The sequence below is a fragment of the Streptomyces sp. NPDC045678 genome, assembly GCF_056432085.1.
Map to the genome: position 1 here is coordinate 635,589 of NZ_JBWKJS010000001.1, position 55,606 is coordinate 691,194.

General features: G+C 71.3%; 53 protein-coding genes and 1 pseudogene (1 of these 54 running past the window's edge). 26 read left to right on the forward strand and 28 right to left on the reverse strand.

Annotated features, from left to right (window positions below; genetic code table 11):
• Positions 1 to 157 precede the first annotated feature (157 nt).
• The gene (gene recO / locus AC07DO_RS02740; RefSeq protein WP_356262239.1) at positions 158 to 910 is read left to right on the forward strand and encodes a DNA repair protein RecO; all 753 of its coding nucleotides are present in this window, start codon (positions 158 to 160) and stop codon (positions 908 to 910) included.
• A 24-nt stretch (positions 911 to 934) separates the two neighbouring features.
• Positions 935 to 1,756, forward strand: a complete 822-nt coding sequence (locus tag AC07DO_RS02745) for an isoprenyl transferase (RefSeq protein ID WP_479056523.1) — start codon at positions 935 to 937, stop codon at positions 1,754 to 1,756.
• An 88-nt stretch (positions 1,757 to 1,844) separates the two neighbouring features.
• Here the strand turns inward: AC07DO_RS02745 and AC07DO_RS02750 are convergent, their stop codons facing one another.
• The 4 genes from AC07DO_RS02750 to AC07DO_RS02765 form a co-directional block, all read right to left on the reverse strand.
• On the reverse strand, positions 1,845 to 2,246 hold the full coding sequence (locus AC07DO_RS02750; protein WP_479056524.1) for a Fur family transcriptional regulator: 402 nt from the start codon (positions 2,244 to 2,246) through the stop codon (positions 1,845 to 1,847).
• Positions 2,247 to 2,317: 71 nt separating this feature from the next.
• Entirely contained in the window at positions 2,318 to 3,208 is an 891-nt protein-coding gene (locus tag AC07DO_RS02755) for a metal ABC transporter permease (RefSeq protein ID WP_150167540.1), read from the reverse strand.
• 13 nt (positions 3,209 to 3,221) lie between these two features.
• Positions 3,222 to 4,004 (reverse strand): metal ABC transporter ATP-binding protein, encoded by a 783-nt coding sequence (locus AC07DO_RS02760; protein WP_479056525.1) that lies wholly within the window; start codon positions 4,002 to 4,004, stop codon positions 3,222 to 3,224.
• Positions 4,005 to 4,035: 31 nt separating this feature from the next.
• On the reverse strand, positions 4,036 to 5,019 hold the full coding sequence (locus AC07DO_RS02765; protein ID WP_479056526.1) for a metal ABC transporter substrate-binding protein: 984 nt from the start codon (positions 5,017 to 5,019) through the stop codon (positions 4,036 to 4,038).
• A gap of 174 nt (positions 5,020 to 5,193) precedes the next feature.
• Between AC07DO_RS02765 and AC07DO_RS02770 the strand changes: the two genes are divergently transcribed.
• The 3 genes from AC07DO_RS02770 to AC07DO_RS02780 all read left to right on the forward strand — a co-directional run bounded on the left by AC07DO_RS02770 (position 5,194) and on the right by AC07DO_RS02780 (position 7,731).
• A complete protein-coding gene (locus AC07DO_RS02770; protein ID WP_479056527.1) occupies positions 5,194 to 6,576 on the forward strand; it encodes a glycine--tRNA ligase in 1,383 nt (460 codons plus the stop codon).
• A 77-nt stretch (positions 6,577 to 6,653) separates the two neighbouring features.
• Positions 6,654 to 6,869, forward strand: a complete 216-nt coding sequence (locus AC07DO_RS02775; protein ID WP_479056529.1) for a hypothetical protein — start codon at positions 6,654 to 6,656, stop codon at positions 6,867 to 6,869.
• Between the two features lie 199 nt (positions 6,870 to 7,068).
• Positions 7,069 to 7,731, forward strand: coding sequence for a class I SAM-dependent DNA methyltransferase (locus AC07DO_RS02780; RefSeq protein WP_479056530.1), 663 nt, complete (start codon positions 7,069 to 7,071; stop codon positions 7,729 to 7,731).
• On the opposite strand, the gene AC07DO_RS02785 is transcribed toward AC07DO_RS02780, so the two are convergent.
• Complete coding sequence (locus AC07DO_RS02785) at positions 7,643 to 8,125, reverse strand: arsenate reductase ArsC (RefSeq protein ID WP_479056531.1); 483 nt, start codon at positions 8,123 to 8,125, stop codon at positions 7,643 to 7,645. The two genes, AC07DO_RS02780 and AC07DO_RS02785, sit on opposite strands and share 89 nt — an antisense overlap.
• A 107-nt stretch (positions 8,126 to 8,232) precedes the next feature.
• On the opposite strand from AC07DO_RS02785, the gene AC07DO_RS02790 reads away from it, so the two are divergent.
• Positions 8,233 to 8,544 (forward strand): ArsR/SmtB family transcription factor, encoded by a 312-nt coding sequence (locus AC07DO_RS02790; RefSeq protein ID WP_479056532.1) that lies wholly within the window; start codon positions 8,233 to 8,235, stop codon positions 8,542 to 8,544.
• Positions 8,544 to 9,635, forward strand: coding sequence for an ACR3 family arsenite efflux transporter (gene arsB / locus AC07DO_RS02795; protein WP_479056534.1), 1,092 nt, complete (start codon positions 8,544 to 8,546; stop codon positions 9,633 to 9,635). Before AC07DO_RS02790 ends, arsB begins: the two co-directional genes overlap by 1 nt.
• Here arsB and AC07DO_RS02800 read toward each other — a convergent pair.
• Positions 9,622 to 10,161, reverse strand: a complete 540-nt coding sequence (locus AC07DO_RS02800; protein WP_479056535.1) for an N-acetyltransferase family protein — start codon at positions 10,159 to 10,161, stop codon at positions 9,622 to 9,624. The genes arsB and AC07DO_RS02800 overlap by 14 nt on opposite strands.
• Complete coding sequence (locus AC07DO_RS02805) at positions 10,158 to 10,532, reverse strand: ArsR/SmtB family transcription factor (protein WP_479056536.1); 375 nt, start codon at positions 10,530 to 10,532, stop codon at positions 10,158 to 10,160. Before AC07DO_RS02805 ends, AC07DO_RS02800 begins: the two co-directional genes overlap by 4 nt.
• Positions 10,533 to 10,677: 145 nt before the next feature.
• Between AC07DO_RS02805 and AC07DO_RS02810 the strand changes: the two genes are divergently transcribed.
• Positions 10,678 to 11,988 carry an NAD(P)-binding domain-containing protein gene (locus AC07DO_RS02810; protein ID WP_479056538.1) on the forward strand — a complete coding sequence of 437 codons (1,311 nt, stop codon included), beginning with the start codon at positions 10,678 to 10,680 and terminating at the stop codon, positions 11,986 to 11,988.
• A gap of 7 nt (positions 11,989 to 11,995) precedes the next feature.
• Here the strand turns inward: AC07DO_RS02810 and AC07DO_RS02815 are convergent, their stop codons facing one another.
• The 4 genes from AC07DO_RS02815 to AC07DO_RS02830 all read right to left on the reverse strand — a co-directional run bounded on the left by AC07DO_RS02815 (position 11,996) and on the right by AC07DO_RS02830 (position 16,613).
• Entirely contained in the window at positions 11,996 to 12,583 is a 588-nt protein-coding gene (locus AC07DO_RS02815) for a TetR/AcrR family transcriptional regulator (protein ID WP_479056539.1), read from the reverse strand.
• Positions 12,584 to 12,606: 23 nt separating this feature from the next.
• Positions 12,607 to 13,623 (reverse strand): aldo/keto reductase, encoded by a 1,017-nt coding sequence (locus AC07DO_RS02820; protein WP_479056540.1) that lies wholly within the window; start codon positions 13,621 to 13,623, stop codon positions 12,607 to 12,609.
• Positions 13,624 to 13,705: 82 nt separating this feature from the next.
• Entirely contained in the window at positions 13,706 to 15,136 is a 1,431-nt protein-coding gene (locus AC07DO_RS02825; protein ID WP_479056541.1) for an MFS transporter, read from the reverse strand.
• A gap of 61 nt (positions 15,137 to 15,197) precedes the next feature.
• Positions 15,198 to 16,613, reverse strand: a complete 1,416-nt coding sequence (locus tag AC07DO_RS02830) for an MFS transporter (RefSeq protein ID WP_479056542.1) — start codon at positions 16,611 to 16,613, stop codon at positions 15,198 to 15,200.
• A 204-nt stretch (positions 16,614 to 16,817) separates the two neighbouring features.
• Between AC07DO_RS02830 and AC07DO_RS02835 the strand changes: the two genes are divergently transcribed.
• Positions 16,818 to 17,687 carry a helix-turn-helix transcriptional regulator gene (locus tag AC07DO_RS02835; RefSeq protein ID WP_479056543.1) on the forward strand — a complete coding sequence of 290 codons (870 nt, stop codon included), beginning with the start codon at positions 16,818 to 16,820 and terminating at the stop codon, positions 17,685 to 17,687.
• 61 nt (positions 17,688 to 17,748) lie between these two features.
• On the forward strand, positions 17,749 to 18,888 hold the full coding sequence (gene dusB, locus AC07DO_RS02840; protein WP_479056545.1) for a tRNA dihydrouridine synthase DusB: 1,140 nt from the start codon (positions 17,749 to 17,751) through the stop codon (positions 18,886 to 18,888).
• 35 nt (positions 18,889 to 18,923) lie between these two features.
• Here dusB and AC07DO_RS02845 read toward each other — a convergent pair whose 3' ends face one another.
• Positions 18,924 to 20,192 carry a cytochrome P450 gene (locus tag AC07DO_RS02845; protein ID WP_479056546.1) on the reverse strand — a complete coding sequence of 423 codons (1,269 nt, stop codon included), beginning with the start codon at positions 20,190 to 20,192 and terminating at the stop codon, positions 18,924 to 18,926.
• Between the two features lie 94 nt (positions 20,193 to 20,286).
• Complete coding sequence (locus AC07DO_RS02850) at positions 20,287 to 21,654, reverse strand: glutamine synthetase family protein (RefSeq protein ID WP_479056548.1); 1,368 nt, start codon at positions 21,652 to 21,654, stop codon at positions 20,287 to 20,289.
• 246 nt (positions 21,655 to 21,900) lie between these two features.
• Between AC07DO_RS02850 and AC07DO_RS02855 the strand changes: the two genes are divergently transcribed.
• Entirely contained in the window at positions 21,901 to 22,692 is a 792-nt protein-coding gene (locus tag AC07DO_RS02855; protein WP_479056549.1) for an acetoacetate decarboxylase family protein, read from the forward strand.
• A gap of 26 nt (positions 22,693 to 22,718) precedes the next feature.
• On the opposite strand, the gene AC07DO_RS02860 is transcribed toward AC07DO_RS02855, so the two are convergent.
• Complete coding sequence (locus AC07DO_RS02860; RefSeq protein ID WP_479056550.1) at positions 22,719 to 24,188, reverse strand: APC family permease; 1,470 nt, start codon at positions 24,186 to 24,188, stop codon at positions 22,719 to 22,721.
• 123 nt (positions 24,189 to 24,311) lie between these two features.
• Between AC07DO_RS02860 and AC07DO_RS02865 the strand changes: the two genes are divergently transcribed.
• The 3 genes from AC07DO_RS02865 (at position 24,312) to AC07DO_RS02875 (ending at position 27,663) form a co-directional block, all read left to right on the forward strand.
• A complete protein-coding gene (locus tag AC07DO_RS02865) occupies positions 24,312 to 24,890 on the forward strand; it encodes a MarR family winged helix-turn-helix transcriptional regulator (RefSeq protein ID WP_479056551.1) in 579 nt (192 codons plus the stop codon).
• 675 nt (positions 24,891 to 25,565) lie between these two features.
• Entirely contained in the window at positions 25,566 to 27,107 is a 1,542-nt protein-coding gene (locus AC07DO_RS02870; protein ID WP_479056552.1) for an MFS transporter, read from the forward strand.
• A gap of 58 nt (positions 27,108 to 27,165) precedes the next feature.
• The gene (locus tag AC07DO_RS02875; protein WP_479056554.1) at positions 27,166 to 27,663 is read left to right on the forward strand and encodes an FBP domain-containing protein; all 498 of its coding nucleotides are present in this window, start codon (positions 27,166 to 27,168) and stop codon (positions 27,661 to 27,663) included.
• Between the two features lie 100 nt (positions 27,664 to 27,763).
• On the opposite strand, the gene AC07DO_RS02880 is transcribed toward AC07DO_RS02875, so the two are convergent.
• Entirely contained in the window at positions 27,764 to 28,516 is a 753-nt protein-coding gene (locus AC07DO_RS02880) for a gamma-glutamyl-gamma-aminobutyrate hydrolase family protein (RefSeq protein ID WP_479056555.1), read from the reverse strand.
• Between the two features lie 130 nt (positions 28,517 to 28,646).
• Between AC07DO_RS02880 and AC07DO_RS02885 the strand changes: the two genes are divergently transcribed.
• From AC07DO_RS02885 to AC07DO_RS02905, 5 genes are read left to right on the forward strand one after another with little or no spacing between them, the layout of a single operon-like run.
• Complete coding sequence (locus tag AC07DO_RS02885) at positions 28,647 to 30,191, forward strand: aldehyde dehydrogenase (protein WP_479056556.1); 1,545 nt, start codon at positions 28,647 to 28,649, stop codon at positions 30,189 to 30,191.
• A complete protein-coding gene (locus tag AC07DO_RS02890; RefSeq protein WP_479056558.1) occupies positions 30,184 to 31,197 on the forward strand; it encodes a 3,4-dihydroxyphenylacetate 2,3-dioxygenase in 1,014 nt (337 codons plus the stop codon). Before AC07DO_RS02885 ends, AC07DO_RS02890 begins: the two co-directional genes overlap by 8 nt.
• Entirely contained in the window at positions 31,194 to 32,051 is an 858-nt protein-coding gene (locus AC07DO_RS02895) for a fumarylacetoacetate hydrolase family protein (RefSeq protein ID WP_479056559.1), read from the forward strand. The genes AC07DO_RS02890 and AC07DO_RS02895 overlap by 4 nt, the downstream gene beginning before the upstream one ends.
• 41 nt (positions 32,052 to 32,092) lie before the next feature.
• On the forward strand, positions 32,093 to 32,281 hold the full coding sequence (locus AC07DO_RS02900; RefSeq protein ID WP_479056560.1) for a ferredoxin: 189 nt from the start codon (positions 32,093 to 32,095) through the stop codon (positions 32,279 to 32,281).
• Positions 32,282 to 32,284: 3 nt separating this feature from the next.
• A complete protein-coding gene (locus tag AC07DO_RS02905; RefSeq protein WP_479056562.1) occupies positions 32,285 to 33,520 on the forward strand; it encodes an NAD(P)/FAD-dependent oxidoreductase in 1,236 nt (411 codons plus the stop codon).
• A gap of 96 nt (positions 33,521 to 33,616) precedes the next feature.
• Here AC07DO_RS02905 and AC07DO_RS02910 read toward each other — a convergent pair whose 3' ends face one another.
• Both AC07DO_RS02910 and AC07DO_RS02915 read right to left on the reverse strand, forming a co-directional pair.
• The gene (locus tag AC07DO_RS02910) at positions 33,617 to 34,957 is read right to left on the reverse strand and encodes a PucR family transcriptional regulator (RefSeq protein ID WP_479056564.1); all 1,341 of its coding nucleotides are present in this window, start codon (positions 34,955 to 34,957) and stop codon (positions 33,617 to 33,619) included.
• 101 nt (positions 34,958 to 35,058) lie between these two features.
• A complete protein-coding gene (locus tag AC07DO_RS02915) occupies positions 35,059 to 35,382 on the reverse strand; it encodes a hypothetical protein (protein ID WP_479057554.1) in 324 nt (107 codons plus the stop codon).
• On the opposite strand from AC07DO_RS02915, the gene AC07DO_RS02920 reads away from it, so the two are divergent.
• On the forward strand, positions 35,282 to 36,106 hold the full coding sequence (locus tag AC07DO_RS02920; protein WP_479057505.1) for a DUF4394 domain-containing protein: 825 nt from the start codon (positions 35,282 to 35,284) through the stop codon (positions 36,104 to 36,106). The two genes, AC07DO_RS02915 and AC07DO_RS02920, sit on opposite strands and share 101 nt — an antisense overlap.
• Before the next feature lie 996 nt (positions 36,107 to 37,102).
• Here the strand turns inward: AC07DO_RS02920 and AC07DO_RS02925 are convergent.
• Entirely contained in the window at positions 37,103 to 38,245 is a 1,143-nt protein-coding gene (locus AC07DO_RS02925) for an FAD-dependent monooxygenase (protein ID WP_479056566.1), read from the reverse strand.
• 170 nt (positions 38,246 to 38,415) lie between these two features.
• Here AC07DO_RS02925 and AC07DO_RS02930 point away from each other — a divergent pair, with 170 nt between their 5' ends.
• Complete coding sequence (locus tag AC07DO_RS02930; protein WP_479056568.1) at positions 38,416 to 38,751, forward strand: ArsR/SmtB family transcription factor; 336 nt, start codon at positions 38,416 to 38,418, stop codon at positions 38,749 to 38,751.
• A gap of 241 nt (positions 38,752 to 38,992) precedes the next feature.
• A pseudogene (locus AC07DO_RS02935) lies at positions 38,993 to 39,127 on the forward strand (transposase family protein); the annotation flags it as partial.
• Positions 39,128 to 39,292: 165 nt separating this feature from the next.
• Here the strand turns inward: AC07DO_RS02935 and ppdK are convergent.
• From ppdK to AC07DO_RS02955, 4 genes are all read right to left on the reverse strand, one after another.
• A complete protein-coding gene (gene ppdK, locus AC07DO_RS02940; protein ID WP_479056569.1) occupies positions 39,293 to 42,028 on the reverse strand; it encodes a pyruvate, phosphate dikinase in 2,736 nt (911 codons plus the stop codon).
• 484 nt (positions 42,029 to 42,512) lie between these two features.
• Entirely contained in the window at positions 42,513 to 43,397 is an 885-nt protein-coding gene (locus AC07DO_RS02945) for a carbohydrate ABC transporter permease (protein WP_479056570.1), read from the reverse strand.
• A 5-nt stretch (positions 43,398 to 43,402) separates the two neighbouring features.
• Positions 43,403 to 44,386: a carbohydrate ABC transporter permease gene (locus tag AC07DO_RS02950; protein ID WP_479056571.1), complete on the reverse strand. Its 984-nt coding sequence runs from the start codon at positions 44,384 to 44,386 to the stop codon at positions 43,403 to 43,405.
• Positions 44,383 to 45,648: an ABC transporter substrate-binding protein gene (locus AC07DO_RS02955; protein ID WP_479056573.1), complete on the reverse strand. Its 1,266-nt coding sequence runs from the start codon at positions 45,646 to 45,648 to the stop codon at positions 44,383 to 44,385. Before AC07DO_RS02955 ends, AC07DO_RS02950 begins: the two co-directional genes overlap by 4 nt.
• Before the next feature lie 205 nt (positions 45,649 to 45,853).
• Here AC07DO_RS02955 and AC07DO_RS02960 point away from each other — a divergent pair, with 205 nt between their 5' ends.
• On the forward strand, positions 45,854 to 46,429 hold the full coding sequence (locus AC07DO_RS02960) for a hypothetical protein (RefSeq protein ID WP_479056575.1): 576 nt from the start codon (positions 45,854 to 45,856) through the stop codon (positions 46,427 to 46,429).
• A gap of 108 nt (positions 46,430 to 46,537) precedes the next feature.
• Positions 46,538 to 46,975 carry a group III truncated hemoglobin gene (locus AC07DO_RS02965; RefSeq protein ID WP_479056577.1) on the forward strand — a complete coding sequence of 146 codons (438 nt, stop codon included), beginning with the start codon at positions 46,538 to 46,540 and terminating at the stop codon, positions 46,973 to 46,975.
• 71 nt (positions 46,976 to 47,046) lie between these two features.
• Here AC07DO_RS02965 and AC07DO_RS02970 read toward each other — a convergent pair whose 3' ends face one another.
• The 6 genes from AC07DO_RS02970 to AC07DO_RS02995 all read right to left on the reverse strand — a co-directional run bounded on the left by AC07DO_RS02970 (position 47,047) and on the right by AC07DO_RS02995 (position 53,752).
• A complete protein-coding gene (locus tag AC07DO_RS02970; RefSeq protein WP_479056578.1) occupies positions 47,047 to 47,973 on the reverse strand; it encodes an oxidoreductase in 927 nt (308 codons plus the stop codon).
• Between the two features lie 89 nt (positions 47,974 to 48,062).
• The gene (locus AC07DO_RS02975) at positions 48,063 to 48,848 is read right to left on the reverse strand and encodes an SDR family NAD(P)-dependent oxidoreductase (RefSeq protein ID WP_479056579.1); all 786 of its coding nucleotides are present in this window, start codon (positions 48,846 to 48,848) and stop codon (positions 48,063 to 48,065) included.
• Between the two features lie 99 nt (positions 48,849 to 48,947).
• On the reverse strand, positions 48,948 to 49,532 hold the full coding sequence (locus tag AC07DO_RS02980; RefSeq protein WP_479056581.1) for a TetR/AcrR family transcriptional regulator: 585 nt from the start codon (positions 49,530 to 49,532) through the stop codon (positions 48,948 to 48,950).
• 32 nt (positions 49,533 to 49,564) lie between these two features.
• Positions 49,565 to 49,906 carry a nitrite reductase small subunit NirD gene (gene nirD, locus AC07DO_RS02985; RefSeq protein WP_479056583.1) on the reverse strand — a complete coding sequence of 114 codons (342 nt, stop codon included), beginning with the start codon at positions 49,904 to 49,906 and terminating at the stop codon, positions 49,565 to 49,567.
• The gene (gene nirB / locus AC07DO_RS02990; RefSeq protein WP_479056585.1) at positions 49,903 to 52,455 is read right to left on the reverse strand and encodes a nitrite reductase large subunit NirB; all 2,553 of its coding nucleotides are present in this window, start codon (positions 52,453 to 52,455) and stop codon (positions 49,903 to 49,905) included. The genes nirD and nirB overlap by 4 nt, the downstream gene beginning before the upstream one ends.
• A 1-nt stretch (position 52,456) precedes the next feature.
• Complete coding sequence (locus AC07DO_RS02995; protein ID WP_479056587.1) at positions 52,457 to 53,752, reverse strand: NAD(P)/FAD-dependent oxidoreductase; 1,296 nt, start codon at positions 53,750 to 53,752, stop codon at positions 52,457 to 52,459.
• A 491-nt stretch (positions 53,753 to 54,243) separates the two neighbouring features.
• On the opposite strand from AC07DO_RS02995, the gene AC07DO_RS03000 reads away from it, so the two are divergent.
• Positions 54,244 to 55,485 carry a ferredoxin reductase family protein gene (locus tag AC07DO_RS03000; protein WP_479057506.1) on the forward strand — a complete coding sequence of 414 codons (1,242 nt, stop codon included), beginning with the start codon at positions 54,244 to 54,246 and terminating at the stop codon, positions 55,483 to 55,485.
• 44 nt (positions 55,486 to 55,529) lie between these two features.
• Positions 55,530 to 55,606, forward strand: the 5' end (the start) of a protein-coding gene (locus AC07DO_RS03005; protein ID WP_479056588.1) for a hypothetical protein. It continues 115 nt past the right edge of the window; the window shows 77 of its 192 coding nt (coding positions 1-77); it begins with the start codon at positions 55,530 to 55,532; its stop codon lies off the right edge, out of view.

Below are 55,606 nucleotides of genomic sequence, written 5' to 3' on the forward strand. Positions count from 1 at the left end.
CCCCAGCCGGTCAAGCGTGGGGGTGGGCGATGAGTCTCTTCAGGGATGACGGAATCGTTCTGCGTACCCAGAAGCTCGGTGAAGCGGACCGCATCATGCTGCTGTCTCCCGGGGGACGACCCCCGTACCCCCAGCCGGTCAAGCGTGGGGGTGGGCGATGAGTCTCTTCAGGGATGACGGAATCGTTCTGCGTACCCAGAAGCTCGGTGAAGCGGACCGCATCATCACCCTGCTCACGCGCGGTCACGGCCGCGTACGCGCCGTAGCGCGCGGTGTGCGGCGGACCAAGTCGAAGTTCGGGGCCCGGCTGGAGCCGTTCTCCCACGTCGACGTGCAGTTCTTCGCGCGGGGGAGCGAACTGGTCGGGCGGGGGCTCCCGCTCTGCACGCAGAGTGAGACCATCGCTCCCTACGGTGGCGGCATCGTGACCGACTACGCCCGCTACACCGCCGGCACGGCCATGCTGGAGACGGCGGAACGGTTCACCGATCACGAAGGGGAGCCCGCCGTGCAGCAGTACCTGCTGCTCGTCGGCGCGCTGCGCGTCCTGTCACGGGGAGAGCACGAGCCCCACCTCGTACTGGACGCCTTCCTGCTCCGCTCCCTCGCCGTCAACGGCTACGCGCCGAGCTTCACCGACTGCGCGAAGTGCGGCATGCCGGGCCCCAACCGCTTCTTCTCGGTCGCGGCGGGCGGCTCGATTTGCGTCGACTGCCGGGTGCCCGGCAGCGTCGTGCCGTCGGCGGAGACGCTCACGCTGCTCGGAGCGCTGCTCACCGGCGACTGGGAGACGGCGGACGCGTGCGAGGCGCGGCACGCCAGGGAGGGAAGCGGGCTCGTTTCCGCCTATCTGCACTGGCACCTGGAGCGCGGACTGCGCTCATTGCGGTACGTAGAGAAAAGCATGTGAACAGCTAGGTAGGAGAGAGACCCCATGGCACGACGCGGAATCCTCGGACGGTCCCGCCGCGAGTACCAGCTGCCCGAGCCCCACCCCTCGGGCGCGCGACCGCCGAAGATCCCCGGCGAGCTGGTCCCGCAGCACGTGGCGATCGTCATGGACGGCAACGGACGCTGGGCGAAGGACCGCGGGCTGCCGCGCACCGAGGGGCACAAGGTCGGCGCCGAGCGCGTCCTCGACGTACTGCAGGGCAGCATCGAGATGGGAGTCGGCGCGATCTCGCTGTACGCCTTCTCCACCGAGAACTGGAAGCGGTCCCCGGACGAGGTGAAGTTCCTGATGAACTTCAACCGCGACTTCATCCGCAAGACCCGCGACCAGCTGGACGACCTGGGCGTGCGGGTGCGCTGGGTGGGCCGGATGCCCAAGCTGTGGAAGTCGGTCGCCAGGGAGCTGGAGATCTCCCAGGAGCAGACCAAGGACAACGACAAGCTGACCCTGTACTTCTGCATGAACTACGGCGGCCGCGCCGAGATCGCGGACGCGGCGCAGGCCCTCGCCGAGGACGTGAAGGCGGGACGGCTCAACCCGTCCAAGATCAACGAGAAGACGTTCGCGAAGTACCTGTACTACCCGGACATGCCGGATGTCGACCTCTTCCTGCGCCCCAGCGGCGAGCAGCGCACGTCCAACTACCTCCTCTGGCAGAGCGCCTACGCCGAGATGGTCTTCCAGGACGTCCTGTGGCCGGACTTCGACCGGCGCGACCTGTGGCGCGCCTGCCTCGAATACGCCTCGCGCGACCGCCGCTTCGGCGGGGCGATCCCCAACGAGGAGCAGATCGCCAACAGTTAGGCACGCCCGTACCCGTACGGGAGCAGTACGTATGCGAAGGGGCCCGCACCGTCAGGACGACGGCGCGGGCCCCTTCACGTACGTACGCCTACTTGTCCGCGCACTCCTGGCACGTCCCGAAGATCTCCACCGTGTGCGCCACGTTCACGAAGCCGTGCTCCGACGCGATCGCCTCGGCCCACTTCTCGACCGCGGGGCCCTCCACCTCGACGGCCTTGCCGCAGACGCGGCAGACCAGGTGGTGGTGGTGATCACCGGACGAACAGCGGCGGTATACCGTCTCGCCCTCGCTGGTGCGCAGGGCGTCGACCTCGCCGGCATCGGCCAGGGACTGGAGGGTGCGGTAGACCGTGGTCAGACCGACCGAGTCGCCCTTGTGCTTGAGCATGTCGTGCAGCTCCTGCGCACTGCGGAACTCGTCCACGTCGTCGAGTGCCGCGGCCACCGCCGCACGCTGGCGGGTCGACCTGCCTCGAACCGGGGCTCCCACGGTTGCCTCCTCGCGTCTGCGCTCTGGTCTGGGCCTGCCGGGCCATTGTGCCAGGTCGGCCTGGACGCAGGTCAGGTCTTGGCCACCGGCTGGGCCGGGACCGAGCACTCCGCGGGATCACCGGCCGCCGCCGCGGCGGCCGCGGCCCGCGCTCTGCGCCTGGCCAGCGGCGTCGCGAGGACCGTGAGGGCGATGAAGACGCCGATGGTCAGCAGCACGATCGTCGCGCCGGGCGGCACGTCCTGGTAGTAGGACGTCACCGTTCCGCCGAGCGTCACCGCGATGCCGATCGCCACCGAGACCGCGAACGTCGCCGCGAAGCTGCGGGTGAGCTGCTGTGCGGCGGCCACCGGCACCACCATCAGCGCGGAGACCAGGAGCAGGCCCACGACGCGCATCGCGACGGTGACCGTGACCGCGGCGGTGACCGCGGTGAGCAGGTTCAGGGCCCGCACCGGCAGCCCGGTCACCCGCGCGAACTCCTCGTCCTGGCTGACCGCGAAGAGCTGGCGGCGCAGGCCGACCGTGACGAGAACCACAAAGGCGGCGAGCAGACAGATCGCCGAGACGTCCTCCTCGGAGACCGTCGAGAGCGAGCCGAAGAGGTACGACTGGAGGTTCGCGTTCGAGCCGCCGGGGGCGAGGTTGATGAACATGACGCCGCCCGCCATGCCGCCGTAGAACAGCATCGCCAGGGCGATGTCGCCGCGCGTCTTGCCGTACCAGCGGATCAGCTCCATGACGACGGCGCCGACGATCGCGACCGCCGTCGCCATCCACACGGGAGACGTCGACAGGAGGAAGCCGAGGCCGACGCCGGTCATCGCGACGTGCCCGATGCCGTCGCCCATGAGGGCCTGGCGGCGCTGGACGAGGTAGATGCCGACGGCGGGCGCGGTGATACCGACCAGGACGGCGGCGAGCAGCGCGCGCTGCATGAAGGCGTAGTTGAGGAGTTCCATGACTCTCGCGTCCTCAGGTGAGCAGGCCGGTACGGACCGGCTCCGCGTCGGCGGTGTGCGGGTGGACGTGGTCGTGGCCGGGCAGGGCGTGCTGGCCGACCGCCCGCGGCGGCGGGCCGTCGTGCAGGACGCAGCCGTCGCGCAGGACCACGGCACGGTCGATCAGGGGCTCCAGGGGGCCGAGCTCGTGCAGGACGAGCAGGACGGAGGCGCCGCCCGCGACCTGCCGGCGCAGGGTGGTCGCGAGGACCTCCTGGCTCGCCAGGTCGACGCCCGCCATCGGCTCGTCCATGATCAGCAGCTCCGGTTCGGAGGCCAGCGCGCGGGCGATGAGGACCCGCTGGTGCTGACCGCCGGAGAGGGCGTTGACGGAGTCCTTGGCGCGGTCGGCGAGCCCCACCGCGTCGATGGCGCGGGCGACGGCCTCGCGGTCGGCCTTGCGCATGATCCCGAGGCGGGCACGCGAGAGCCGCCCCGAGGCGACGACCTCGTTGATCGTGGCGGGGACGCCGCCCGCGGCGGTGGTGCGCTGCGGTACGTACCCGACGCGGGCCCAGTCGCGGAAGCGGCGGCGCGGGGTGCCGAAGATCTCGATGTCGCCGCCGGTGACGGGGACCTGCCCGATGACCGTGCGGACGGCCGTGGACTTGCCGGAGCCGTTGGCGCCGAGGAGGGCGACGACCTCGCCGCGGCCGACGGTGAGGTCGATGCCGCGCAGTACGGGGCGCGAGCCGAGCTCGGCCGTCACCTTGCGCAGGGATATGACCGCGTTGCCCTTGTCGGTTGCGTTGCTCATCGCTCCGGCCTCCAAAGCCGCTGGGAGGGGGTCACTTGGCGCCCAGGGCCTTCTGGAGGGCCTTGAGGTTGGACTCCATGACCTGCAGGTAGTCGTCGCCCTTGGAGTCGTCGGTGATGCCCTCGAGGGGGTCGAGCACGTCGGTCTTCAGGCCGGTGTCCTTGGCGAGGGTCTGCGCCGTCTTGTCGCTGACGAGCGTCTCGTAGAAGACCGTGGTGACGCCGTCGGCCTTCGCCATCTTCTGGAGGTCCTTGACGCGCTTCGCGCTCGGCTCGGCCTCGGGGTCGAGGCCGCTGATGGCCTCCTCGGTGAGGCCGTAGCGCTCGGCGAGGTAGCCGAAGGCGGCGTGGGTGGTGATGAAGACCTTGGAGTCGGTGTTCTTCAGGCCGTCCTCGAACGACTTGTCCAGACCGCCGAGCTTCTTCACCAGGGCCGCGGTGTTCGTCTTGTACGTCTTCGCGTGGTCCGGGTCGGCCTTCTCCAGGGCCTTGCCGACACCCTCGGCGACCTCGGCGTACTTCACCGGGTCCAGCCAGATGTGGGGGTCGGCGCCTTCGTGGGAGTGGCCGTGGTCGTGCCCTTCGTGCCCCTCTTCGTCCTCGCCGTGGTCGTGCTCCTCGGCGTGCCCGCCGACCTCGTTGCCGTGCTTCTCCGTGCTGGTCAGCGACGCGGCGTCGATCTTGGCCTTGATGCCGGACTGGTCGATGGCGTCGTCGACGGCGGGCTGAAGGCCCTTGAGGTAGAGGGCGACGTCGGACTCCTCGAGCTCGCCGCGCTGCCTGGCGGAGACGTCGAGGTCGTGGGGCTCCTGGCCGGGCTCGGTGAGCGTGGTGACGGAGACGTGGTCACCGCCGATCTGCTCCGCGAGGTACTGCATGGGGTAGAACGACGCCACGACGTCCAGCTTGCCGTCCTTGTCGTCCGCGGCGGAGGTGGAGCAGGCGGTCAGGGCGGTGAGGCCGAGGACCGTGGCGGAGGCAAGGGCGGCGGTGGGTATCAGGCGTCGTACGTTCATGACACTCATTTTCAACAAAAATGGAAACGGTTGTCAACAAGGCCTCTGTGAGGGGGTGCGCGGGGAACCGATTTGATTAGGGGGGTAAGGCCGCCGGTAACCTGAAGCATTCGCTCCCGAAGCCGCTGCTCCGGCAGCACTTGCTTCGCCCGCCGTCATAATGAAGAGAGCACCGTGGCCGCCGACAAGATCGACACCATCGTCAGCCTGAGCAAGCGCCGTGGCTTCGTTTTCCCCTGCAGTGAGATCTACGGCGGTCAGCGCGCCGCCTGGGACTACGGACCGCTCGGCGTCGAGCTGAAGGAGAACCTCAAGCGCCAGTGGTGGCGCTACATGGTCACCTCGCGCGAGGACGTTGTCGGTATCGACTCGTCGGTGATCCTGGCGAGCGAGGTCTGGCAGGCCTCCGGCCACGTCGCGACCTTCTCCGACCCGCTCACCGAGTGCCTCTCCTGTCACAAGCGCCACCGCGCCGACCACCTGGAAGAGGCCTACGAGGCCAAGCACAACCGCCCGCCGGCCAACGGCCTCGCGGACGTCAACTGCCCCAACTGCGGCACCAAGGGCCAGTTCACCGAGCCCAAGCAGTTCTCCGGCATGCTCGCCACGCACCTCGGCCCCACGCAGGACACCGGCTCCGTCGCCTACCTGCGCCCCGAGACCGCGCAGGGCATCTTCACCAACTTCGCCCAGGTCCAGCAGACCTCGCGCCGCAAGCCGCCGTTCGGCATCGCGCAGATGGGCAAGTCCTTCCGCAACGAGATCACGCCCGGCAACTTCATCTTCCGGACCCGCGAGTTCGAGCAGATGGAGATGGAGTTCTTCGTCAAGCCGGGCGAGGACGAGAAGTGGCAGGAGTACTGGATGGAGCAGCGCTGGAACTGGTACACCGGCCTGGGCCTGCGCGAGGAGAACATGCGGTGGTACGAGCACCCGAAGGAGAAGCTCTCCCACTACTCCAAGCGCACCGCTGACATCGAGTACCGCTTCCAGTTCGGCGGCAGCGAGTGGGGCGAGCTCGAGGGCGTCGCCAACCGCACGGACTACGACCTGACCGCGCACTCCAAGGCGTCGGGCCAGGACCTGTCCTACTTCGACCAGGAGGCCGGCGAGCGCTGGACCCCCTACGTCATCGAGCCCGCGGCCGGCGTCGGCCGCACCATGCTCGCCTTCCTCCTCGACTCCTACATCGAGGACGAGGCCCCCAACGCCAAGGGCAAGCTGGAGAAGCGGACCGTCATGCGCTTCGACCACCGCATCGCGCCGGTGAAGGTCGCGGTCCTTCCCCTTTCGAGGAACCCGGAGCTCTCCCCGAAGGCCAAGGGCCTGGCGACCGCGCTCCGCCAGAACTGGAACATCGAGTTCGATGACGCGGGCGCCATCGGCCGCCGCTACCGCCGCCAGGACGAGATCGGCACGCCGTACTGCGTGACGGTCGACTTCGACACGCTGGACGACAACGCGGTGACGGTGCGGGAGCGCGACACGATGAAGCAGGAGCGCGTGTCTCTCGACCAGATCGAGGGTTACCTCGCGACGCGTCTCGTGGGCTGCTGACGCGTCGACTGACAGTGGCTTGGGGAAGCCCCCGGTTCCGGGTTATGGAACCGGGGGCTTCCGTGCACACTGAGCGCATGCCTACCCCCACGACCACGAGCAGGGTCAGACGATGGGACCAGCACGGACGCGAGCACGTCGTCGAGGTCCAGAAGGCGGGCGTGCAGCGGCAGTTGAGCTGTGGGACCTGCGGGTGGCGCAGGAAGGCGCAGTTCCTGCCGTGGCTCAAGGCCGAGGAACACCTGACGCTGGAGCACCAGGCGACGGTGGACCCATCGGCTCCGCCTTCATAGGCGTCATGGGCGTCATAGATGTCATGGGCGTCATGACGAGGATCGTGGTGTCCTGCGGCTGCGGCTGCGGCTGCGGCTGCGGTGAGTTGAGCAGCGGATTGCCACCGGGACGGCACGGTGATCGAGTACGTGGAGCACAGGCTGACGGAGGAGGGGCTGTAGGCACGGTTGTCAGTGGCACCCTCTAGGGTCCGCCGGTGTGACTGAATCTCCCACCTCCGCCACCTCTCCCGCCTACCTGACTGCGACAGCAGACGCCTACGACTCCATCGCCACGGTGTACGCGGGCCTGCCCCGCGACGACCTTCGAGCCCCCTCGCTGGACCACGCGTGGATCGCCGCGTTCGCCGATCGGGTCAGGGCCGAAGGCGGGGGAACCGTCGCGGAGTTCGGCTGCGGCCCGGGCCCGGTGACGGCACTCCTTGGGGACCTGGGCCTGGACGCGTTCGGGATCGACCTCTCCCCGGCGATGATCGACCTGGCGCGTGCGGCGTACCCGGACCTCCGCTTCGAGGTCGGCTCGATGGACGAGTCGGACCTGCCGGACGGCGCCCTCTCCGGCATCGTGTCGTGGTACTCGGTGATCCACGCCCCGCCGCAGGAACTGCCGCCGTACTTCGCGGAGTTCCACCGGGTCCTCGCCCCCGGCGGCCACCTCCTGCTCGGCTTCTTCGAGTCGGAGGGCGACCCGGTCACCCCGTTCGACCACAAGGTGGCCACGGCCTACCGCTGGCCGGTCGACGACCTGGCGTCCCTGGCCCGGGAGGCGGGCTTCACCGAGTTGGGCCGGATGCTGAGGGAGCCGGGGGAGGGGGAGCGGTTCCGCCGGGGGAACCTGCTGATGCGGCGATCTCGGCGATGAGGGTTTCGATCCTGGTCCTGATCTCGTCGCGGATCGGCCGGACGGCTTCGACGCCTCGGCCGGCGGGGTCGTCGAGGGCCCAGTCGAGGTAGGTCTTGCCGGGGAAGACCGGGCAGGCGTCGCCGCAGCCCATGGTGATCACGTAGTCGGAGGCGCGCACGGCCTCGGTGGTGAGGATCTTGGGAGTGGCGGCGGAGATGTCGATGCCGACTTCCTCCATCGCCGCGACGGCGGCCGGGTTGACCCGGTCGCCGGGGACCGATCCGGCGGAGCGGACCTCGACGCGGTCGCCCGCGAGGTGGGCGAGGAATCCGGCGGCCATCTGCGAGCGGCCCGCATTGTGGACGCAGACGAACAGAACGGACGCGAGCGGCGCGGACGGGGGCGCGGTCATGGGGCTCTTCCTTCGCGAGTGGCCAAGCGGGTCGGCGAACGGTCGGAACCCCTTGACGAATCAGCGGTGGCTGGTATCAGCTCAGGGTGATGTGACAATATCAGCCCATGATGACGTCAGTCGACACTGATCTGATCCGGGTGCTCGCCGACCCGCTCAGGCTCCACATCGTGACCCTGCTCGCCCGCGAGACGCTGTGCACCACGCACCTGGTGGAGGAGACCGGGGCCCGTCAGACCAACCTCTCCAACCACCTCAAGGTGCTGCGCGAAGCTGGAGTCGTGGAGACCGAGCCATGCGGCCGGTTCACGTACTACCGCCTCAAACCGGACGTCATCGCCGCCCTGGCGGGCCAGTTCACCGAGCTGGCCGCGGCCGCGCGGACGACCGCGGAGACCGGCCGGAAGCGGGCCTGCTGATGACCGCGACCGACCCCGGAACTCCTGCGGCCGACGTGTCCGGTGACGCCTCGATCGTCGCGAAGCTCTCCACCCTCGACCGCTTCCTCGCGGTGTGGATCCTCATCGCCATGGGCGTCGGCCTCGGGCTCGGCCGCCTGATCCCGGGCCTGAACGACGTCCTCGCCAAGGTCGAGATCGGCGGGGTCTCCCTGCCGATCGCCCTAGGTCTGCTGGTCATGATGTACCCGGTGCTGGCCAAGGTCCGCTACGACAAGTTCGACAACGTCACCGGCGACCGCAGGCTGATGGCCTCCTCGCTGGTCGTCAACTGGCTCGTCGGCCCGGCGGTCATGTTCGCACTCGCGTGGATCTTCCTGCCCGACCTGCCCGAGTACCGCACCGGCCTGATCATCGTCGGCCTCGCCCGCTGCATCGCCATGGTCATCATCTGGAACGACCTCGCCTGCGGCGACCGTGAGGCCGCCGCCGTCCTGGTCGCCCTCAACTCGGTCTTCCAGGTCGTCGCGTTCGGCCTGCTCGCCTGGTTCTACCTCGACCTGCTGCCGGCCTGGCTAGGCCTGGGCGAAGGCGAGAAGCTCGACGTCTCCATGGGGAAGATCGCGCTGAACGTCGTCATCTTCCTCGGCGTCCCGCTCCTCGCCGGATTCCTCACCCGCCGCGTCGGCGAGCAGAGGCTCGGCCGCGAGCGCTACGAGGCCGACTTCCTGCCGAGGATCGGCCCATGGGCCCTGTACGGCCTGCTGTTCGCGATCGTCGTCCTCTTCGCCCTGCAAGGCAGGACGATCACTTCGCAGCCCGTCGACGTGGTCCGGATCGCGCTGCCGCTCCTGGTCTACTTCGCCGTCATGTTCTTCGGGACCTTCCTGCTCGGCAAGAGCCTCGGCCTCGCCTACGACCGCACCGCCACCCTCGCGTTCACCGCGGCGGGCAACAACTTCGAGCTGGCCATCGCGGTCGCCATCGCCACCTTCGGCGTCACGAGCGGGCAGGCGCTGTCGGGCGTCGTCGGTCCGCTCATCGAAGTACCCGTCCTGATCGGCCTGGTGTACGTGGCGCTTGCCTGGCGCGCCCGCTTCAGTCGACGGTGAGGCTGCGGCGCTCGACGAGCACGACGTCCCGCCAACGGCCGTGCTGCTTGGCGATGCGCTCGCGGATGCCCAGAACGCGGAACCCCGCGCGCTCGTGGAGGGCCAGGCTGGCGGTGTTCTCGGGGAAGATGCCGGACTGAACGGTCCAGATCCCGGCCGCCTCGGTGGAGTCGATGAGGGCCTTCAGCAGCGCGGCCGCGATGCCTCGGCCGCGAGCCTCCGCGTGTACGTAGACGGAGTGCTCGACGACTCCGGCGTACGCGCGCCGGTCGGACGTTCTCGCCGCCGCGATCCACCCCAGCACCGTGCCGTCGGCGCCCAGGGCCACGAAGCGATGCGCGGGCAGCTTCCCGGCGTCGAACGCCTCCCACGTGGGGGCACTGGTCTCGAAGGTGGCGTCGCCCTCCTCGATCCCGGCCGCGTAGATCGCGAGAACCTGCTCGGCGTGCTCGGCCGTCAGCGGCACGATCGCGGCACCGGCACCGGCACCGGCCGCGTCCCGCCGCTCCGCGTCCGCCGGGTTCATGCCGCCGGACGCAAGGTCAACAGCCGGCCCATGGCGGCCAGTACGGACGGCTCCACGCGGTAATAGACCCAGGTGCCGCGCCGCTCGGAGGTGAGCAGCCCGGCGTCCTTCAGCTTCTTGAGGTGGTGGGAGACGGTCGGCTGGGAGACCCCGACGTCGGAGATGTCGCAGACGCAGGCTTCCCCGCCCTCGTGCGAGGCGACGAGCGAGAAGAGGCGCAGCCGCACCGGATCGCCGAGCGCCCTGAACATGCGGGCCGCGGTCTCCGCCTCCTCGACCGAGAGGGGGCGCTCGGTCAGTGGCGGGCAGCACGGTGCCGTGCCCTGGTCGGCGGCGGATTCGAGGATCGGTAGGACCTTCCCATTCGGCATATGTCTATGTTGACACATGTCGAAGTAGCCCGGCGGGGCACTGAACTCCTTGATTAGATAGTTGCCTATATTGACGCCTGTCGAACCAAGTGTGATGCTGGCCGCTCAAGCCATCGACGTCTGTCGAAACAAGCGAGGAGTCGCCGTGAACGCGCCTGCCACCTCCGAACTGCCCGTCGTCGTGATCGGGGCCGGCCCCATCGGTCTGGCAGCCGCTTCCCACCTCGTCGCTCAGGGCATCGAGCCGCTCGTCCTGGAGGCGGGACCGCGGGCCGGCGCGGCCGTGCGTGAGTGGGCGCACGTGCGGCTCTTCTCCCCCTGGGGCGAGGTCGTCGACCCGGCAGCCGAGAAGCTCCTCGCGCCGACCGGCTGGACCCGCCCCGACCCGGCCACGTACCCCTCCGGCGGAGACTGGGCGAAGAGCTACCTCCAGCCGCTCGCCGACGCCCTCGGCGACAAGGTCCGCACGAACGCCACGGTCACCGGTGTCTCACGCTCCGGCCGTGACCGCATCGTCGACGCCGACCGCGAGGCCCAGCCCTTCGTCGTCCACGTCGCCCGGGCCGACGGCCGCGAAGAGCGGATTCTCGCCCGCGCCGTGATCGACGCCTCCGGAACCTGGGCCACCCCGTCCCCCGCGGGCGCGAGCGGTCTGCCCGCCCTCGGAGAGAAGGCCGCCGCCGGGCGGATCACCTACCGCGTCCCCGACCTCACCGACGCCGCCACACGCGCCCGTTACGCGGGCAGGCGCACCGCCGTCATCGGTTCCGGCGCCTCCGCGTTCACCGCCCTCGCCCACCTGGCCGACCTCGCCACCGCCGACGACGGCGCGGGCACCAAGGGCGTGTGGATCCTGCGGCGCGGCATCTCCGGCTCCACGTTCGGCGGCGGCGCGGCCGACCAGCTGCCGGCCCGCGGCGCGCTCGGCCTGGCCGCGAAGGCCGCCGTCGACGGCGGGTACGCCGACGCGGTGACCGGCTTCCGCACCGTCGCGGTCGAGCGGGACGCGAACGGCCGCCCGGTCCTGGTCGCCGAGGACGGCCGCTGCCTCGACCCGGTCGACGAGGTCATCGTGCTCACCGGCTTCCGCCCCGACCTGTCCTTCCTCTCCGAACTCCGCCTGGGCCTCGACGAGCGTCTTCAGGCCCCGGTGGAGCTGGCCCCGCTGATCGACCCCAACCAGCACTCCTGCGGCACCGTCCACCCGCACGGGCACCGCGAACTGGCCCACCCCGAACAGGGCGTCCACCTGGTCGGCATGAAGTCCTACGGCCGCGCCCCCACCTTCCTCGCCATGACCGGTTACGAGCAGGTCCGCTCGGTCGTCGCCGCCATCGCCGGGGACGCGGACTCCGCCGACCGCGTGGAACTCACCCTCCCGGAAACCGGCGTCTGCGGCGGCGCCGGTCTCTTCGACACCACCGCAACCGTCCCGGAAGACGCCGGTTGCTGCTGACCCCGCATCAGGTCCGCAGGCCGCGCAGGGTGAGGTCGAGGACCGCCGTGAACGCGTCCTCGATGCCCGGGCGGGACCAGTGGGACGCGTAGCACGGGTCGTGGAAGCGGGACGTGGCGTCGAAGACCGCTCGGGCCGAGAGGGCGGGGTCGGGGGACGTGAAGTCGCCCGCGTCCGCGCCCTCTTGCACGATCGCCGTCAGTTGCGACGTGAGGTCCGCGATGTGCGCGTCCACCACGTCGCTGTTCTCCTCGACCAGGACCGAGTACGTGGCGAAGAGCTCGGGGTCGTCGCCCGCCTTGTGCTGCTTCGCGTTGAAGAGGCCTGCGAGCCAGTCGCGGAGCTTCGTCTCGGGGGGTTCCGTGCCGGTGACGATGGCGGAGAGCGTCTGCGACGTACGGTCCAGCCAGCGCCGCGTCACCGCGCCGCGCAGCTCCGCCTTCGTGCGGAAGTGGCGGTACACCGTGCCGTGGCTCACCCCGAGGGCGCGGGCCACGTCGACCACCGTGGCCTTGGCCGCGCCGTGCCTGCGCAGCACCTCCTCGGTCGCTTCGAGGATGCGCTCGGGGGTCAGAGGAGCCGCGGTTGCTGCCATGGCTAGACCGTACCCGGGGGCGATCAGTGCTCGCTGTCGAGGTGTGCCATCTGGGAGTCCGGGTAGCGGGCCCCGGCTGCCGCGCCCGCGGGGACGGCCTCCTCGATCGCGGCCAGGTCGGCGGGGTCGAGCGTGACGTCCAGGGCGCCGAGCGCCTCGTCGAGGCGGGCGCGCGTACGGGCGCCCACCAGCGGCACGATCGACGCCCCGCGCCGTGTGCCCTGCGCGAGCACCCAGGCGATCGCGGTCTGCGCGACGCTCACGCCCTTCTGGTCGGCGATCTTCCGCAGCGCCTCGACCAGGTCGAGGTTGCGGTCGAGGTTCTCGCCCTGGAAGCGGGGGCTCATCGACCGGAAGTCGTTCGCGGCCAGCTTGCGGTCGCGGGTGAAGTGGCCGGAGATCAGGCCGCGGGACAGCACCCCGTACGCCGTCACGCCGATGCCCAGCTCCGCGACCGTCGGCAGGATCTCCGCCTCGATGCCGCGCGAGATGAGGGAGTACTCGATCTGGAGGTCGGAGATCGGGGCCGTGGCCGCTGCCCGGCGAATCGTGCCCGCGCCGACCTCGGAGAGGCCGATGTGCCGCACGTACCCCTTCTCGACCAGTTCCGCGATGGCGCCCACGGTCTCCTCGACCGGTACGTCCGGGTCGACGCGGGCGATGCGGTAGACGTCGATGTGGTCGACGCCGAGGCGCTGGAGGGAGTACGCGGCGAAGTTCTTGACCGCGGACGGGCGGCCGTCGTAACCCGACCAGCCACCGTCCGGGTCGCGCAGTGCGCCGAACTTCACGCTGGTCAGGGCCTGTTCGCGGCGGGCGGCCGGGGCGGAGCGCAGCGCTTCGCCGATCAGCATTTCGTTGTGCCCCATCGCGTAGAAGTCGCCGGTGTCGAGGAGTGTGACGCCCGCATCGAGGGCGGCGTGGATCGTCGCGATCGACTCCGTGCGGTCCGCCTCTCCGTAGAGCGCGGACATGCCCATGCAGCCGAGGCCGAGGGCGGAGGTCCGGGGGCCGGTGTTTCCGAGAGTGAGAGTACGCATGCCCCCACCATGACATGGCGAATGACAGAATTCAATATCTGTTATCTGATATCTGTCAGTTGTCAGGCCCTAGTGGGGGTGCTCAGCCGTTCCAGGTCGTCAGTCGTTCCGCCGTCCTCGTCGCCGTCTCCCGCGCCCACCGCCCACTCGTCACCACCCCCAGGACCAGCACGGCGAGACCGCAGCCCGCGATGATCCACCAGCCGGGGCGGCTCGCCGCCGTGAACTCCTTCGCGTACGAGGAGGACGTCACGCCCGACGCCAGCACCGCTCCGATCACCGCCACGCCGAGCGTCGTGCCCACCTGGCGGCTGGTGGAGGCGACCGCCGCGGCCACGCCCGCCCGGGCGCGCGGCATCCCGGAGACCGCCGTGTTGGTGATCGGCGCGTTCACGAAGCCGAAGCCCACGCCGAAGAGGACGTAACCGGTCAGGCGCGTGCTGTCGGACGCCGCCGCGTCGAACGCGGCGAACAGGACACCCGACGCCGTCATCGTCACGCCCGCGATCAGCAGCGGGATCCGCGGTCCCCGGCCGCCCACCAGACGGCCCGACAGCGGCCCGCAGATCAGGGCCATCGCCGCGATCGGCAGCATCCACAGGCCGGCGTGCAGCGCGTCGAGGCCCAGGACGTCCTGGAGGTGGAGCGTCGAGAGGAAGAGGAAACCGCTGAGTGCGGCGAAGGCGCAGACCGCGATGACCGTCGCCCCGCTGAACGGCGCCGAGCGGAAGAAGCGCAGCTCGATCAGGGGCTCGGCGCGGCGCGGCTCGTACCGCAGCAGTCCGGCGAGGCCCAGCGCGGCCACTCCCGCAAAGGACAGGATCAGCGGGGACGTCCAGCCGGCCCGCGGCGCCTCGATGATCGCGTACGTCAGCGCGCCGAGCAGCACGATCACGAGGAGCTGCCCCACCGGGTCCGCGCGGCGCGGCTTCGGGGCGCGGGACTCGGGGACGTGGCGGAGGGTGAGGACGAGCGCCGCGAGGCCCACCGGCAGGTTGACCAGGAAGATCGAGCGCCAGCCGACGGAGTCCACCAGTACCCCGCCGACCAGCGGGCCCGCCGCGAGCGAGATGCCCGATACGCCGCCCCAGACGCCGATCGCGCGGGCCCGTTCGCGCGGGTCGGTGAATGTGTTGGTGATGATCGACATCGCGACCGGGTTGAGCATCGAGCCGCCGACGGCCTGCACCATGCGGAAAACGACGAGGAGTTCGAGGCTGGAGGCGAGCGAGCAGAGGGCCGAGCCGAGCGTGAAGATCACCAGCCCCGCCACGAAGATCTTGCGGCGGCCGATCCGGTCGGCGGTCGACCCCGCGAGCATGAGGAGCGAGGCGAGGACGAGCGTGTACGCGTCGACCGTCCACTGCATGCCCGAGACGCTCGTGTCGAACTCCCGCTGGAGGGTGGGCAGCGCGACGTTCAGGACCGTGTTGTCGAGGGTGACGATCAGGAGGCTCGTACAGCAGATCGCGAGGACGAGCATCCGCCGGCGGTGGTTGAGTTCATCGGGCATCTTTCGACGGTAGTGCGGTGCGGCGGCTCGTCGGCGGACCGAACTACCGTGAGCGCCCCGCTCAGGCCATCCCCCGCGGCAGCCGCAGACTCAGCCCCGCCAGCCCGGCCAGCCCCGCCATCTGCACCCCCAGCGCGCACACGAACGCGTCCCGCATGCCCAGGTCCGGCACCAGCGACAGGAAGAGCGAGCCGACCGTCGCCACGCCCAGGGCCAGGCACGACTGCTGCACGGTCGCGGCGAGACCGCTGCCCGCGCCCGCCCGCGCGGCGGGTACGGCCGAGAGCGCGATCCGGTAGTACAGGGCCAGCTGGGCGCCCTGCCCGAGGCCGCACAGGAGCAGCCCGGGGGCGAGAGCGAGCGGACTCAGGGAGGACCACAGCACCGGCAGGGCCAGCACCATCAGGCCCCCGGCGTGCACCAGAGCCGCGCGCGTCATCGCTCGCGTCCCCCAGCGCCGCACCAGCCACGGCACCAGCATGGACGCCGGAATCTGCGTCAGCCCCATCGGGATCACGGTCAGGCCCGCCTTCAACGCCCCGTAACGCAAGCCCTGTTGGAGGACGATCGCGAAACCGAACATGAAGCCGCTGAAACCGACGAAGATCGGCAGGCCCAGGACCAGGCTCCTGCGTACGGCGGGCTCGCGCAGCAGTGACGGGGGCAGCAGCGGGCTGCCGCCGGTACGTTCGGCGCGGCCCTCCACCGCACCGAACGCCCAGCCGAGCAGCGGCGCCGCGACCAGCAGGAGCACGGACCACGGCGGCCAGCCCGTCGTGCGCCCCTCCGTCAGCGGCAGCAGGAGCGCGGTCAGCGCGCCGGCGAACAGGACGGTGCCGAGGACATCGCCCCGCGCGGGCCGCTCGGCGCGGCTGTCGGGCACCGCGCGCGCCCCGACGAGCAGGGCCGCGGCCGCGACCGGCACGTTGACGAGGAAAACCGCCCGCCAGCCGGTGCCGACCGGGTCGGCGGCGACGAGCGCGCCGCCGAGTGCCTGGCCGAGCAGGCCCGCGATGCCGCTCACCGCGCCGTACAGGGCGACGGCCCGCGCCCGGCGCTCGCCCCGCGTCGTCGCGTGCAGCGTGCCGAGGACCTGCGGCAGCATCAGTGCGGACGCGGCCCCCTGCGCCACCCGCGCCCCGACCAGCCACCACGCGCCGGGCGCCAGCCCGCAGGCCAGCGAGGTCACGCCGAAGGCGGCGACGCCCCACAGGAAGAGCTTCCTGCGTCCGTACGTGTCGCCGAGCCGGCCGCCGAGCACGAGCAGCACGGCGTACGCCACCGCGTACCCCGCCACGACCATCTCCAGCGTGGCGGGGGAGGCGTGCAGGTCGCGCTCGATGCTGGGCAGGGCGACGTTGACGATGAAGAAGTCGATGCTGGAGAGAGAGGCGCCGAGGAGGAGGGTGAGCAGGCCGAGGGCGGTGAGGGGCGATGCGGAGCGGGCGGGGGCGAGGGGAGGGGCCGTGGAAGTCACGGGTAAGAGAGTGATCCGGTTCCGCAGGGGGGTACCAGAGTCTCCTTATCCTGGTAGCAGGCGTACCTGGAAACAGGCTGCGGTATGGGTCAGTCTTAAACGGTGACTATTACATCGGGTACGCCGGGCAGTCCGGGCGCATCGGGGACCCCGGCATCGCGGACCTCGGCGTCGGGGACCCCAGGTGCTGCCGCGGCTGGTCCCGTGGAGCCGGCCGCCGACATCCGCCGCCAGGAGCTCGCCGCATTCCTCCGCAGCCGCCGCGAGCGCGTCACGCCCGAGCAGGTGGGGCTGGTCCGCGGCGCCCGGCGCCGCACGCCGGGGCTGCGGCGCGAGGAGGTCGCGCACCTCTCCAACGTGGGCGTCACCTGGTACACGTGGCTGGAGCAGGCCCGGCCCATCAAGGTGTCCGCGCAGGTCATCGATGCGGTCGCGCGGGCGCTGCTCATGGACCCCAGCGAACGCGCGCACCTCTTCGCACTCGCCGGCGCCATCGACACGCGCCCCGAGGCGGAGCGCAACGCCCTCTCCGCCGAGGTACGCCGCCTGCTGCGCCGCCTCGCGCCCTACCCGGCCACCGTGCAGAACGGCCGCTACGACGTCCTCGCGCACAACCGCTCCTGGACCCACGTCTTCGGGGACTTCGACGCGATGGAACCGCGCGACCGCAACTGTCTGTGGCTCCTCGCCACCAGCGAGAGCTGGCGGGAGACCTTCCTCGACCGGGACGAGATGCTGCGCGACCTCGTCGCGAAGTTCCGGGGCTCCATGGCCGAGCACGGCGCCGAGCCCGCGTGGAAGGAGCTGCGCGACCGGCTCGTCGGGGCGTCCGCGGAGTTCCGCGACCTGTGGGAGCGGCACGAGGTGGCGACGATGACGCCGCACGTGAAGCGCTACCGGCACCCGAAGGTCGGCCTGCTCCGCCTGGAGCACCGGATGCTGTGGACGGCCCCGCTGGTGCAGGCGTACCGCCTGATCGCGTACGTACCCGCCGACGACGCGACCGAGGAGCGGCTGGAACGGCTGGCGGAGCTGTCGGCGGAGGGGGACGGGACCGCCGTCGTCGCCGGGTGAAACGGGCGGTCCGCGCGTGAGGGACAATGGAGGGTCCCGTCGTCCGTCCCGGAGATCATCGATGCCGTCCCTGCCGCAGCCCCTGTCGATCGGCCCGCACACCGTGCAGCCGCCCGTTGTGCTCGCCCCCATGGCGGGCATCACGAACGCGCCGTTCCGAACGCTGTGCCGGGAGTTCAGCGGCGGCAAGGGCCTCTTCGTCAGCGAGATGATCACCACGCGCGCCCTGGTCGAGCGCAACGAGAAGACGATGCAGCTGATCCACTTCGACGAGACGGAGAAGCCCCGCTCGATCCAGCTGTACGGCGTCGACCCGGCGACCGTCGGCAAGGCCGTCCGCATGATCGCGGAAGAGGGCTTGGCCGACCACATCGACCTGAACTTCGGCTGCCCCGTCCCCAAGGTCACCCGCAAGGGCGGCGGCTCCGCGCTCCCGTACAAGCGCCCCCTGCTGCGCGCGATCCTCCGCGAGGCCGTCAGCGGCGCCGGGGACCTGCCCGTCACGATGAAGATGCGCAAGGGCATCAACGACGAGCACATCACCTTCCTGGACGCGGGCCGCATCGCGGTCGAGGAGGGCGTCACGGCCATCGCCCTGCACGGCAGGACGGCCGCCCAGCACTACGGCGGCACCGCCGACTGGGACGCCATCGCACGCCTCAAGGAGCACGTCCCCGAGATCCCCGTGCTCGGCAACGGCGACATCTGGTCGGCGGCCGACGCGGTCCGCATGATGAACGAGACGGGCTGCGACGGCGTCGTCGTGGGCCGCGGCTGCCTGGGCCGGCCCTGGCTCTTCGGCGACCTGGTCGCCGCCTTCGAGGGCACGGGCGCACCCAAGGCGCCGACCCTGCGCGAGGTCTCCACCGTGATGCTGCGCCACGCGACGCTGCTCGGCGAGTGGATCGGCGACGAGGCGCGGGGCGTCATCGACTTCCGCAAGCACGTGGCCTGGTACCTGAAGGGCTTCGCGGTCGGCTCGGAGATGCGCAAGCGTCTCGCGATCACCTCCTCGCTCGCCGAGCTGGAGGACGGACTCGGCGAGCTGGACCTGGACCAGCCCTGGCCCGCCGGTGCCGACGGCCCCCGTGGACGTACCTCCGGGAACAACCGCGTGGTGCTGCCGGACGGCTGGCTGAAGGACCCGTACGACTGCGCGGGCATCAGCGAGGAAGCGGAACTGGACACGTCGGGCGGCTGAACACCCCCCGTCGGCGGGCTACTTGAGCGCCACCGTCACCTGAGGGTCACCGTCACGGGAAGCTCCTTGATCCCGTTGACGAAGTTGGACCGAACGCGCCGCACCTCACCCGCGACGCGGATGTCCGCGAGCCGCGGCAGCAGCTCCTCGAACATGACCCGCATCTCCAGGCGGGCCAGCGAGTTGCCGAGGCAGAAGTGCGGGCTGCCCTTGCCGAAGGTGACGTGGTCGTTGTTCTCGCGGGTGACGTCGAAGCGGTACGGATCCGGGAAGACGTCCTCGTCGCGGTTGCCGGAGGCGAACCACATGACGACCTTGTCGCCCGCCCTGATCAGCTTCCCGCCGAGCTCGACGTCGCGGGTCGCCGTCCGCCGGAAGTGGTAGACGGGCGAGGCCCACCGCAGACACTCCTCGACGGCGTCCGGTAGGAGCGAGGGATCGCGGACGAGCCGCTCCCGCTCCCGCGGATGCTCGATGAGCGCGAGCATGGAGTGCGAGATGGCGTGCCGGGTGGTCTCGTTCCCGGCGACGACGAGCAGCAGGAAGTAGTTGTCGAAGTCGGTGGCGGAGAGCGGTACGCCGTCCCTGGGTGAGCTGTTCACCAGCGCCGTTACGAGGTCGTCGCCGCTGCCGCCCCGCCGCAGGGCAGCCAACTCCCGCCCGTACGCGAAGACTTCGAGGGACGCGGGCGACCTGAAGGGCAGATTGCGGTACTGCCCGCTCTCCTCGCTCTCCAGCAGCACGTCCGCGTAGTCGGGGTCGGTGTTCCCGATGATGCGGTTGCCCCAGTCGATGAGCTGCCGCGTGTCGCCTTCGGGGACGTCGAGCATGCGGGCGAGCACGTTGATGGGGAAGTCGGCGGACACTTCCCGTACGAAGTCGAACGTGCCTTTGGTCAGGGCGGTGTCGAGCGTACGGGCGGTCAGGCCCCGCAGGAACGTCTCGTACGTCGCGACGGCGCGCGGCGTGAACCGCTTCTGCAGGATGAGCCGCATCGCCCGGTGCCGCAGCCCGTCGGTTTCGAGGAGCGACCGGCGCAACGCGATGTAGTCGTCGTCCACCTCCTCCAGGTTGGTGAACATCTCGGAGGTGAAGGTCTCGGGGTCGCGGTCGACCCGCACGATGTCGGCGTGCCGGGTGACCGCCCAGAAACCGGAGTTGGGCGGCGGCTCGGGCTGCCAGTGGACGGGGTCCTCACGGCGCAGTACGTCGAACATCCGCCAGGGCAGCTCGCGGTCGGTGAACCGGTCGTTGTCGGCGAGGTCGACATCGGCGAGAGGGAGGGGCGGGGTGTCCGTGCGCATGGGGGTGCTCCCTTTCGGACTCGGCGATTCGGGACTCGGCGGACGGGGCGCCGGCCGGGGGCGCCTCCCCCGGGGCAGGGGCCCGGCCCGGCGATCAGATGAGAAACGCGTACTCCCCGAACTCCCAGTCCGTGACGCTCTGTTGATACCGCTCGACCTCGTTGCGCTTGTACGTGAGGAACGCGCGGGTGAAGTCCTCGCCGAGGAGCCCGGTGAGCGCCGCGTCGGCCTCCAGGGCGTCGAGGGCTTCGGGGAGCGTGCCGGGGAGGCGGGGCGCGGCGGACTCGTCGTATCCGTACCCCTCCAGCGGGGCGGGTGGTTCGGCCCGGTCGCGGAGGCCGAGCAGGACGGCGGCGACGGTCCCCGCCACGAGGAGGTAGGGGTTGGCGGACGCGTCACCGAGGCGCAGCTCCAGGCGGGTTCCGGCGCCGCGCTCGGGCGGGATGCGGACCATGGCGCTGCGGTTGTCGAGTCCCCAGTCGATCAGCCAGGGGGCGAGGGTGTCGGGCCCGAAGCGCTTGTAGGAGTTGACGGTCGGGTTGAGCAGGGCGGCGAGCGCGGGGGCGTGCCGCAGGACGCCGCCCACGGCGTGCCGGGCGGTGGCGGAGAGCCCGCCCTCGGCCCGCGGATCGTCGAAGACGTTCCGCCCGCCGCCGTCGACGAGCGACAGGTGCACGTGGAACCCGGACCCGCCGAGGCCGTTGAACGGCTTGGCCATGAAGGTCGCGAGACGCCCCTCGTGGCGGGCGGTCTCCTTGACGGCGGCCTTGAAGAAGAAGGCGCGGTCGGCGGCGTCCAGGGCGTCGGAGTGATCGAGATTGATCTCGAACTGCCCGCCGTCGAACTCGTGATTGCCGGCGATGACGCCGATGCCGAGCGCCTCCAACTGCCGCAGGGTGTGCAGCAGATGGCCGTCCGGGTCGCCGCGCCGCCCGGCGCTGTACACGTTCCCGGTGGCACCGCCGTACGGCGTCCAGCCGGACGCGGCACCGGGGGAGGCGTCACACAGGAAGTACTCCAGCTCGGGGCCGACGACGGGGGAGAGACCGCCACCGCCCGCGTACTCGCCGATGCGGGCGAGCACCCGGCGCAGCACGGCGCGCGGCGACTCCGGGGTCGGTTCGCCGGTGAGGGGGTCGCGGGTGTCGCCGAGGCACCAGGCGACGCCCGGCTCCCAGGGCAGCGGCTTCAGGGTGTCCAGGTCGGGGTGGACGCAGACGTCGGGCAGTCCCGCGTCGAGTCCGCCCGCGACCGGGACGACGTCGCCGCGGGGGGTGGTGTGGTAGACGGCCCGGCAGAAGGAGAGGCCGTGTCCGCAGGCGCTCGGCAGGTGCCCGACGAGGACGTCGCGGCCGCGGTCGGCGCCGATGAGGTCGGGGTAGACGACGCGGACCACGTCCGTGTGGTTCGCGCGCAGTGCCTCGACGGTCCCGGCGATGTCTGGTGCGCTCGCTTCACTCACCCGTGGCCAGCCTCTCTGCGGGGTGGAGCGGGACGGTGTCGCCAACATGTTGTTTGACCTCAAACGGTATGGCGGGGCGTGGGGTTGTGCAAGAGGCCGCGCAGGGGCGGGCGCCGGGCCGGGCCGGTGCGGTGGAAGGTGGGGTCGCCGGGCCGGTTCCGTGCGGAGGAGGGGGCGGCCTCCCGTGACATCCCGGCGGCCCCGGCGTAACGTACGGGCCCAAACGAAGAGTGAAGGGGCCTGGTCATGACCGGAGTTCGAGGATTCCTTCCGCCCAAGAGCGCGACCGGACGGTCCGCCATCGTGCCCGCTCCGCCCTGGCACTACTCCGGCGACCTCCTCACCGTCGAGTACCGCACCGACCCGGCCCGGGTTCGCGAACTCCTGCCCGAGCCCTTGGAGCCGGCCCCCGACGACCCCGGCGCCGTCGCCCTCATCTGGGCCGACTGGCAGTCCTGCGGCGCCGACACGGCGGAGCTCCTCGACCCCGTCCGCGCCCAGTACAAGGAGTGCTTCGCGGTCGTCCGCTGCGCCTATCGCGGCCGCACCCACTCCCGCTGCGTCTACATCTGGGTCGACAAGGACTTCGCCATCGCCCGCGGCAACCACCAGGGCTACCCGAAGAAGCTCGGCTCCATCCACCTCACCCGCCCCCACCCCTACGGTCCCGCTCCCCGCATCGCGCCCGGCGCGGTCTTCGGCGCCACGCTCGCCGCCGCCGACCGGCGCCTCGCCCAGGCGGTGGTGACCCTGCGCGAACCCTCCGAGACCAACGGCTTCGTCAACGCCCACCCCATGGCCCACCACCGCCAGCTCCCCGCCATCGACGGCAAGGGCCTGGCCCTCGACGAGCTGATCGTCTCGGGCGCCGCGGCCTTCGAGGGCGGCCAGGCGTGGCGGGGTGACGCCGACCTCACCCTCTTCGAGGCGCCCACGGAGGAGCTGGCCGCGCTGACGGTCGACGAGCCGATCGGCGCGTACTACCGGCAGGTGGGGGTCACGTGGAACGGCGGGACGCTGCTGGAGCGGGGGCTCTAGGCGGAGGGGGCGCCCCTTCCGGGCGGCTATCCGCCCGCCTTCGAGCCGATGTCCGCGTACGCCGCCGGGCTCGTCGCCCGCAGCCACAGCCCCCACCCGCAGCCCGCCGCGGCGGCGGCGAGGATGAGTCCCGGCAGGATCCACCGCAGCGGATTGTCCGACGAAACCCCCAGCTGGACGCTGAAGTTGGTGAGGGCGAGCCAGAAGACGACGGCGAGCGCTGCGCCCGAGAGGAGCGGCGCGACCACCCGGTGCCACAGCGGCTCGGTCAGCTCGGGCCGGCGCGCGAAGTACGCGACGACGGACGCCGAGGTGGCGAACAGGAGCAGGATCACGCCGAGCGCGCCGAGGTTGGTCAGCCAGGTGAAGACGTCGGCCACGGGGTCCCGTCCGGTCAGGGCGAAGACCCCGATGACGGCGGTGGTGATCGCGGTCTGCAGGAGCGAGCCGCGGTGCGGCGAGGCATGCCGCGGATGCAGCACCCCGAGCCCGCGCGGCAGGACGCCCTCCCTGCCGAGCGAACGGGCGTACCGGGCAACGGCGTTGTGGAAGGAGAGCAGCGCCGCGAGCAGGCTGGTGATCAGGAAGAACTGGGCGAAGTCGGAGAAGACCGCGCCGAGACTGGAGTCGCCGAGCGAGAACATCATCTGCGGCCCCTGCTCGGCGGCGACCCGCGTCGCCCGCCCCGCCCCCGCGCCCGTCACCATCGCCCAGGCCGTGGCGGCGTAGAAGACGCCGATGAGGCCGACGGCGATGTACGTGGCGCGCGCCACGGTCCGGCGCGGATCCCGGCACTCCTCGCTGTACAGCGCGGCCGACTCGAAGCCCATGTACGCCGCGAACACGCAGCACAGCGCGACGCCGAGCGAGCCGTCCGTGGCGGCGCCCCAGGTGAGCGGCGCGGTCGAGACGCCCTCGGGGGCGTGGGCGAACTGGCCGATGTCGAAGACGAGCACCGTGCCGAACTCCAGGACGAGCAGCACGGCGAGGACCCGTACGCCCACGTCGACCCGGCGGTAGCCGAGCGTCCCGACGACCGCCGTGCAGGCGAGCACGAGGACCCACCAGGGGATGTCCACTCCCGTCCGGGCGTCGATGAACTCCGCGGTGGTGGCGCCGAAGAGGCCCGCGATGCCGATCTGCATGGCGTTGTACGAGAGGAGCGCGACGAAGGCCGCGCCGACGCCCGGGACGCGGCCGAGACCGCGCGCGGTGTACGCGTAGAACGCCCCGGCGCCCGTGATGTGGCGGCTCATCGCCGCGTATCCGGCGCTGAAGAGCGCGAGTACGACGGCGGTCAGGAGGTAGAGCAGCGGTATCCCGAGGATGCCCGTGACGCCGAGGGACTGGGGCACACCGCCCGCGGCGACGGTGAGCGGCGCGGACGCGGCGACCACGACGAAGACGATGCCCGCGACACCGATGCGGCGTTCGGGGACAGTGGGAGAGGCAGGCGTGGTGGGGGGAGTGGGTGTGGCGGGGGAGTCGAGGGCCATGCCGAACTCCGGTGGGAGGTGGGCGCATCCGGCGAGGACGCGTTATCGTTTGAGCCCGTACGAAATTCGAGTGGCGCCGATGGTACGGAGGCGTATGCACCGCGGCAAGAGGGGGACACGGACGTGACGGGCGATCGCACCATTCACGAGACCGAGAAGGCGGTCAGGGCCAAGCTCGGCGGCACACCCGTCGCGTACGAGCAGATGGCCGCGGTGTCGAACATCTACCGGGCGGCCGCGGCCGTCCGCCAGCACTTCGAGAACTCCGTCCTGCGCGGCGCCGACCTGACGTGGACGTCGTTCGTCGTGCTCTATGTGGTCTGGATCTGGGGCGAGATGGAGACGCGGTACGTCGCCGAGGAGGCCGGCATCTCCAAGGGCACGCTGACGGGCGTGGCCCGCACGCTCATGGGCCGGGGCCTGCTCGAACGCCGCGGTCACCCCGACGACGGCAGGCTCGTCCTGCTCCGCCTCACGGACGACGGCGAGCGCCTGATGGGGGAGGTCTTCCCCGCCTTCAACGCCGAAGAGGCCTTCGTCACGGAGGGGTTGACGGACACGGAGTGCGAGACGCTCGCTGACCTGCTCCGCAAGATCGTCGTGCGGACGGAGGAGAAGGGCGACGACCGCAGGCAGGACCTCCTGAACGGCGCACCCCCGCCCCCCCGCCGCAGCGGCCGCAAGACCAAGCCCGTCGTCTGACCCACGACCGACGCCCGGGGCGGCAACCCGTCCGGCCGCGGTGCGCGCCCGGCGCGGTACTCGCCCAACCGCAGCACTCACCTGGACGCATGGGTCCGGTGTGTGCGCGGGCGGTCGGAAATTCCGGTCGCGCGGTGGCGTCGATGGGGTAGCCTGTCCGGGATTTCGCGCGGCAGGTCCTCTGCCGCCCCACTCGGCGCGCTCGGCGTCGACACGCACCGCGTGCCCTGCCCGGAAGGAGGCGAGAGACATGGACCGTGCCGAATGCGTTGTGGCCATAGTTGCCTCCGGACGTGTGCCCTCCCTCCTCTGCGGCGCGCGGTAACTCTTCCCCCTCCTTCTTTCTTGTCCTCGCCATCTTCTTGAGATGCCGCGTGACGAGATGTCCTGGCCTGCGTGGTTCGTCGCCGCGCGGGCCGCGGGGGCGCGTGCCCGAAGACGGGCCCTTCTTTTGCTGGTCACCGTGGTCTCGGCACACTCCGCCTCACGCCCGGCAAGAGCGCCGCCGTGAGTGACACGCAGCTGGTGAGGCAGGCCCCGGGTGCTGTCCGCGGTGCCCGCTGCCCCACCGCCCTGCCGTGTCCCCGTGCTGCGTACACCGGCCCGTCGTCACCACTGCGACCGTCCCCGGCCGGCTGTCTCGACAGCACTTGACACGAAACGTGCGTGATCTCCATGAGCAGGAAACGTCCCCAAGGGAAATCCCTCCCGTCCGCCCCTTCCACGGCCACCGGCCGCTCCCCGGACCGCGAGGTGCCCGCCGCTGCTCCGGCACCGGATCCGAAGCGCTGGTGGGCGCTGGCCGTCATCGCCCTCGCTCAGCTGATGGTGATCCTTGACGGCACCGTCGTGAACATCGCGCTGCCCTCCGCCCAGCACGCCCTCGACATGTCGGACGCCGACCGGCAGTGGGTGATCACCGCCTACACGCTGGCCTTCGGCGGGCTGCTGCTGCTCGGCGGCCGGATCGCCGATCTGGTGGGCCGCAAGCGCACCTTCGTCCTCGGCCTGGCCGGGTTCGCCACGGCCTCCGCGCTGGGTGGCGCGGCGGCCGGTCCCGGGATGCTGTTCGCGGCGCGGGCCCTGCAAGGTGCGTTTGCCGCGGTCCTGGCGCCCTCGGCCCTGTCGCTGCTGACGACGACGTTCACCGACCCCAAGGAGCGGGCCAGGGCGTTCGGGGTCTACGGCGCGCTGGCCGGCGGCGGCAGCGCGGTCGGGCTGATCGTGGGCGGTCTGCTGACCGAGTACCTGAACTGGCGCTGGTCCCTGTACGTCAACGTGCCCCTCGCGCTGGCCGCCCTTCTCGGCGCACCGGCCTTCCTGCGCGACCGATCCGGCCGCCGGAGCGGGCACCTGGACGTGCCGGGCGCGCTCCTTGGCTGCGGCGGGCTCGTCGCCCTCGTGTACGGCTTCGGCGAGGCCGAACCTCGCGGCTGGACCAGCCCGTCGGTGCTCACACTGCTCGTGGCCGGCGTGCTCCTGCTCGCCGCCTTCGTGTGGTGGCAGAGCCGCGCGGCGAGCCCGCTGCTGCCGCTGCGCATCGTCAAGGACCGCGTCCGGGCCGGATCGCTCGCGACGATGGCCTTGGCCACCATCGGCATGTTCGGTGTCTTCCTGTTCCTGACGTACTACCTGCAGGCCGTCCTCGGCTACCCGCCGGTGCGGACGGGCCTGGCCTTCGTGCCGATCTCGGCCGGGATCGTCATCGGCGCGACCCGGATCGCGGCCCGCCTGCTGCCCCGCACGGCGCCGAGCACCTTGATGTCGTCCGGCATGGTGCTGGCCGCTGTCGGCATGGTGCTGCTCAGCCGCCTGACCGTGCACGCGCAGTACGTCCCGCACGTACTGCCCGCCCTGCTGCTGCTCGGGCTGGGCATGGGCCTGACCTTCATGCCGGCCTACGCGACCGCCACCGCCGGCGTGCCCGCGCAGGACGCCGGTGTGGCCTCGGCCGTCCTCAACACCGTTCAGCAGATGGGCGCTTCGCTGGGCACCGTACTGCTCAACACCATCGCCACGGGCGCCACCAGCCGTTACGTCGACTCGCACGCGCACGATCCGGCCCATGGCGGCGCGCTCGTCAACGAAGGCGTGGTGCACGGCTTCTCCGTCGCCTACCGGTGCTCGGCGGGCGTCCTGCTGCTCGCCGCCCTGGTAGCGGGCCTCACCGTACGGCGCAAGACGCCGGAGCACGCCGGAAACGACGCACCGGCCTAGCGGGCCGGGGGCGTGTCCTGTCCCGCCACCGTCCATCTCACCCCTCGAAGGATCCTCCGTGAAACCCCTGACCGAGCACGCCATCCGTACCTCGTTCGTCAACTGCTCGAAGGGCGAGGCCAAACGCCTTCCCTTGCCCAAGAACCTGACGGACCTCGACCACTGGGACGACCTGGACTTCCTGGGCTGGTTCGATCTGTCCGCGCCCGATCGCACCTATCTCGTCGTCGAACGCGCCGATGAACTCGTCGGCCTGTCCCTGCGCTCCGTTTCCGGCAACCGCGGCTTCCTGCGCCGCAGCCTGTGCTCGCTGTGCCTGACCACGCATCCCGGCAGCGGTGTCTCCCTCATGACCGCACCCAAGGCAGGCCCGGCCGGCCGCCGAGGCAACTCGGTGGGCCTCTACATCTGCGCCGACCTGGACTGCTCGTTGTACGTGCGGGGCAGGAAGAAGGCGGCGCCGGGCGGGCGCATGGAGGAGTCCCTCACTGTCGAGCAGCAGATCGAGCGCCTGCGCGGCCATCTCGACGCGTTCGTGGAGCGGGTCCTCCACTGAGGCCGACAGGGGCTCGACGGCCGTCGCCGCCGAGCCCCGGCGGCTGTGGTGCGCCCGCAAGAACCCGCCGCGATGTTCCCGTACCTGCCGGGTGGGCGCCTCACCCCGCCGCAGCCCTCACCCCCGCCTCCCACTCCATGGCCGCCCGCACCAACCCTCCGAACAACCCCTGCTGCCCCGCGTCCACCGCCGCCGTGTCCTCCGGATGCCACTGGACCGAGGCGAACCAGCCTCTGGCGTCCGGCAGTTCGAGGGCCTCGACCGTGCCGTCGACCGCCCACGCCGAGGGGGTGAGGCCCCGGCCGGGGAGGTCCACGCACTGGTGGTGGTAGCAGGACACATCCGTCCTCGTGGCGCCGAGCGCACGCGCCACCGTGGAGCCCGCGGCCACCTGCACCGGGTGCACCTTGTGGCGGTGCTCCGATTCGGGGCCGCCCATGTCCTGCCGCAGCGTCCCGCCGAGCGCGACGTTGACCACCTGCATGCCTCGGCAGACCGCCAGCGTCGGGAGCCCGCGGGACAGCGCGCGGCGGGCGAGCGCGAGGTCGAAGTCGTCCTGCGCGTCGTCGACGTCGTACACGGCGCCGTGGACCTCGGCCTCGGCCGCGTACCGCCAGGGGGCGACGTCCCCGCCGCCGGGGAGCAGCAGCCCGGCGCAGCGCGCGAGCCGGTCGGCCGCCTCGTCCGGCGGGCCGGGATGCATCATGAACGGCTCGCCGCCCGCGCGGAACACGGCGTCGGCGAGGGCGCGCGCGGTGACGACGGCGGCGTAGCGCAGGGCGGAGGTCGTCGCGGCGTACCGCTGGGGGAGGGCGATGAGGGGCCGGGCGGGCGAGAGCCGGGGCATCGGCATGGCTTACTTTCGGAAGCGGGCCTATCGTTTGGGTTCAAACAATATCTCAACGTCCCGCCCCCTACGAGGGGTTGACCCCGCCCCGCGCCCTCCCTAATGTTGTTTGGGTTCAAACGAACTGGAGGCAGAGATGACTCCTCCCACCCCCGCACCGGCGGGGAACCCGCCGCACACGGCGACCGTCGCCGACGTGCCCGTCGACACCCGCCACTGGATCGACGGCGCCCGAGTCACCTCCCCCGCCACCTTCACCGACCACTCGCCCATCGACGGCACCCCGCTCGCCGAGATCGCCCGCGGCACCGCCGCCGAGGCCCGCGCCGCGGTGGCCGCCGCCGACGCCGCCTTCCCCGGCTGGGCCGCCACGCCCCCGGCCGACCGCGCGGCCCTGCTGCACGCCGTCGCCGACCGCGTCGACGCCCGCGCCGAAGAGCTCGCCGCCGTCGAGACCGCAGACAACGGCGCCCTCCTCCGCTCGCACCGCCGAGGCGTCCTGCCCCGCGTCGCCCACAACTTCCGCTACTTCGCCGACCGCCTCCTCGCCCTCTCCCACGCCGACTTCGACACCCGCGGCCACACCAACCACGTCAGCTGGGACCCGGCGGGCCCCGCCGTCCTCATCACGCCGTGGAACGCCCCGCTGATGCTGTCCAGCTGGAAGATCGCCCCCGCGCTCGCCGCGGGCTCCACCGTCGTACTGAAGCCCGCCGAGTGGACCCCCCTCACCGCCTCCCTCCTCGCGGACATCACGCACGAGGCGGGGCTGCCGCCCGGGGTCCTCAACGTCGTGCAGGGGTACGGCGACGAGGCCGGCGCGCCCCTCACCGCCCACCCCGACGTGCGCCGCATCAGCTTCACCGGCTCCGTGCCCACCGCCCACCGCATCGCCACGGCCGCCGCCGCCCACCTCGTGCCGTGCAGCTTCGAGCTCGGCGGCAAGTCGCCGCTGCTCGTCCTCGCCGACGCCGACCTCGGCCTGGCCGCCGACCTCGCCGTGGAGCAGTACGACAACGCGGGCCAGATCTGCCTCGCCGCCACACGCATCCTCGTCGAGGAGTCCGTGCGCGACGCCTTCCTCGACCGCTTCCTCGACCGCGTCGCCAAGCTGACCCAGGGCGATCCGCGCGACGAGGCCACGGACATCGGGCCCAGCATCCACCCCCGGCACGTGGAACGCGTCGACGGATTCGTACGCCGCGCGCTCGCGGCGGGCGCCACCGCCGTCGTCGGCGGGGCCCGCAACACCGCGCCGGCCGGCATCCCGGCCGGCACCCCGGGCGGCCCCCTGGGCGGGAACTACTACCTCCCCACCCTCCTCACCGACGTCGACCAGGAATCCGAGATCGTCCAGGAGGAGGTCTTCGGACCCGTCCTCACCCTCCAGACCTTCCCCGACGGCGACGAGGACGAGGCGGTGCGCCTCGCCAACGGCACCCGCTTCGGGCTCGCCGCCACCCTCGCCGCCGGGGACCGCGAGCGCGCGGCGCGGATCGGCGCACGGCTCGTCGCGGGCACGGTCTGGGTCAACTGCTTCTACGTACGCGACCTCTCCGCGCCCTTCGGCGGTTCGCGCCGCTCCGGCATCGGGCGCGAGGGCGGCGACTGGTCCTTCGACTTCTACTGCGACCTGAAGAACACGGTGACCGCGCCGAAGGGGTGGACGGACCATGAGTGACACCCGCGGCGAGACCACCGCAAGGGCAGCCGGCGACACCACCGGCAGGGCCGCCGGAGACACCCCCGGCGAGATCGTCGGAGCCGGACTCCTCGCCCACGTCCCCACCATCGTGCTGCCCGAGCCCGTCCGCAGAGAGCTCAACGAGGGCCGCGAGATCAGCCTCGTCCCCGGCCTGCGCAAGCTGCGCGCCGACGTCTTCGAGACGCTCGACTACGACACCGTCGTCGTCCTCGACTCGCACTGGGCGACCACCGTCGAGTTCGTGGTCTCCGCACAGCCCCGCCGCGCCGGTCTCTTCACCTCCGAAGAACTGCCGCGCGGCATGTGCCGCATGCCGTACGACTACCCCGGCGACCCCGAACTCGCCCACTCCGTCGCCCGGTTCGCGGAGAAGCACGGCACCTGGATCACCCCGATCGACGACCCCTTCCTGCCCGTGTACTACGCCACCATCAACCTGTGGACGTACCTGGGCCACGGCCTCCCCGAGAAGAAGTGGGTCTCGATCGGGGTCTGCCAGACCGGTGACGCCGAGGACCACCTGCGGCTCGGCCGGGCGCTCGCCGACGGCATCGGCGCCCTCCCCGGACGCAGGGTCCTGCTCATCGCGTCCGGCGCCCTCTCGCACACGTTCTGGCCGCTGCGCGAGCTCCGCGCCCACGAGTCCAGCGACCCCGCCCACATCCGTACGCCCGAGGCGCGCGCCGCCGACCACGCACGCATCGACTGGCTCGAACGCGGCGACCACGCCCAAGTCCTGCGCACCATGCCGGAGTTCCTCACGCACAAGCCGGAAGCACGGTTCGGGCACTACCTCATGATGATCGGTGCCCTCGGCGAAGAACGCTGCACCGCACCCGGGCGCGCCTACAGCGCGTACGAGAACTCCATCGGCACGGGACAGGTGCACCTGTGGTTCGACCGCCCGCCCACCGGCTGGACGGGCACGGACGCCAACGCGGCTCCCGACTCCGCCACCGACCCGAGCGAGGCGACGGCATGAGGGCGACCACGACCGAGTACCGCCGCGTCCTGCTCGACGGGACCGCCGTCCAGGCCGTGCGCGAGGGCGACGAACTGGTCGCCGCCGACGGACGCCGCGTCAAGACGTCCGAGGCACACCACCTCCCGCCCGTACGCCCCTCCAAGGTGATCGCGGTGCACCTCAACCACCGCAGCCGCGTCGACGAATTCGGGGTCACGCTGCCGCCCGCGCCCACCTACTTCCACAAGCCGGTCTCCGCCCTCAACAGCCACGGCGGCGCCGTCGTACGCCCCGAAGGCTGCAAGTACCTCAACTACGAGGGTGAGATCGGCATCGTCATCGGCCGCACCTGCCGCAACGTGGCGCCGGACGAGGCCGGTGCGTACATCGCGGGCTTCACCGTCGCCAACGACTACGGCCTGCACGACTTCCGCGACACCGACGCCGGTTCGATGCTCCGCGTCAAGGGCTCCGACACGCTCTGCCCGCTCGGCCCCGGCCTCGTCACAGGCTGGGACTTCCACAGCAAATACCTCCGCACCTACGTCAACGGCGAGCTCGCGCAGGACGGTTCGACCGACGAGATGCGGTGGGACATGCACTACCTCGTCGCGGACATCGCCCGCACGATCACCCTGGAGCCGGGCGACGTCCTGCTCTCCGGGACACCCGCGGGCTCCCGCCCGGTCCGGCCCGGCGACGTCGTCGAGGTCGAGGCGGAGGGCCTCGGACGCCTCACCAACCACATCGTCACCGGCCCGACGGCCGTGCGCCCCGATGTCGGGGCCCAGCCCACCGAGTCCGAGGAGGTCCTCTCCACGGCGCTCGGCGGCGACTGGGAGTTCCGCGGCATCAGACCGCCGCGCCGCTGACCGCACTCGCCCACGACAAGCACAGCAAGGGAGTTGCATCCATGAGGGTGATCGTCGACCTGGACGTCTGCCAGGACCACGGGCAGTGCGTCTTCGCCGCGCCGGACATCTTCCGGCTCGACGACGAGGGCCGTCTCGCGTACGCGGACTCGCCCGACGAGGCGCTGCGCGCCGACGCCGAGGACGCGGCCGACGTATGCCCGCTGCAGGCCATCCGGGTCGAGGGCTGAGACATGGCGACGGCGAGCAGCACGCGGAGGCCGGGTGGCGAGACGCCCCGCGGCATCGCGGTCGTGGGCGCGTCGCTCGGCGGCCTGCGCGCGGCCGAACAGCTCCGCGCCGCCGGCTGGCACGGCCCGATCACCCTCTTCGGCGACGAGCCCCACCTCCCCTACAACCGCCCGCCGCTGTCCAAGGCCGTGCTCGCGGGCCACACGCCCGCGGCCGGCACGGAACTGCGCCGGCGACCCAGCGTCGAGGACGTCGAGTGGCGGCTCGGTTCGGCCGTCGCCGCCGCGGACCTCACGGCGCGCACGCTCACACTGACCGACGGATCGGTCCACATGTACGAGGGTCTGGTGGCCGCGACGGGGGTGCGGCCACGCAGACTCCCGATGCCCGGGGGCCCGCCCCGGCACGTCGTCCGCACGCTGGAGGACGCGGCGGCCCTGGCCGCCGGACTGGCGGCGGGCGCCCGGGTGCTAGTGATCGGATCGGGTTTCATCGGCTGCGAGGTGGCGGCCACCGCGCGCTCGGCGGGGTGCGCGGTGACCGTCGTCGCGCCGGAGTCGGAACCGATGGTGCTCGCGCTCGGCCCGCACCTGGCGCGGGCGCTGCGCCACCGCCACGAGGCGCGGGGCGTACGGTTCCTCATGGGCCGCCTGGCGACGGAACTCACCCCAGAGGGCTGTGTCCTGGACGACGGCACGGAACTACGGGCGGACCTGATCGTCGAAGCGATCGGCTCACTCCCCAACACGGAGTGGCTGGCGGCAACGCCCGGCCTGGACCTGACCGACGGCATCCTCTGCGACGCCCACCTGCGCATAGGCGGCATCCCGCACGCGGTGGCGGTCGGCGACGTCGCCCGCTTCCCGAACCCGCGCTACGGCCCCGAGCCACGCCGCGTGGAGCACTGGTCGCTCCCCGGCGAAACGGCCCGCCACGCGGCCCGCACGCTGGTCGCGGCCCTCACGGACACCCCCCGCGACCCGGCCCCCTGCGCCCCGCTCCCCTCCTTCTGGAGCGACCAGTTCACCCTGCGCCTCCAGTCCTTCGGCCAGCCCGCACTGGCCGACCGCTGCGAACTCCTGGAAGGCGACCCGAACGCCCCCGAAGGCGACCTCGTCTACGCCTACTACCAGGGCGCCCGCCTCATCGGCGTAGCCGCGCTGGGCGGCCCCTCGGCAACGGCCGCGGCAGCCCGCCACCGCCCCCACCTCATGACGCTGCCGGAGCCGGTGGCCTGACCCGGCACAGGTATGCGGAAGAGGCAGCACCTCTGGCACGGGTGCTGCCTCGTCACGTCCCCATGACGACGGTCCACAGCAGCCGGCATGCGGGCATCAGTGCCACGCTTCCGACAGGCGCCGCGTGACGACCGAGCTGAACACGCGCACGCCGCGCGTCGAGCCGGGATCGATGCCGGTGAGCTCCCGCACCCGGCGGAGGCGATAGTCCAGGGTGCGGGGGTGGACGTTGAGGGCTGCCGCCGTGGCGCCGCGGTGCATGTCGTGGCGGTAGTACGCGTCCAGCGTGACAACGAGGTCCGGACCGGGCCGCAGGCACCGGCCCATGGCGCGGAGCCATGCGTCGACGAACGGCGCGTCGGCAACGGCGAGTTCCACGAATACGTCCGACATGGTGTGCGGCCGCGGCCGAGCGGACGCCTGTCGCAGCGGCGCCGCCCTGCTGACCCGCCGGGCCAGGTCGAGGGCGTCGGCAACCTCGGACAGCGATGAGGTGACGGTGCCGGCGGCACAGGGGCGACCCAGGGCCTGGGCGAAGTCCCGTACGAGATCGGATACCGGGTCGGGCACGGAGTGCGGCTGCACGGTCTCGGCGGTACCGGACCCTGGAGACCCTGGAGACCCTGGAGACCCTGGAGACCCCGGAGATGCCGCGGGTGCGGCGGGTGCGGCGGGTGTGGCGGGTGCGGCGGGTGTGGCGGGTGTGGCGGGACGTAAGGGGATCAAGGCGATCAGCTCACCGCTCCTGCTTCCCTCGCCCGGCCACCATGTGATCGGCGCGTGGTGGGTTTTCACCAGCACCTCGATCTCGCTTTCCAGGTCGCGATCGCCGACGGGACGGTCCGGCACCCGGATCACCGTCACCGCGCAGCGCTCGGGCAGTTCTATGCCCAGGGCCGAGGCGAGTCCCGCCGATATGGGGTCTCCTTTCAGCAATGACCTCGCCAGCAAGGCAGCCTGTTCGACGTACGGAAGACGGCGTCGCAGTGCCGTCACGAATCCCTGACTGTAGGCACGGATACCGCGTTCTCCCTGCGGGGCGAACCAGTGCATCATCCGCATGAGTTCGCCGACTCCGACTCCGACTCCGACTCCGACGCCGCGCTGAGCGTCGGTCGCTTCGTTGATCTCGCGCAGCATGAGTGAGGTGTGCAGTCGCAGGACCCGCTGCCGTGCGTCCAGCGACATCCCCGCCGCGGCCCTCGACTCGCCGATCGCGGCGATGTAGCCGAGGTCGTCGTCGCTCAGTTCGTTGTTGTCCGGGGAGAGTTCGATCGTACGGCGGCGCAACCACCACGCGTACTCCAGCGTCTCGGCCCGTGCCCGGGAGTTCGTGTCCAGGAACCCGAACTCCGCGATCTCGCGCGCGTACGCCTCGACCTCCCGGCGCGCGTTGGCCGACGCCTGCCGGGCCAACTCGGCGAAAAGGCTCTCCATGGGCGCGAGCATGCCATTCCGGTCGAAGAAGCCCCAGGGGAAATCCAGACGGCATCCATCACTCCGCGCACATCGGAGACGACCACGTCTGGGGGACTTTGTCACAGTGCGCAAAATCCCTTGATCGGCGCATAACCATCGCCTGTTTTCCTTGTGGAGGCACTGCGGACCGGCATTAATGGGAACCGCGTATCGGTACGTAAATCTCTTATCTGCGCGCCACTCAATGGCGCTTGCTCAATCGGGAGGGAAACACCGATGAAAGCAGGAACGAGAAAGAGAATCGCGGCGGTGGCAGCGGTCATGGCCACGTCGACAGCACTCATGCTGAGCGCGCCGGGCAGCGGTTCGGCCGCTCCCGCCGCCGCTCCCAGCCTCCGCGCGTTCGGGATCACAGGTGACGGCACCCAGATGGCGACGTTCACCACCGACCGGCCGAATGTGCTCGACTGGGTCAGGGACATCGTCGGCCTCAGTGGCGACACGGCTCTGATCGGCATCGACTTCCGGGTGCAGAACGGCCTGATGTACGGCGTCGGCGACAAGGGCGGCATCTACACGATCAAGACCCCGCCCGCCACCCCCGACGTCGTGATCACCAAGGTGTCCCAGCTCCAGTACTCGCTGCACGGCACGAACTTCGGCGTCGACTTCAACCCGGCCGCCGACCGGCTGCGCGTGGTCAGCGACAACGGCCAGAACCTGCGGCACAACCTCAACGACCACACGACCGTCCAGGACCTGAACCTCACGACCCCGCCGGTCGAGGGCACGACCAAAGGCGTCTCCGCCGCCGCCTACACGAACAACGACCTCAACGGGGCCACCGGGACCACGCTGTTCGACATCAACACGGCCGGCGACCAGATCGTCATCCAGTCGCCGGCCAACAACGGCACGCTGGCACCGACCGGCAGCCTCGGCACAGACGCGCAGACCAACGCGGGCCTGGACATCTTCAGCAGCCCGTCGGGCGGCAAGACGGCCGGCAACACCGCCTTCGCCACTCTCACGGCCTCCGGCGCCACGAGGCCCTCCCTCTACAGCATCAACCTCTTCACCGGCGAGGCCACGCCCGTGTCCGACGCCCTCGGGTCCAGGTTCCCCCTGAACATCACGGACCTGGCCATCTCCCTCACCGGCAGCTGAGCCCCTCCCGCGGGTCACTCGCTCGCCGCGGGCCCGGCTGCTCCCGGACCGTGGCGAGCTCCGCTCGTCAGCCGCCGCCGAAGAAGGGGCCTCTACCCCGGCCCTTGGCCGGGGCCTTCGCTGTCCGCACTGATCACCCGCCCGATCACTCCCCGCGTGCCTGCCCCGTGCCAGAACCTTGAGCACCCAACGACCGGGACGCAGGAGACCCCACTGCGCCATGCGCAAGCGCGAGGTCCCGCAGCCGGGCCGCAACGGCACCCGGCCCTCGGGCCGCGATCGCCCACAGTGCGCCGATCCGTCGGGCCGGCGCCCATGTCCCCGAGGTCGGCGACAGGAACGGGAGGACGGCAACGCCCTGGGCGGCGAACGGGGCAGGGCCGAGTGAGCCGGCGGCATCGGTCGACGTCGTCGAGGGCCGCGATGCGCGCCCGGTGCTGGTAGTCGCGGCGGGTGAACTGGATGTCGTCCAGGATGATCCAGTGGTGCACGGTCGCCACGTTTCCCTCCCTTCCACCGGTCATCGAAGCAGATGCGTGCAGTCGGTGGGACAGAAGTGGAGCGGAAGTGGAACAGCCGCTCATTCCCGTGGTGTTGGTCGTCCGGGACGCTCAAGGGGTCACCACTTCGTCGATCCCCCGGACGGTCGGAAGAATGGCACCCCTCACTGGACGTACTGGCCCTTGCAGACACCTACGGTGTCGTGCCGACGTTGCCGCAGCTTGAGACGCCGACCGCGGACGGGCCCCGGGTGGTGCCGCCGGCGCCTCGATACGCCTTGTCCGTCCGGCACTTCACCTCCGCGTCGCGGGGGGGGCACCGGCAGCACCCATGTCGTGGTGAGCGCCCGGAACGGTGGGTGAGGTCGCCGGCCGCCGGCCTGGCGCATCGGCGATGGCCTGCCGCGCCGGGCTCGTCGGACATGGCGGCGCCGACACGGCTGAGGGCTACCGCGGAGCTGCGCGCCGACCGGTGACCGGTCGGTGCGGGCCCGGTCTACCGGTTCGCGGCTTCCCGAGCGGCGATCCGGTTCGTGCGACCGACCGCGCGGCCCACGGTGTTGCGCACCGCGAGGCCCGGCCGGGTGCGGGGCACCATGAGCCTGGAGAGCAGGCCGACGCGTCGCTGCCGCGGGCCTACCTCACGGCGGAGCCGCGACTCGTAGGCGGCGAAGGCGCGGGCGTGATCACCGGGGTGGGCGGCGAGCTCTTCCGCGAGGGCGTACGCGCCCGCCATCGCCATGCTGGACCCGTCGCCCAGCAGGGCTGTCGCCGCCGCCGCGTCCCCGAGCAGTACGACCCGTCCGCGGGACCACGAGGGCACTCTGACGGTGGTCAAGGGGTCGAAGAACGGAGCCGGGTGGTCGAGGAACGCCGCCACGAGTTCCGGTGCCCGCCACCGCACGTCGGCGTAGGCGTCGGCCACGGTCTGCTTGTGAAGGGCGACGTTCTTGCGGTCGTGGGGCGCCGGCTGTGCGGCCCGGAAGGTGAAGATCGCGAGCGGGGTGGTCCGCGAGGGGTGGACGACCAGCATCCGGTTCGGCACGGTCAGCATCGTCATCTCGCTCGGGTCCTCGATGGCGTCGGGTTCCAGCGGGACGGTCGCGCCGTACAGGCCCAGGTCGCTCGCGAACTGCCGCTCGGGGCCGAACACCAGGCGCCGTACGGTGGAGTGCATCCCGTCGGCACCGACCACCAAGTCGAAGCGCCGTGGCGCGGACCGCCGGAAGGTGACGTCGACCCCGCCTTCGTCCTGGTCGAGAGCGGTGACCGTGTCGTCGAACAAGAACTCGGCCTCGGTCTGCGCCGACCGGTGGAGCACCTCGGACAGGTCAGCTCGGGTCACCTCGACCGTCGGCGCCTTGTCCGAGGTGAGCGGGAGTTGCAGGATCCGCCTGCCGTCCGGGTCGAGCAGGGTCAGCGACCGATTGCGGGTGGCGAGCCCGCGGAGCTGCGGGAGGATGCCCATGCGCTCGGCGACCGGGATCGCGGGCCCCTTCACGACGATCGCGCTGCCACCGGAGCGCAGCTGCCGGGCGTGTTCGACGACCGTCGGCCGGTAGCCATTCCGGGAGAGCCAGTGGGCGAGTGCCGGCCCTGCGATTCCGGCACCGACTATCAGCACCTCGGGCTTCTTCATGACGATGACCTCTCGGAGTGTCGATGACCAGGTCCCCGGCGAGTGCCGGCCCTGGTCTCAGGGGGCGGCGGCACGGGGCAGCACGACCGGACCAAGGTACGAAAATTTTCGTACCTCAGTGGAGCACGTCCTTCAGGTACGATGCAAGCCGTACCTGAAGGGGGTGCCGCGTGGCCGGGAGGAACCTGGTCGGCCCGGAGGCCGATGCGCTCGATCTGGGTGCGGTGTTCCGCGCCCTCGCCGACGAGCACCGTCGTTCGGTGGTGATGGAGTTGGCCGCCGACCGCAGCGACAGCGAGCGGGGCTGCAACTCGTTCAATCTTCCGATCTCGAAGCAGACCCAGACCCACCACTTCCGGGTCCTGCGCGAGGCAGGTCTCATTGACGAGATCGACTACGGCAACCGCAAGGGCATCCGACTACGACGCGCGGACATCGAGAAGAGATTCCCCGGGCTGCTCACGCTCCTGGGCGCAGAGTCCCCGGGCGGTACCGCTCCTCGCTGAACACAGCTGAGCACACCGGAAGGAGTCCGGGTCGGCCCTGAGCCGCGAGCTCGACCGGATCCAGCTCGCGCCCGGCTCGCAGGTGGCCGAGCGCGACGCGGACGCGAATGGAGCGGACACGAACGGCTCGGTGTCGGTTCGACCACCGTCCCGCGCTCGTGATCGGCGCCGAGCACTTCCGCTCTGCGCTTCCTCGCCCGTGAGTTGACCGCACGTCGTCTTGGGCACCACCACCGCCTACCGGTACTTCTACTCCGGGAAACACAAGAAGCACGGCATGAACGTGCCGGTGATCGCCGACCCGGCAGGACGGTTGCTGTGGGCCTCGCCCGCGCTGCCGCGATCTGTCCACGACATCAAGGCCGCGCGAACCCACCCTGCGACCTGACCCGGCAGCCCCACAAACGACAAAGGAAGAGGCGGCACCCCCGCACAGGGTGCCGCCTCTTCATCGTGAACCGGAACCGCCGCCGCATCGGTACTGAGGGTCGGGGACACGGCGGCGGTCCCGGGGTTTGGTTACCGGTGGTCTACCGGCGGGCTATCGGTGGTCGCTGCCCGTGGAGTGGGACGCGGCGCGGCCGGCCTCCAGGCGGGCCACCGGGATGCGGAACGGGGAGCAGGAGACGTAGTCCAGGCCCACCTCGTGGAAGAAGTGGACGGATTCCGGGTCGCCGCCGTGCTCGCCGCAGACGCCGAGCTTGAGGTCGGGGCGGGTGGCCCGGCCCGCCGCCACCGCGTCGCGGACCAGCTTGCCGACGCCGTCCTTGTCGATCGTCTCGAAGGGGGAGACCCCGAAGATGCCCTTCTCCAGGTACGCCGTGAAGAACGAGGCCTCCACGTCGTCGCGGGAGAAGCCCCAGACGGTCTGCGTGAGGTCGTTCGTGCCGAAGGAGAAGAACTCGGCGGCCTCCGCGATCTGGTCCGCGGTGAGCGCGGCGCGCGGCAGCTCGATCATCGTGCCGAGCGCCAGCTTCAGGTCGACGCCGGTCGTCTCGATGACCTCCGCGATGACCTGCTCGGCCTCCTCGCGGACGATCTCCAGCTCCTGGACGGTGCCGACGAGCGGGATCATGATCTCCGCGCGCGGGTCGCCCTTGGCGGTCTTGCGCTCGGCCGCGGCCTCGGCGATCGCACGGACCTGCATGGTGAACAGGCCGGGGATGACCAGGCCGAGGCGTACGCCGCGCAGGCCCAGCATCGGGTTCTGCTCGTGCAGGCGGTGGACGGCCTGGAGCAGGCGCAGGTCGTTCTCGTTGGCGTCCTTGCGGGACTCGGCGAGGGCGACGCGGACCGAGAGTTCCGTGATGTCGGGGAGGAACTCGTGCAGCGGGGGGTCGAGGAGGCGGACCGTGACCGGGAGGCCGTCCATCGCCTCGAAGAGCTCCACGAAGTCCCGCTTCTGGAGCGGGAGGAGCTCCTTGAGCGCGTCCTCGCGCTCACCGTCGGCGTCCGCGAGGATCAGCCGCTCGACCATCTCGCGGCGCTCACCGAGGAACATGTGCTCGGTGCGGCACAGGCCGATGCCCTGGGCGCCGAAGCGGCGGGCGCGGAGTGCGTCCTCCGCGTTGTCCGCGTTGGCGCGGACCCGCAGGCGGCGTACCCGGTCCGCGTACGCCATGATCCGGTGCACGGCGGCGACCAGCTCGTCGGCGTCGTCGGCGCCCGCGTGCATGCGGCCCTCGAAGTACTCCACGACGGGGGAGGGGACCACGGGCACCTCGCCCAGGTAGACCTTGCCCGTCGAGCCGTCGATGGAGACGACGTCGCCCTCCTCGACGACGGTCTCGCCCACCGTCATCCGGCGGCGCTTCGTGTCGACCTCCAGGTCCTCGGCGCCGCACACACAGGTCTTGCCCATGCCGCGTGCCACGACGGCGGCGTGGGAGGTCTTGCCGCCGCGCGAGGTCAGGATGCCCTCGGCCGCGATCATGCCGTCGAGGTCGTCGGGGTTGGTCTCGCGGCGGATCAGGATGACCTTCTCGCCCGAACGCGACCACTTGATCGCGGTGTACGAGTCGAAGACCGCCTTGCCGACCGCGGCACCGGGTGACGCGGCGATGCCGCGGCCCAGCTGCTCGACCGACGCGCCCTCGTCGAAGCGGGGGAACATGAGCTGCGCGAGCTGGGCGCCGTTGACGCGCTGGAGCGCCTCGGCCTCGTCGATCAGGCCCTGGTCCACGAGCTGCGTGGCGATGCGGAAGGCGGCACCGGCGGTGCGCTTGCCGACGCGGGTCTGCAGCATCCACAGCTGACCGCGCTCAATGGTGAACTCGATGTCGCACAGGTCCTTGTAGTGCGTCTCGAGGGTCTCCATGATCTGCATGAGCTGGTCGTACGACTTCTTGTCGATCTGCTCCAGATCGGCGAGCGGGACCGTGTTGCGGATGCCCGCGACGACGTCCTCGCCCTGCGCGTTCTGCAAGTAGTCGCCGTACACGCCCTGGTGGCCGCTGGCCGGGTCGCGGGTGAACGCGACGCCCGTGCCGGAGTCGGGGCCGAGGTTGCCGAAGACCATCGAGCAGATGTTGACGGCCGTGCCGAGGTCGCCGGGGATGCGCTCCTGGCGGCGGTAGAGCTTGGCGCGGTCGGTGTTCCACGACTCGAAGACCGAACGGATCGCGAGGTCCATCTGCTCGCGCGGGTCCTGCGGGAAGTCCCGCCCGGCCTCCGTCTTGACGATCTTCTTGAACTTCGTGACCAGCTTCTTCAGGTCGGCGGCCTCGAGGTCGGTGTCGACCGCGACCTTCTTGGTGTCCTTGGCCTTCTCCAGGGCGTCCTCGAAGAGTTCGCCGTCGACGCCGAGGACGGTCTTGCCGAACATCTGGATGAGGCGGCGGTAGGAGTCCCACGCGAAGCGGTCGTCGCCGGACTGCTTGGCGAGCCCGGTGACCGACTTGTCGGAGAGGCCGATGTTCAGGACCGTGTCCATCATGCCGGGCATCGAGAACTTGGCGCCGGAGCGGACCGAGACGAGCAGCGGGTCGTCGGGCTGGCCGAGCTTCTTGCCCATCTTCTTCTCGAGGGCGTCGAGGTGCGCACTCACCTCGTCCCGCAGCTCGACGGGCTCCTCACCGCTGTCGAGGTACGTCTTGCAGGCCTCGGTGGTGATCGTGAAACCCGGAGGAACGGGCAGCCCGAGGTTGGTCATCTCGGCGAGGTTCGCGCCCTTCCCGCCGAGAAGGTCCTTGAGGTCCTTGTTGCCCTCGGTGAAGTCGTAGACGAACTTCACGCTCTCGCTCGTGTGAGCTACGTGGGGATCTTTGTTTTCCGACACGGGTCTCGACTCCTCGAGAGCTCGGTGGCTGCCCTGACGGCGAGGAACATACCCAGATCGAAGGCTCCTGGGTACGTCCACTTGTGCGTCATGCGGCCGTAACCACCCGTCCGCCGCTAGATCGAAAGTGACTGAGCGGTAGCCGAGATCTCGATCATTCGTTTAAGCCTTGAACGCGGACCCTCCCGGGAACCCTTAAAACGCTCACATGAGCGGCTGTATCTCAGATGTGAGTTCACCTCGTGAATGATCGAGCAGTGGCACTGAGTGCCACCCCTTGGAGAAGTGCAGCCGCCCGAAAGGCGCTCATCTGAGCGCAAGCCCTATCAGGGGTGGCGAGAATCACGCCGTTTGAGGCGGCCGGATGTCAGCATCCGGACCCCCTCAAGAGGGTCCGCGTGCAGCTCCAGAGGTCACCTCACCCTCCGGGCCGCCGGTGGAACCACTCGCGGACGTCGACGAGGAACGGAGTTCCGGACAGATCTCAGTCGTCGATCCCCGACCTCTCCACCCCCGCCACGATCCACCGCTGGAAGAACAGGAAAACCACGAGCAGCGGCACGATCGACACCGCCGCCGCCACGAACAGCACGTGCAGGCGGATGACCTGGGACGTCGTGAACGTGGCCAGGGCGACCTGGACCGTCCAGGCCTCGCGGTCCTGGCCGATGACCAGGGGCCACAGGAAGGAGTTCCACGCGCCGATGAACACGATCGTGCCGACCGCGGCGAAGACGGGTCGGGAGTTCGGGACGACCACGCGCCAGTACGTACGCCAGTAGCCCAGGCCGTCCACCCGTGCCGCGTCCTCCAGCTCCCTCGGGAAGCCCAGGAAGTACTGGCGGAAGACGAAGCACGCGAACGCCGAGAACAGGGTGGGGACGATCAGGCCGCGCAGGGTGGAGACCCAGCCGAGGGACGAGACCAGGACGAAGCTCGGGACGAAGGTGACGGCCGCCGGGACCATCATCGTGCCGAGGATGGCGTAGAAGACGTGGTCGGCGAAGCGGTAGGGGATGCGGGCCAGGCCGTAGCCCGCGAGGGAGGCGAGGACCAGGGTGCCGATCGTGGTCGCGACGGCGATGAAGGAGGAGTTGAGCAGGGCCCTGGCCATCGGGACCGTCGGGTCGTCGAAGAGCTCGGAGACGTTCGACCAGTGCAGCGTGGAGGGGAAGAACGTCCAGTCGGGGGACGTGATGTCGTCCTCGGACGCGAGGCCGTTGCGTACGAGGAGGTAGAAGGGGATCAGGAAGAGGAGCGCCAGGGCGATGAGGAGGGCGACGCGCAGGGCGCGGCCCGCTCTGACCAGGGCGTCGTCCGTCGACCTGTTGCGGGGTGCGGTCGCGGGACGTTTGACGGGTGCGGTCATGTGGGTCAGTCCTCCTTCCTGCCGAGGCCGAACCAGCGCGCCTGGCCGATCGTCACCACCGCGATGATCAGCGCGAGGAGCACGGCGCCCGCGCTGCCGAGGCCGAGGTTCTGCTCGCGGCCGAGCGCCGTGTAGTAGAGGTAGACGAGCGGCGGGCGGGCGTGGGGCGGGTAGCCGCTGGAGGTCGAGAGCAGGTTGTAGAACTCGTCGAAGGCCTGGAAGGCGTTGATGACGAGCAGCAGCGTGACGGCGACGGAGGTCGCGCGCAGCTGGGGGAGCGTGATGTGGCGCAGGACCTGCCAGCCTGGCCGGGCGCCGTCCACCGCCGCCGCCTCGTAGAGGGTGGGAGAGATGCGTTGCAGGCCCGCCAGGAACAGGATCATGTAGAAGCCGGCCTGGAGCCAGAGCCGTACGGTGACGATGACCAGCCAGTACCAGGGCGGGTCCGTCGTCGAGAGCCACGCCGTCTGGTCGGCGCCGAACCAGCCGAGGACGGTGTTGGCGAGCCCGAACCGCACCCCGTTGAAGATCGAAAGCTTCCAGATCATCACCGCCACGACGTAACTGCACGCCGCCGGCAGGAAGAAGACCGAGCGGAAGAACGCCTGGGCGCGGCGGAGGCGGTTCACCATCAGGGCGAGCGCGAGCGACAGGACGAAGGTCGTGGGGACGATGAACGCCGAGAACACCGCGAAGGTGACGAGGCTGTCGGTGAACGCGTCGTTCCGCAGCATCGACGTGTAGTTGTCGAAGCCGATGAAGTCGTCCGGCGAGACGGTGTTGTGGGCGTCGAAGAAGCTGAGGTACACGCTCCAGGCGAGCGGCACGTACGTGAAGAGGATCAGGCCCAGCGCGAACGGGCCGACGAAGACCCAGAACCAGAGGGTGCGGTTCTGGGTGCCGAGGAGCCGACCGGTGCGTGTGCCGGGGAGGCGGCCGGTGCGTCGCCGGGTGCCGGGGGCCCGGGCGTCGGCGGGAGCGCGGGTCACGACTTCTTCTTGACCCGGTCCAGCTCCGCCCGCACCTTGCGCACGACTGACCTGAGCTCGCTCGACGGGTTCGCGCCGGACTTGATGATCCGGCTCAGCGCGTCCTGGTACGCCGTACGGCTCGCCGGGGTCCACAGCAGCGGCTCGGAGTAGCCGTACTCGGTGGAGTAGCGCACCGCGTCCGCCGCCGCGCCCTCCTTCAGCCTGCCGGCCTTCTTCGCGAGGGAGAGCCTGGCCGGGATGTGGAAGCCGTACGACAGCGCGAAGTCCTCCTGGTACTCCGCCTTGTCGATCCACAGCCACTTGAGGAAGTCCTTCGCCTCCTCCTTGTGGTCGCCGCGGGCGCTCACCGCCGCGCCGTACGACCCCACGGGCAGCGAAGGCTTCCCGTCGGAGCCGTCGGCGGGCAGTGCGAGGACCCCGAAGTCGTCGCCCAGCTCCTTCTTCACGGCGGGCAGCGCCCACAGGCCGCACCACTGCATGGCGGTCAGCTCCTGCACGAACGCCGACGGGTCCGACCAGTCGGCGGGCGCGCCCAGCAGCAGTGACTTGTCGGCGTACAGCTGGCGCAGCTTGCCGAGGGTGCGGGCGGCCGCGGGGTCGTCGAAGCCGACCTCGCCGTCCTCGGTGACGGAGGACAGGCCCGCCGCGTACAGGGGCGTGACGCCGAGAGCGCCCGCGCCGCCGTCGTTGCCCAGGAAGAGACCCTTCACGTCCTTCGTGGTCAGCGCCTTCGCCGCGTCGACCAGCTCGTCCAGGGTCTTCGGCGGCTCCACGCCCGCGTCGTCGAGCAGACTCTTGCGGTAGTAGAGCAGGTGCATGTCGACGACCTGCGGGATCGCCCAGATCTTCCCGTCGTACGTCTTGGGGGCCAGCACCGCCGGGTTGAAGTCGTCCTTCACACCGTCGAACAGCTCGGTGAGGTCGACGACCTGGCCCTGCCGGATCTGGTCCAGGGACGGACCGTTGACCTCGAACACGTCGGGACCCGAGTCGGTGAGGAGCGCGGCCGCCGTCTGCTCGTCGTAGTTGCCGGGGCGCCACTGGACGCTGACGTTCGCCTTCTTGTACGCGGCCGCGTACCGCTTCACGGCCTGCTCGGTGCCCGGTTCGCCGTACTGGTGGTACCACTGCGCGAGTTGCGGGCCCTTGCCGCCCGAGCCGCCGCCGTCGCGCCCTGTGTTGGACCCGCACGCGGTGAGCAGCCCGAGGGCGGCTCCCGTCGCACCCGTCCCGAGAAGTGTCCTGCGGCTGATGGCCATGCTGGTCGTCCCCCTGCGTGACGTAGGTGTGTGCCGGGCCCAACGATCAACCATGCAGAGGGATTACGACAGGGGTGTTGCGGCCGAGTGTCGGCCCGCCGGGACTGCGTGAATCCGTCAGTACTCCGTAAAGGAGGACCCATCGTGTGTATGCACCACGTCAAGGACGACGCCGGGACCGCGCGGACGTTCTACGGTGCCGCACATGGGACACAACAGGACGAGACAGGGCGTCGTACGGGTCGGGGCGGGGGAGCCGTACGGGCCCGGGACCCCGTACGCGACCGTCTCGGACCGCGACTGGGCGCACGACGTACGGGCCGGAGTCTTCTGCGCACTCGCGCTCCTCGGGCTCGTCCTCCTCATCGACTGGGCCAACGGAACGCTCGGTCTCGTCCGTGTGGCCTGCCTGTGGGTGCCGCTCTCCGTGCTGCTGTACGCGGTGCTGCACCCGGTGCGGGTGACGGCGGGCCCCGGCTGGCTGGCCGTACGGGGCCTCGGCCGCCGCAGGCACGTCTGCACCTGCCTCCTCACCGCCGTGCGCTACAGCGAGGGCGTCGCCGCGCGCCTCGTCCTCGGCGACTCGCTGGGCAACCGCGTCGAGCTCGACCCGCAGATCCTCGTCGACAACCCGCTGCTCCTGCACCGCCTCGACACCGGGGCCCGCTCCGCGCTGGAGGCCGGGCTGCTGCGGACCGGCCACGTCGAGCTGCGGCGGCTCATCGCACGCGCCGACAGCACGACGGCGCGCGGCGTCTTCGAGGCGTCCGACCTGCACTGAGAGGGACCTTCGGCCCTGGGAGCGGCCGGGCGGGCGGCGGACCGTGGACCCATGGACATCCCGCGTTCCGAGGACACGACACCCGCAGCCCGTGTCACAGTCGTACGTGTGGACATCACGACCCGCGCCGACCTCGACGTGCTCCTGCGCCGCTTCTACACGGCGGCCTTCGCCGACCCGCTGATCGGCCCCTTCTTCACGGAGATCGCCGGCACCGACCTCGACGCGCACATGCCGCGCATCACCGACTTCTGGGAGCGCGCGCTCTTCCGCTCCGCCGAGTACCGCCGCAACGCGTACGCGCCGCACGCCGCGCTGCACTCCGCCCGCACCCTCACCGCCGAGCACTTCGGCCGCTGGGTGCAGCTGTGGCACGCCACGATCGACGGACTGCACCGGGGGCCGAACGCGGACCGGGCGAAGGCACAGGGCGAGCGGATCGCGGTCGCCATGCTGCGCCGCCTCAACGGCAAGGACGCGTCGACGGAGGGCGAGGGCCCCGGATTCATCCCGCTGGCGGCGCTGGAGCTGCGCGGGGCGGCCTGAGGCACACCGGCCACACCCGGCACCGTCCGGCACACCCGGCGCCGCCCGGTACACCAGGCACACCGGGTGGCTCAGCTCTTCAGGCCCTCGTACCGCACCCCCGTCAGCCCCTCGGACGCCGCCCACAGCCGTTCCCCGGCCACGTCGTTGCGCGTCCACTTCGCCCGCCAGGACCGCGTGGGCGCCCCGCGCCAGCCGAGCGGGCCCGGGCCGATGAACGAGTCGGGCCGCACGCCCCGCGCCGTCGCCGCGTACAGCGTGGGCAGCGCACCGGCCGCCGCGGACTGCGCGACGAAACGGTTGCCGAGTTCCATGAAGCGTTCGACGCCCCTGCGGCCCTCCATCCTGGGGCCCGCGCTCTGCAGGTTGGTCGAGGCGTAGCCCGGGTGGGCGGCGGCCGCGACGAGGTCGGCGCCGGTCGCGGCGAGGCGCCGGGCCAGCTCGTGGGTGAAGAGGAGGTTGGCCGTCTTGGAGCGGCCGTACGCGACCCAACGGCGGTAGTGACGCTCGCTGTTGAGGTCGCCGATGTCGATGTTGGCGAGCGCGTGCAGGCCGGAGGAGACGGTGACGACGCGCGCCCCGGGGGTCTCCATGAGGCGGGGGAGCAGCAGCCCGGTGAGGGCGTAGTGTCCGAGATGGTTGACGCCGAACTGTGTCTCGAAGCCGTCGGCGGTACGGCGGTAGGGGAGCGCCATCACGCCCGCGTTGTTGACCAGCAGGTCGAGGCGCGCGCTGTCGTACGCGTCCGCGAACTGTCGTACGGACGCCAGGTCCCCGAGGTCGAGGGCGCGGAACTCGGCGTGTGCGCCGGGCACTTCGCCGATCAGCCGCCCGACCGCCGCGCCCCCGCGCTCCTCGCTGCGGCAGGCGAGGACGACGCGGGCGCCGCGGCGGGCGAGTTCGCGCGCCGTGACGTAGCCGATGCCGCTGTTGGCGCCGGTGACCACCGCGGTGCGGCCGCTCTGGTCCGGGATGTCGTGCGCGGTCCACGCCGCCATGGCAGGGCTCCCTCGTCCTCGGCTTCTCGTCCACCGTTGCTTACTCGACAGTAAGTCGAGGGAGGGAGCCTACGGCAGGGGGCCGCCGGTCAGGCCGCGGCGCCGCCGTCGATCACCAGGTCGGCGCCGACCACCGAGCCCGATTCGTCGGATGCCAGGTACAGCACCGCCGCGGCGACCTCCTCCGTCGTCGACACGCGGCCGAGCGGCGTCGTGTCCTTCATGCGGGCCGCGCGGTCCGCCTCGGTCTCGCCGGGCCGGAACGACATGGTGGTGTCGGAGGAGCCGGGGCTGACCGTGTTGATGCGGACACCGTCCCGGATGTGCTCGGCGGCGGCCGCGCGGCTCAGCGCGGAGACGGCGGCCTTGGTCGCTCCGTAGGCGGCCGTGCCCGGCGTGCTGGTGTGTGCGCCGAGGGTGGAGCCGATGTTGACGACGGTGCCGCCCGTGGGCTGCGTGCGCATCTGCTTCACCTCGGCCTGGAGGGCGAGCAGTACGCCGGTGACGTTGATGTCGAGCATCGTGCGCCAGTCCTCCTCGGGCAGCTCGGCGACCGGCTGTCCGGCGCGCAGGACACCCGCGTTGTTCACGGCGACGTCGAGGGAGCCGAAGCGGTCGACGGTGGCGGCGACGAGCGAGGCGAGGTCGGCGGAGCGTGAGACGTCGGCGGTGACGGCGAGTGCCTTGCCGCCCGCGGCCTCGATCAGGTCCGCGGTCTCCTTCAGGGGGCCCGCGGTGCGTCCGGCGACGACGACGTTCGCGCCCTCGGCGGCGAGGGCGAGCGCGATGGCGCGGCCGAGGCCGGAGCCGCCGCCGGTGACGAGGGCGGTGCGGCCGGCGAAGCGGGAACGGGAGGCGGGAGCGGTAGCAGTCATGACGGGCTCTTTTCTTGACCGATCGGTTCAATATGAGGGCAAATGAAAGACGGCTGTGCGGGGGGCATGCGAAAGGGGCGGTCGGCGGTCGGTGGCCCGTCAGTCGAGCAGGGTCAGCGCCTGCTCCACCGCGTCCCGCACCCGTGCCGGGTCCTTGGAGGCCTTGCCGACCACCCGCAGGCCCTGCATCAGGACGAGCAGCATGCGGGCGAGCGTCAGCGGGTCGCGGTCCTCGGGCAGCTCGCCCTGCGCCTGCGCCCGGACGAGCGCGGAGTGCAGGAGGGTCTCGATGTGGTCCCAGCTGCGCTCGACGCTCCGGGCCGCCGCCTCGTCGTGCGCAGCCAGCTCGGCCGCCGTATTGGTGACGAAACACCCGGTGAGGCGGCCTCCTTCAGCCGTCGACTCCGCGCCGAAGCGGTGCACCACCGCGCGCACGGCGGGCAGCGCCGGGCCTGGCTGGGCCAGCTCCGAGAGCAGGAGCGGCTTCTGGATCTCGCCGTACCGCTCCAGTGCCTTCAGGTACAGCTCGTGCTTGTTCCCGAAGGTCGCGTAGATGCTGGCGCGCCCGATGCCGAGCGTCTCGACGAGGTCCGCCATCGACGTCGCCTCGTAGCCACGCCGCCAGAACAGCTCCAGGGCCGACTGCAGCGCGGCGTCCGGATCGAATTCCTTGGTCCTGGCCACGAGGCAACAGTAGGTCGTTCTGGAACGACCGGTCAAGCAACCCGTACCGGATGCACCGCGACCGACACCTCCTCGTCGTCCAGGCACCGCCCCGTCTCCAGGTCGAACCGCTGCTTCAGGAGCGGCGAGGCGACGAACGGCCGCCCCCGCTCCGTCCCGAGCAGTCCCCGCGAGAGGACCGCGGCGCCCGTGAACGGGTCACGGTTGTCGATCGCGTACGCGCGGCCCTCGCGGTCGAGGAAGAGCGCGGCCTGCCTGCCGTCGGGCAGCAGGGCCGCGAGTCCCCGGCCCGGCACGAGCTGCGTACGGTCGCAGATCTCCAACCAGTCCTCTTCGAGGCGGAGTTGAATGCTGACGGAGGTCGAGCCGCTCATCGCGTGGCTCCTTCCAGGGGGCGGGGTCCGATGGACAGCAGGGGGAGGTCGGGCTTGATCTGGTCGCGCTCGGGGACGAAGCCGACCGTGGGGTCCGGCACGCCCGGCGCGTTCACGAAGGAGACGAAGCGCGCGAGCCGCTCCGGGTCGTCCAGGGTCTCGGCCCACTCGTCGCGGTAGTGCGTGACGTGCGCGGCCATCAAGGACTCCAGCTCGTCGCAGATGCCGAGCGAGTCGTGGACGACGACGTCGCGCACGTGGTCGAGGCCGCCGTCGATCCGGTCCAGCCAGGCGGCGGTGCGCTCCAGGCGGTCCGCGGTGCGGATGTAGAACATCAGGAACCGGTCGATGAGGCGCACCAGTTCGGCGTCGCTCAGGTCCTGCGCGAGCAGGTCCGCGTGGCGCGGGGTCGCGCCGCCGTTCCCGCCGACGTACAGGTTCCAGCCGCTCGCCGTGGCGATGACGCCGAAGTCCTTGGACTGGGCCTCCGCGCACTCGCGGGCGCACCCGGACACCGCCGACTTCAGCTTGTGCGGGGCGCGCAGCCCCCGGTAGCGCAGCTCCAGGTCGATGGCCATGCGCACGGAGTCCTGCACGCCGTAGCGGCACCAGGTCTGCCCGACACACGACTTCACGGTGCGCAGCGCCTTGCCGTACGCGTGGCCCGACTCGAAGCCCGCGTCCACCAGGCGGGTCCAGATGATGGGCAGTTGCTCGACGCGCGCGCCGAAGAGGTCGATGCGCTGACCGCCGGTGATCTTCGTGTAGAGCCCGAAGTCCCGCGCCACCTCGCCGATGACGATCAGTTTCTCCGGTGTGATCTCGCCGCCGGGGATGCGGGGCACCACCGAATAGGAGCCGTTCTTCTGGAGGTTGGCGAGGAAGTGGTCGTTGGTGTCCTGCAGTGCGGCCTGCTCGCCGTCCAGGACGTAGCCCTTCGCGCCGATGGACGGCGCGAGCGACGCGATGATCGAGCCGACCGCGGGCTTGCACTCGTCGCAGCCCTCGCCGCCGCGCGCCTCCTCGCGGCCGTGCCCGTCGAGCAGCTCGCGGAAGGAGGTGACGCGCAGGGCGCGCACGATCTCGTACAGCTCCTGCCGGGTCTGCGCGAAGCAGCCGCACAGGCCGTCGTCACCGCTCTTGGGCAGCAGCTGCCCGATCACCTTGAGGCAACTGCCGCAGCCCGTACCGGCCTTGGTGCACTTCTTCACCTCGGGCAGGTCGGCGCAGGCGCAGATGGCGTCCTTGGTGACGTTGTGGCAGTTGCAGATCACCGCCGAGCCGGGGAGCGCCTCCGGGCCGAGCGCGACGGGCGCGCCCGCGCCTGCGGGCAGCACCAGCTGTTCGGCGGGTACCGGCGGCACGGTCCCGGTCAGCGGCCGCAGCACCCCGTACTGCTCCGCGTCGCCGACGAGGATGCCGCCGAGCAGCTCGCCTTCGGGCGACATCACCAGCTTCTTGTACGTTCCCGAGCGCGAGTCCGTGTAGACGACGTCGAGGCAGCCCTCCGCCGCGCCGTGCGCGTCACCGAACGACGCGACGTCGACGCCGAGGAGCTTCAGCTTGGTGGAGAGGTCGGCACCGGTGAAGCTCGCCTCCCGGTCGGCGATGTCGGCGGCCGCGGTCTGCGCCATCTCGTAGCCGGGCGCGACCAGGCCGTAGACGCGGCCGTCCGCCGCGAGTGCGCACTCGCCGATCGCGTACACGTCCGGGTCGCTGGTGCGGCACCGCTCGTCGACGGTGATGCCGCCGCGCTCGCCGACCGTCAGGCCGTGGTCGCGGGCCAGCTGGTCACGCGGGCGCACGCCCGCCGAGAACACCACGAGATCCGTGGCGAGTTCGCTTCCGTCGGACAGCCTCATGCCCGTCACGGTGCCGTCGTCGCCGGTCACGATCTCCTGCGTGCCGGTGCCGGTGTGCACGGTCAGACCCATGCCCGTGATGGTCCGCAGGAGCGCGGCGCCGCCGCCCTCGTCGACCTGCACCGGCATCAGGCGCGGCGCGAACTCCACGATGTGCGTGGCGAGTCCGAGCCCCTGGAGCGCGCCCGCCGCCTCCAGGCCGAGCAGTCCGCCGCCGACGACCGCGCCGGTCGTCGCGTGCCGCTTCGCGTACTCCTCGATGGCCAGCAGGTCCTCGATGGTGCGGTAGACGAAACAGCCCGTCGCGTCCTTGCCGGGCACCGGCGGCACGAACGGGTAGGAGCCGGTGGCGAGCACGAGCTTGTCGTACGTGAAGACGGCGCCCGAGCGCGCGGTGACCGTCCTCGCCTCGCGGTCGAAGCTCTCCGCCGCGTCGCCCACGTACAGCTCGATGCCGTGCTCGTCGAGGAACTCCCGGTCGGTGAGGGAGAGTTCGTCGGGCGTGCGGCCCGAGAAGTACGAGGTGAGCTGCACGCGGTCGTAGGCCGGACGCGGCTCCTCGCACAGCACCACGATGCGGTGGCTCGACGTGAGGCCCTGCGCGACGGCGGCTTCGAGGAAACGCTGGCCGACCATGCCGTGGCCGACGAGCACGAGGGTGGGGCGGGGGAGCGGGTTCGTTGGCATGTCAGCGGCCTCCGTCGTGAGAGAGCAGGTGGAGCAAGGGGCTGTCGTCGTCGGGCAGCGGGTCGTCGGCCTCCCAGGCGCGGGCCAGCGCGCCGACCGCGGCGAGCTCGCCGAGGAGCACACCGCCGACCAGGCGGCCGCCGCGGACGACGACCTTGCGGTACGTGCCGCGCGTGGCGTCGGCCAGCTGGACGACGTCGTCGTCGGGACGCGGCTCCGGGTCCCCGAAGGCCGCGAGGTCCAGCGGGCCTGGGCCCGGCAGGGTGAGGCGGGTGAGGGTGCGGGTGCCGGTGTAGGGGCGCGGGGCGGGTCCGTCGGCCGGTCCGCGGCCGGGCGCCGCTGCCCGTTCCGCCAGGAGCGCCGCGGCGAGCGCGTCGGCCTGCTCGACGGCGGGCGTCGCCAGGCCGTACACACGGCCCGCGTGCTCCGCGCAGTCCCCGACGGCCCGGATGTGCGGGTCCGACGTCCGCAGCAGGTCGTCCACGACGACGCCACGGCGCACGTCGAGCCCCGCGGCCTGCGCGAGCCCGGTGCGGGGCCGCACACCGCAGGCGAGGACGGTCACATCGGTGTCCAGCAGATAGCCGTCGGCGAGTTCGACGCGGCGCACCGCCCCGTCGGTGAGGCCGACCCCGCGCACCCGGCACTCGGTGTGCACCTCGACGCCGAGGTCCGTGAGGTGGCGCCGCACCAGCTCCGACGAGGCCGGGTCCAGCTGCCGCTCCATGAGCCGCTCGGCCTGCTGGGTCAGGACGACCTGGGCGCCGCGCACGGCCAGGGCGCGGGCCGCCGAAACCCCGAGGAGGCCGCCGCCGATGACGACGACGCGGACACCCGGGCCGACCGCCGCCGACAGGGCGAGACAGTCGTCCATGGTCCGGAACGCGTGCACGCCGCCCGGCAGTTCACGGGCGCCGGGCGCGAACAGGCCGCGCAGCGGCGGAAGCACGGGGTTCGAGCCGGTGGCGAGGACGAGCGTGCCGTACGGGACGACGCTGCCGTCCGCGCAGTGCACGCGGCGTTCGGCGCGGTCGACGCGGACCGCCCGGGTGCGGAGCACGGGGCCCGGTGGGCTCGGCAGGGCGATCACGTCGGGTCCGTACCGGCCCGCGAGGACCTCGGCGAGCAGGACGCGGTTGTACGGGGCGTGGTTCTCCTCGCCGATCATGACGGTGCCCGCGCCGAGACGCTGCGCCACGCGGGCGCCCGCAAGGCCCGTGCCGATCACCACGGCACCGTCGGCCGGTGCGGCGCCGGGGGCGGTGCCGGCGGCTGTCGGCTGCGCTGAGGAGGTCATGCCGTGAAGCCTGCGGTGCCGGTGTTACCCGGCAGGATCGGCCCTGTTTCCCCGGGGGAACGCTGCCCTCAGCGGGGGCGGGGAACGGCTGTGAGGGCCCGTTGCTTAACCGCCGTTGAGCCGATCCTCAAGGCTGCCTTAAAGAACCGTCGGACGCCGTTGACCAGCGGATTCCGGGCCCTCACCGCGCCTAGTGTGCCGCCGTGACCACCGACGCAGCCGACCCCCGACTCGACGCGTACCCGGCCCTCGCCGCGTACCTGCGCCAGATGGACGCCCCGCTGGACCAGGGCGTTCCGCCGATGCCCGAGGAGCCGCCGCGCACGTCGTCTCGTACGTCCCGGCGCACGTCGTCGCGTACATCACCTCGTACGTCACCCCGTACGTCACCCCGCGCATCGTCCGCCCCACCCGCCCCCCTCCCGCCCGTCCGTATCTCGCCCCGCACCCTGCACACCGGCATCGTCAACGGCGTCCTCGGCGTCACCGCGATGTGGGCCGTGCAGGCGGGGCCGTCCGCCCGGCACGACGTGCTGTTCGCCACCGGGGCGCACCTGACGGGGCTGCTCGCCGGGTACGGCATCCTCGTCATGCTGTTCCTGATGGCCCGCGTCCCCGCCGTCGAACACGGCGTGGGCGCCGACCGGCTCGCGCGCAGCCACGCACTCGGCGGCCGGTACGTACTGAGCCTCTGCGCCGCCCACGCCCTCCTCGCCCTCTGCGGATACGCCGTCCACGCCGACGCCGACCTGCTGCACGCCACCCTCGACCTGCTCGGCTACCCGGGGCTCGCCGCCGCCACCGCGGGCACCGCCCTCCTCGCCGCCGTCGGCGTCACCTCCGCCCGCGCCCTGCGCCGCCGCGTCCGGCAAGAGACCTGGCGCGCCGTGCACCTGCTGACCTACCTCGGCGCCGCCCTCGCCTTCGCGCACCAGCTCGCCGGTCCCGACATCGCGGGCGGCGTCCTCTCCCTCGGGCTCTGGTCGCTGCTGCACGCCACCGTCGCCGTCCTCCTCGTCTGGTACCGCGTCGTCGTACCCGTGCGGCAGGCGCTGCGGCACAGCCTGCGCGTCGTCGGCGTACGCGACGAAGGGCCCGGCGTCGTCTCCGTCGTCGTGCGGGGCATCGGCGTCGACGAACTGCGCGCGGAACCCGGACAGTTCTTCCGCTGGCGATTCCTGCGGGGCGGGCTCTGGCACACCGCGCTGCCCTTCTCGCTCTCCGCGCCCGTCCGCGACGACACCCTGCGCATCACCGTCAAGGCGGCCGGCGACCACACCCGCCGCATCCGGCGCCTCAGGCCCGGCACACGCGTCCTGGCCACCGGCCCCTTCGGCGCGCTCACCGCGCACCGGCGCACCCGGCGCAAGGTGCTGCTCCTCGCGGGCGGCGTCGGCATCACCCCGATGCGGGCGCTCTTCGAGACGCTGCCCGGCGGACCCGGCGACCTCACCCTGCTCTACCGCGCGGGCAGCGCCGAACAGCTCGTCCTCAGGGAGGAGCTGGAGGCCATCGCGCGGAGCCGGCAGGCGGGGCTGCACTATCTGCTCGGCCGCTCCGACGCGTCGTTCGACCTCCTGGCCCCGCAGACCCTGCGCACCCTCGTCCCCGATCTCGCCGACCACGACGTGTACCTGTGCGGCCCGCCCGGCATGTCCGCGGCGGCGACCACGGCGCTCGTACGGGCGGGCGTTCCGGAGGACCGCATCCACACGGAGTGCTTCACGTTCTGAGAGCGGCCTTCACCTCAATCACCCCGAGTTCGAGAAAGCAGGTCATGGGACGCCACCGCAGACCCGTCGCCCCCGCCAAGGGCCCCACCCTCCAGGCCCGCAGGAAGCTCGCCGCGGGGCT

Excerpts from the sequence above, each read along its gene's own strand:
- recO (WP_356262239.1), top strand. The coding sequence starts at position 158 with ATGAGTCTCTTCAGGGATGACGGAATCGTTCTGCGTACCCAGAAGCTC.
- AC07DO_RS02745 (WP_479056523.1), top strand. The coding sequence starts at position 935 with ATGGCACGACGCGGAATCCTCGGACGGTCCCGCCGCGAGTACCAGCTG.
- AC07DO_RS02755 (WP_150167540.1), bottom strand. The coding sequence starts at position 3,208 with ATGGAACTCCTCAACTACGCCTTCATGCAGCGCGCGCTGCTCGCCGCC.
- AC07DO_RS02760 (WP_479056525.1), bottom strand. The coding sequence starts at position 4,004 with ATGAGCAACGCAACCGACAAGGGCAACGCGGTCATATCCCTGCGCAAG.
- AC07DO_RS02765 (WP_479056526.1), bottom strand. The coding sequence starts at position 5,019 with ATGAACGTACGACGCCTGATACCCACCGCCGCCCTTGCCTCCGCCACG.
- AC07DO_RS02775 (WP_479056529.1), top strand. The coding sequence starts at position 6,654 with ATGCCTACCCCCACGACCACGAGCAGGGTCAGACGATGGGACCAGCAC.
- AC07DO_RS02785 (WP_479056531.1), bottom strand. The coding sequence starts at position 8,125 with ATGACCGCGCCCCCGTCCGCGCCGCTCGCGTCCGTTCTGTTCGTCTGC.
- AC07DO_RS02790 (WP_479056532.1), top strand. The coding sequence starts at position 8,233 with ATGATGACGTCAGTCGACACTGATCTGATCCGGGTGCTCGCCGACCCG.
- arsB (WP_479056534.1), top strand. The coding sequence starts at position 8,544 with ATGACCGCGACCGACCCCGGAACTCCTGCGGCCGACGTGTCCGGTGAC.
- AC07DO_RS02800 (WP_479056535.1), bottom strand. The coding sequence starts at position 10,161 with ATGAACCCGGCGGACGCGGAGCGGCGGGACGCGGCCGGTGCCGGTGCC.
- AC07DO_RS02805 (WP_479056536.1), bottom strand. The coding sequence starts at position 10,532 with ATGCCGAATGGGAAGGTCCTACCGATCCTCGAATCCGCCGCCGACCAG.
- AC07DO_RS02815 (WP_479056539.1), bottom strand. The coding sequence starts at position 12,583 with ATGGCAGCAACCGCGGCTCCTCTGACCCCCGAGCGCATCCTCGAAGCG.
- AC07DO_RS02820 (WP_479056540.1), bottom strand. The coding sequence starts at position 13,623 with ATGCGTACTCTCACTCTCGGAAACACCGGCCCCCGGACCTCCGCCCTC.
- AC07DO_RS02825 (WP_479056541.1), bottom strand. The coding sequence starts at position 15,136 with ATGCCCGATGAACTCAACCACCGCCGGCGGATGCTCGTCCTCGCGATC.
- dusB (WP_479056545.1), top strand. The coding sequence starts at position 17,749 with ATGCCGTCCCTGCCGCAGCCCCTGTCGATCGGCCCGCACACCGTGCAG.
- AC07DO_RS02845 (WP_479056546.1), bottom strand. The coding sequence starts at position 20,192 with ATGCGCACGGACACCCCGCCCCTCCCTCTCGCCGATGTCGACCTCGCC.
- AC07DO_RS02855 (WP_479056549.1), top strand. The coding sequence starts at position 21,901 with ATGACCGGAGTTCGAGGATTCCTTCCGCCCAAGAGCGCGACCGGACGG.
- AC07DO_RS02860 (WP_479056550.1), bottom strand. The coding sequence starts at position 24,188 with ATGGCCCTCGACTCCCCCGCCACACCCACTCCCCCCACCACGCCTGCC.
- AC07DO_RS02870 (WP_479056552.1), top strand. The coding sequence starts at position 25,566 with ATGAGCAGGAAACGTCCCCAAGGGAAATCCCTCCCGTCCGCCCCTTCC.
- AC07DO_RS02880 (WP_479056555.1), bottom strand. The coding sequence starts at position 28,516 with ATGCCGATGCCCCGGCTCTCGCCCGCCCGGCCCCTCATCGCCCTCCCC.
- AC07DO_RS02885 (WP_479056556.1), top strand. The coding sequence starts at position 28,647 with ATGACTCCTCCCACCCCCGCACCGGCGGGGAACCCGCCGCACACGGCG.
- AC07DO_RS02890 (WP_479056558.1), top strand. The coding sequence starts at position 30,184 with ATGAGTGACACCCGCGGCGAGACCACCGCAAGGGCAGCCGGCGACACC.
- AC07DO_RS02895 (WP_479056559.1), top strand. The coding sequence starts at position 31,194 with ATGAGGGCGACCACGACCGAGTACCGCCGCGTCCTGCTCGACGGGACC.
- AC07DO_RS02900 (WP_479056560.1), top strand. The coding sequence starts at position 32,093 with ATGAGGGTGATCGTCGACCTGGACGTCTGCCAGGACCACGGGCAGTGC.
- AC07DO_RS02905 (WP_479056562.1), top strand. The coding sequence starts at position 32,285 with ATGGCGACGGCGAGCAGCACGCGGAGGCCGGGTGGCGAGACGCCCCGC.
- AC07DO_RS02910 (WP_479056564.1), bottom strand. The coding sequence starts at position 34,957 with ATGGAGAGCCTTTTCGCCGAGTTGGCCCGGCAGGCGTCGGCCAACGCG.
- AC07DO_RS02920 (WP_479057505.1), top strand. The coding sequence starts at position 35,282 with ATGCTGAGCGCGCCGGGCAGCGGTTCGGCCGCTCCCGCCGCCGCTCCC.
- AC07DO_RS02925 (WP_479056566.1), bottom strand. The coding sequence starts at position 38,245 with ATGAAGAAGCCCGAGGTGCTGATAGTCGGTGCCGGAATCGCAGGGCCG.
- AC07DO_RS02945 (WP_479056570.1), bottom strand. The coding sequence starts at position 43,397 with ATGACCGCACCCGTCAAACGTCCCGCGACCGCACCCCGCAACAGGTCG.
- AC07DO_RS02955 (WP_479056573.1), bottom strand. The coding sequence starts at position 45,648 with ATGGCCATCAGCCGCAGGACACTTCTCGGGACGGGTGCGACGGGAGCC.
- AC07DO_RS02960 (WP_479056575.1), top strand. The coding sequence starts at position 45,854 with ATGGGACACAACAGGACGAGACAGGGCGTCGTACGGGTCGGGGCGGGG.
- AC07DO_RS02970 (WP_479056578.1), bottom strand. The coding sequence starts at position 47,973 with ATGGCGGCGTGGACCGCGCACGACATCCCGGACCAGAGCGGCCGCACC.
- AC07DO_RS02975 (WP_479056579.1), bottom strand. The coding sequence starts at position 48,848 with ATGACTGCTACCGCTCCCGCCTCCCGTTCCCGCTTCGCCGGCCGCACC.
- nirD (WP_479056583.1), bottom strand. The coding sequence starts at position 49,906 with ATGAGCGGCTCGACCTCCGTCAGCATTCAACTCCGCCTCGAAGAGGAC.
- nirB (WP_479056585.1), bottom strand. The coding sequence starts at position 52,455 with ATGCCAACGAACCCGCTCCCCCGCCCCACCCTCGTGCTCGTCGGCCAC.
- AC07DO_RS02995 (WP_479056587.1), bottom strand. The coding sequence starts at position 53,752 with ATGACCTCCTCAGCGCAGCCGACAGCCGCCGGCACCGCCCCCGGCGCC.
- AC07DO_RS03000 (WP_479057506.1), top strand. The coding sequence starts at position 54,244 with ATGTGGGCCGTGCAGGCGGGGCCGTCCGCCCGGCACGACGTGCTGTTC.